This is a genomic window from Rhodanobacter geophilus (assembly GCF_040812275.1).
Taxonomy (GTDB): domain Bacteria; phylum Pseudomonadota; class Gammaproteobacteria; order Xanthomonadales; family Rhodanobacteraceae; genus Rhodanobacter_A; species Rhodanobacter_A geophilus.
In genome coordinates this window covers 1-55,464 of the sequence record NZ_JBFOHL010000017.1, presented here as the reverse complement: position 1 = coordinate 55,464, position 55,464 = coordinate 1, and the positions used below count along the sequence as shown (strand labels likewise).

General features: G+C 68.2%; 50 protein-coding genes and 1 tRNA gene (1 of these 51 only partly in view). 21 read left to right on the top strand and 30 right to left on the bottom strand.

All coding sequences use genetic code 11. The annotated features are described in order from the left end of the window. Together ABQJ56_RS15765 and ABQJ56_RS15760 are read left to right on the top strand one after the other, a co-directional pair. Positions 1–686: the 3' end of an ABC transporter ATP-binding protein gene (locus ABQJ56_RS15765; RefSeq protein WP_367845972.1), read on the top strand. It extends 1,228 nt beyond the left edge of the window; only the last 686 of its 1,914 coding nucleotides appear in the window; the start codon falls outside the window, past its left edge; its stop codon occupies positions 684–686. 124 nt (positions 687–810) lie between these two features. Beyond that, positions 811–972 carry a hypothetical protein gene (locus tag ABQJ56_RS15760; RefSeq protein ID WP_437343443.1) on the top strand — a complete coding sequence of 54 codons (162 nt, stop codon included), beginning with the start codon at positions 811–813 and terminating at the stop codon, positions 970–972. A 328-nt stretch (positions 973–1,300) separates the two neighbouring features. On the opposite strand, the gene zipA is transcribed toward ABQJ56_RS15760, so the two are convergent. From zipA to ABQJ56_RS15740, 4 genes are all read right to left on the bottom strand, one after another. Beyond that, positions 1,301–2,299: a cell division protein ZipA gene (zipA, locus tag ABQJ56_RS15755; RefSeq protein ID WP_367845971.1), complete on the bottom strand. Its 999-nt coding sequence runs from the start codon at positions 2,297–2,299 to the stop codon at positions 1,301–1,303. Positions 2,300–2,403: 104 nt separating this feature from the next. Beyond that, positions 2,404–5,913 (bottom strand): chromosome segregation protein SMC, encoded by a 3,510-nt coding sequence (gene smc, locus ABQJ56_RS15750; protein WP_367845970.1) that lies wholly within the window; start codon positions 5,911–5,913, stop codon positions 2,404–2,406. Between the two features lie 142 nt (positions 5,914–6,055). Further along, positions 6,056–6,307, bottom strand: a complete 252-nt coding sequence (locus ABQJ56_RS15745) for a BolA family protein (RefSeq protein ID WP_367845969.1) — start codon at positions 6,305–6,307, stop codon at positions 6,056–6,058. Beyond that, positions 6,304–6,603: a YciI family protein gene (locus ABQJ56_RS15740; RefSeq protein ID WP_367845968.1), complete on the bottom strand. Its 300-nt coding sequence runs from the start codon at positions 6,601–6,603 to the stop codon at positions 6,304–6,306. The genes ABQJ56_RS15745 and ABQJ56_RS15740 overlap by 4 nt, the downstream gene beginning before the upstream one ends. A 136-nt stretch (positions 6,604–6,739) precedes the next feature. Between ABQJ56_RS15740 and yidC the strand changes: the two genes are divergently transcribed. Next, a complete protein-coding gene (gene yidC / locus ABQJ56_RS15735) occupies positions 6,740–7,375 on the top strand; it encodes a membrane protein insertase YidC (RefSeq protein WP_367845967.1) in 636 nt (211 codons plus the stop codon). A gap of 58 nt (positions 7,376–7,433) precedes the next feature. Here the strand turns inward: yidC and lysS are convergent, their stop codons facing one another. From lysS to prfB, 3 genes are all read right to left on the bottom strand, one after another. Next, positions 7,434–8,954, bottom strand: a complete 1,521-nt coding sequence (gene lysS, locus ABQJ56_RS15730; protein WP_367845966.1) for a lysine--tRNA ligase — start codon at positions 8,952–8,954, stop codon at positions 7,434–7,436. A 237-nt stretch (positions 8,955–9,191) separates the two neighbouring features. After that, a complete protein-coding gene (locus ABQJ56_RS15725) occupies positions 9,192–9,506 on the bottom strand; it encodes a hypothetical protein (RefSeq protein WP_367845965.1) in 315 nt (104 codons plus the stop codon). Positions 9,507–9,620: 114 nt separating this feature from the next. After that, positions 9,621–10,746, bottom strand: a protein-coding gene (gene prfB / locus ABQJ56_RS15720; RefSeq protein WP_367845964.1) for a peptide chain release factor 2 whose coding sequence is annotated in 2 segments (ribosomal slippage) — positions 9,621–10,670 and positions 10,672–10,746 — 1,125 coding nt in all. Because the reading frame shifts where the segments join, the coding sequence is not laid out codon by codon here. A gap of 121 nt (positions 10,747–10,867) precedes the next feature. On the opposite strand from prfB, the gene ABQJ56_RS15715 reads away from it, so the two are divergent. Continuing rightward, positions 10,868–11,527, top strand: coding sequence for a class I SAM-dependent methyltransferase (locus ABQJ56_RS15715; protein WP_367845963.1), 660 nt, complete (start codon positions 10,868–10,870; stop codon positions 11,525–11,527). A 16-nt stretch (positions 11,528–11,543) separates the two neighbouring features. Here ABQJ56_RS15715 and asnB read toward each other — a convergent pair whose 3' ends face one another. The 5 genes from asnB to ABQJ56_RS15690 all read right to left on the bottom strand — a co-directional run bounded on the left by asnB (position 11,544) and on the right by ABQJ56_RS15690 (position 18,858). Continuing rightward, positions 11,544–13,226 (bottom strand): asparagine synthase B, encoded by a 1,683-nt coding sequence (gene asnB / locus ABQJ56_RS15710; protein WP_367845962.1) that lies wholly within the window; start codon positions 13,224–13,226, stop codon positions 11,544–11,546. A 433-nt stretch (positions 13,227–13,659) separates the two neighbouring features. Next, on the bottom strand, positions 13,660–14,034 hold the full coding sequence (locus ABQJ56_RS15705; protein ID WP_367845961.1) for a SpoIIAA family protein: 375 nt from the start codon (positions 14,032–14,034) through the stop codon (positions 13,660–13,662). 59 nt (positions 14,035–14,093) lie between these two features. Further along, positions 14,094–15,908, bottom strand: a complete 1,815-nt coding sequence (locus tag ABQJ56_RS15700) for a single-stranded-DNA-specific exonuclease RecJ (RefSeq protein ID WP_367845960.1) — start codon at positions 15,906–15,908, stop codon at positions 14,094–14,096. Further along, positions 15,905–16,819 carry a phosphoglycerate mutase gene (locus tag ABQJ56_RS15695; RefSeq protein ID WP_367845959.1) on the bottom strand — a complete coding sequence of 305 codons (915 nt, stop codon included), beginning with the start codon at positions 16,817–16,819 and terminating at the stop codon, positions 15,905–15,907. Before ABQJ56_RS15695 ends, ABQJ56_RS15700 begins: the two co-directional genes overlap by 4 nt. Continuing rightward, the gene (locus ABQJ56_RS15690; RefSeq protein ID WP_367845958.1) at positions 16,819–18,858 is read right to left on the bottom strand and encodes an ABC-F family ATP-binding cassette domain-containing protein; all 2,040 of its coding nucleotides are present in this window, start codon (positions 18,856–18,858) and stop codon (positions 16,819–16,821) included. Before ABQJ56_RS15690 ends, ABQJ56_RS15695 begins: the two co-directional genes overlap by 1 nt. Positions 18,859–18,993: 135 nt before the next feature. Between ABQJ56_RS15690 and ABQJ56_RS15685 the strand changes: the two genes are divergently transcribed. Together ABQJ56_RS15685 and ABQJ56_RS15680 are read left to right on the top strand one after the other, a co-directional pair. Then, positions 18,994–19,341: a hypothetical protein gene (locus ABQJ56_RS15685; protein WP_367845957.1), complete on the top strand. Its 348-nt coding sequence runs from the start codon at positions 18,994–18,996 to the stop codon at positions 19,339–19,341. 114 nt (positions 19,342–19,455) lie between these two features. Continuing rightward, positions 19,456–20,490: an agmatine deiminase family protein gene (locus ABQJ56_RS15680; RefSeq protein WP_367845956.1), complete on the top strand. Its 1,035-nt coding sequence runs from the start codon at positions 19,456–19,458 to the stop codon at positions 20,488–20,490. An 82-nt stretch (positions 20,491–20,572) separates the two neighbouring features. Here ABQJ56_RS15680 and ABQJ56_RS15675 read toward each other — a convergent pair whose 3' ends face one another. After that, the gene (locus tag ABQJ56_RS15675; RefSeq protein WP_367845955.1) at positions 20,573–22,381 is read right to left on the bottom strand and encodes a chloride channel protein; all 1,809 of its coding nucleotides are present in this window, start codon (positions 22,379–22,381) and stop codon (positions 20,573–20,575) included. Between the two features lie 175 nt (positions 22,382–22,556). Here ABQJ56_RS15675 and ABQJ56_RS15670 point away from each other — a divergent pair, with 175 nt between their 5' ends. The 4 genes from ABQJ56_RS15670 (at position 22,557) to ABQJ56_RS15655 (ending at position 25,696) form a co-directional block, all read left to right on the top strand. Beyond that, the gene (locus ABQJ56_RS15670) at positions 22,557–23,447 is read left to right on the top strand and encodes a carbon-nitrogen hydrolase (protein ID WP_367845954.1); all 891 of its coding nucleotides are present in this window, start codon (positions 22,557–22,559) and stop codon (positions 23,445–23,447) included. Between the two features lie 188 nt (positions 23,448–23,635). Then, positions 23,636–24,868: a TraB/GumN family protein gene (locus tag ABQJ56_RS15665; protein ID WP_367845953.1), complete on the top strand. Its 1,233-nt coding sequence runs from the start codon at positions 23,636–23,638 to the stop codon at positions 24,866–24,868. Positions 24,869–24,992: 124 nt separating this feature from the next. Beyond that, positions 24,993–25,322 (top strand): c-type cytochrome, encoded by a 330-nt coding sequence (locus tag ABQJ56_RS15660; RefSeq protein WP_367845952.1) that lies wholly within the window; start codon positions 24,993–24,995, stop codon positions 25,320–25,322. Positions 25,323–25,345: 23 nt separating this feature from the next. Further along, positions 25,346–25,696 carry a c-type cytochrome gene (locus ABQJ56_RS15655; RefSeq protein WP_367845951.1) on the top strand — a complete coding sequence of 117 codons (351 nt, stop codon included), beginning with the start codon at positions 25,346–25,348 and terminating at the stop codon, positions 25,694–25,696. Positions 25,697–25,880: 184 nt separating this feature from the next. Here the strand turns inward: ABQJ56_RS15655 and ABQJ56_RS15650 are convergent, their stop codons facing one another. After that, positions 25,881–26,489 carry an NfuA family Fe-S biogenesis protein gene (locus ABQJ56_RS15650; protein WP_367845950.1) on the bottom strand — a complete coding sequence of 203 codons (609 nt, stop codon included), beginning with the start codon at positions 26,487–26,489 and terminating at the stop codon, positions 25,881–25,883. Positions 26,490–26,637: 148 nt separating this feature from the next. On the opposite strand from ABQJ56_RS15650, the gene ABQJ56_RS15645 reads away from it, so the two are divergent. Together ABQJ56_RS15645 and ABQJ56_RS15640 are read left to right on the top strand one after the other, a co-directional pair. Beyond that, positions 26,638–26,979 carry a 4a-hydroxytetrahydrobiopterin dehydratase gene (locus tag ABQJ56_RS15645; RefSeq protein ID WP_367845949.1) on the top strand — a complete coding sequence of 114 codons (342 nt, stop codon included), beginning with the start codon at positions 26,638–26,640 and terminating at the stop codon, positions 26,977–26,979. Between the two features lie 26 nt (positions 26,980–27,005). After that, on the top strand, positions 27,006–28,496 hold the full coding sequence (locus ABQJ56_RS15640) for a CPBP family glutamic-type intramembrane protease (protein WP_367845948.1): 1,491 nt from the start codon (positions 27,006–27,008) through the stop codon (positions 28,494–28,496). 40 nt (positions 28,497–28,536) lie between these two features. Here ABQJ56_RS15640 and ABQJ56_RS15635 read toward each other — a convergent pair whose 3' ends face one another. Further along, a complete protein-coding gene (locus tag ABQJ56_RS15635) occupies positions 28,537–29,541 on the bottom strand; it encodes an RluA family pseudouridine synthase (protein ID WP_367845947.1) in 1,005 nt (334 codons plus the stop codon). 344 nt (positions 29,542–29,885) lie between these two features. Between ABQJ56_RS15635 and ABQJ56_RS15630 the strand changes: the two genes are divergently transcribed. After that, a complete protein-coding gene (locus ABQJ56_RS15630; RefSeq protein WP_367845946.1) occupies positions 29,886–32,945 on the top strand; it encodes an Rne/Rng family ribonuclease in 3,060 nt (1,019 codons plus the stop codon). A gap of 91 nt (positions 32,946–33,036) precedes the next feature. Here ABQJ56_RS15630 and ABQJ56_RS15625 read toward each other — a convergent pair whose 3' ends face one another. The 4 genes from ABQJ56_RS15625 to tpiA form a co-directional block, all read right to left on the bottom strand. Continuing rightward, positions 33,037–33,690 carry a response regulator gene (locus ABQJ56_RS15625; protein ID WP_367845945.1) on the bottom strand — a complete coding sequence of 218 codons (654 nt, stop codon included), beginning with the start codon at positions 33,688–33,690 and terminating at the stop codon, positions 33,037–33,039. A gap of 388 nt (positions 33,691–34,078) precedes the next feature. Next, positions 34,079–34,163: transfer RNA gene (locus tag ABQJ56_RS15620), tRNA-Leu, on the bottom strand. An 11-nt stretch (positions 34,164–34,174) separates the two neighbouring features. Then, complete coding sequence (gene secG, locus ABQJ56_RS15615) at positions 34,175–34,615, bottom strand: preprotein translocase subunit SecG (protein WP_367845944.1); 441 nt, start codon at positions 34,613–34,615, stop codon at positions 34,175–34,177. Positions 34,616–34,638: 23 nt separating this feature from the next. Beyond that, entirely contained in the window at positions 34,639–35,388 is a 750-nt protein-coding gene (gene tpiA / locus ABQJ56_RS15610; RefSeq protein ID WP_367845979.1) for a triose-phosphate isomerase, read from the bottom strand. A gap of 109 nt (positions 35,389–35,497) precedes the next feature. On the opposite strand from tpiA, the gene ABQJ56_RS15605 reads away from it, so the two are divergent. After that, a complete protein-coding gene (locus tag ABQJ56_RS15605; protein ID WP_367845943.1) occupies positions 35,498–36,304 on the top strand; it encodes an SDR family NAD(P)-dependent oxidoreductase in 807 nt (268 codons plus the stop codon). Between the two features lie 52 nt (positions 36,305–36,356). On the opposite strand, the gene ABQJ56_RS15600 is transcribed toward ABQJ56_RS15605, so the two are convergent. The 4 genes from ABQJ56_RS15600 to orn all read right to left on the bottom strand — a co-directional run bounded on the left by ABQJ56_RS15600 (position 36,357) and on the right by orn (position 40,307). Continuing rightward, on the bottom strand, positions 36,357–37,292 hold the full coding sequence (locus ABQJ56_RS15600) for an isopenicillin N synthase family dioxygenase (protein WP_367845942.1): 936 nt from the start codon (positions 37,290–37,292) through the stop codon (positions 36,357–36,359). 119 nt (positions 37,293–37,411) lie between these two features. Further along, a complete protein-coding gene (glmM, locus tag ABQJ56_RS15595; RefSeq protein WP_367845941.1) occupies positions 37,412–38,758 on the bottom strand; it encodes a phosphoglucosamine mutase in 1,347 nt (448 codons plus the stop codon). A gap of 71 nt (positions 38,759–38,829) precedes the next feature. Then, positions 38,830–39,744: a dihydropteroate synthase gene (gene folP / locus ABQJ56_RS15590; protein ID WP_437343442.1), complete on the bottom strand. Its 915-nt coding sequence runs from the start codon at positions 39,742–39,744 to the stop codon at positions 38,830–38,832. Beyond that, positions 39,741–40,307, bottom strand: a complete 567-nt coding sequence (gene orn, locus ABQJ56_RS15585) for an oligoribonuclease (protein ID WP_367845940.1) — start codon at positions 40,305–40,307, stop codon at positions 39,741–39,743. The genes folP and orn overlap by 4 nt, the downstream gene beginning before the upstream one ends. A gap of 333 nt (positions 40,308–40,640) precedes the next feature. Between orn and sbcB the strand changes: the two genes are divergently transcribed. Next, positions 40,641–42,077: an exodeoxyribonuclease I gene (sbcB, locus tag ABQJ56_RS15580; protein WP_367845939.1), complete on the top strand. Its 1,437-nt coding sequence runs from the start codon at positions 40,641–40,643 to the stop codon at positions 42,075–42,077. A gap of 11 nt (positions 42,078–42,088) precedes the next feature. Further along, entirely contained in the window at positions 42,089–42,775 is a 687-nt protein-coding gene (locus tag ABQJ56_RS15575; protein WP_367845938.1) for a DUF2461 domain-containing protein, read from the top strand. Here ABQJ56_RS15575 and ABQJ56_RS15570 read toward each other — a convergent pair. Continuing rightward, positions 42,772–44,085, bottom strand: a complete 1,314-nt coding sequence (locus ABQJ56_RS15570; RefSeq protein ID WP_367845937.1) for an MFS transporter — start codon at positions 44,083–44,085, stop codon at positions 42,772–42,774. The genes ABQJ56_RS15575 and ABQJ56_RS15570 overlap by 4 nt on opposite strands. Before the next feature lie 267 nt (positions 44,086–44,352). On the opposite strand from ABQJ56_RS15570, the gene aqpZ reads away from it, so the two are divergent. Then, positions 44,353–45,099 carry an aquaporin Z gene (aqpZ, locus tag ABQJ56_RS15565; protein ID WP_367845936.1) on the top strand — a complete coding sequence of 249 codons (747 nt, stop codon included), beginning with the start codon at positions 44,353–44,355 and terminating at the stop codon, positions 45,097–45,099. A 36-nt stretch (positions 45,100–45,135) separates the two neighbouring features. On the opposite strand, the gene gloA2 is transcribed toward aqpZ, so the two are convergent. Genes gloA2 through ligA form a run of 4 tightly spaced genes read right to left on the bottom strand, consistent with a single transcriptional unit; the run spans position 45,136 to position 49,308 of the window. Then, the gene (gloA2, locus tag ABQJ56_RS15560; protein WP_367845935.1) at positions 45,136–45,531 is read right to left on the bottom strand and encodes an SMU1112c/YaeR family gloxylase I-like metalloprotein; all 396 of its coding nucleotides are present in this window, start codon (positions 45,529–45,531) and stop codon (positions 45,136–45,138) included. A gap of 2 nt (positions 45,532–45,533) precedes the next feature. Continuing rightward, positions 45,534–46,508: an EF-P lysine aminoacylase EpmA gene (gene epmA / locus ABQJ56_RS15555; RefSeq protein WP_367845977.1), complete on the bottom strand. Its 975-nt coding sequence runs from the start codon at positions 46,506–46,508 to the stop codon at positions 45,534–45,536. Positions 46,509–46,516: 8 nt separating this feature from the next. Continuing rightward, entirely contained in the window at positions 46,517–46,918 is a 402-nt protein-coding gene (locus ABQJ56_RS15550) for an SWIM zinc finger family protein (protein WP_367845934.1), read from the bottom strand. A gap of 5 nt (positions 46,919–46,923) precedes the next feature. Next, positions 46,924–49,308 (bottom strand): NAD-dependent DNA ligase LigA, encoded by a 2,385-nt coding sequence (gene ligA, locus ABQJ56_RS15545; protein WP_367845933.1) that lies wholly within the window; start codon positions 49,306–49,308, stop codon positions 46,924–46,926. Between the two features lie 120 nt (positions 49,309–49,428). Between ligA and ABQJ56_RS15540 the strand changes: the two genes are divergently transcribed. Then, positions 49,429–50,058 (top strand): phosphatase PAP2 family protein, encoded by a 630-nt coding sequence (locus ABQJ56_RS15540; protein WP_367845932.1) that lies wholly within the window; start codon positions 49,429–49,431, stop codon positions 50,056–50,058. A 137-nt stretch (positions 50,059–50,195) separates the two neighbouring features. Here the strand turns inward: ABQJ56_RS15540 and rnk are convergent, their stop codons facing one another. Further along, the gene (rnk, locus tag ABQJ56_RS15535) at positions 50,196–50,606 is read right to left on the bottom strand and encodes a nucleoside diphosphate kinase regulator (protein WP_367845931.1); all 411 of its coding nucleotides are present in this window, start codon (positions 50,604–50,606) and stop codon (positions 50,196–50,198) included. A 188-nt stretch (positions 50,607–50,794) separates the two neighbouring features. On the opposite strand from rnk, the gene ABQJ56_RS15530 reads away from it, so the two are divergent. The 3 genes from ABQJ56_RS15530 to ABQJ56_RS15520 all read left to right on the top strand — a co-directional run bounded on the left by ABQJ56_RS15530 (position 50,795) and on the right by ABQJ56_RS15520 (position 54,131). Next, on the top strand, positions 50,795–52,264 hold the full coding sequence (locus ABQJ56_RS15530; RefSeq protein ID WP_437343444.1) for an MFS transporter: 1,470 nt from the start codon (positions 50,795–50,797) through the stop codon (positions 52,262–52,264). An 80-nt stretch (positions 52,265–52,344) separates the two neighbouring features. Continuing rightward, positions 52,345–53,553, top strand: coding sequence for a cation:proton antiporter (locus ABQJ56_RS15525; protein WP_367845929.1), 1,209 nt, complete (start codon positions 52,345–52,347; stop codon positions 53,551–53,553). 116 nt (positions 53,554–53,669) lie between these two features. Continuing rightward, on the top strand, positions 53,670–54,131 hold the full coding sequence (locus ABQJ56_RS15520; protein WP_367845928.1) for a glycine zipper 2TM domain-containing protein: 462 nt from the start codon (positions 53,670–53,672) through the stop codon (positions 54,129–54,131). A gap of 265 nt (positions 54,132–54,396) precedes the next feature. On the opposite strand, the gene ABQJ56_RS15515 is transcribed toward ABQJ56_RS15520, so the two are convergent. Then, positions 54,397–55,302, bottom strand: coding sequence for a hypothetical protein (locus ABQJ56_RS15515; RefSeq protein ID WP_367845927.1), 906 nt, complete (start codon positions 55,300–55,302; stop codon positions 54,397–54,399). Positions 55,303–55,464: the final 162 nt, after the last annotated feature.

Genomic DNA, 55,464 nt, shown 5'->3' with positions numbered 1-55,464 from the left:
TCGACCTGCATATCCGTCCCGGCGAATCATTGGCCCTGGTAGGCCAGAACGGTTCGGGCAAGACCACCCTGATCAAGCTGCTCACGCGCCTGTACTCGCCTGACAGTGGCCGCATCCTGCTCGACGGCACCGATCTGCGCGAGTGGGATGAATCCGTCCTGCTGCAGCGCATCGGGGTGATCTTCCAGGACTTCGCCCGCTATCAGATGCGCGTGGGTGAGAACGTCGGGGCCGGCGATGTCACTCATTTCAATGACGAAGCGCGCTGGCGCGAAGCCAGCGACAAGGGCATGGCCAGCGACTTCATCGACAGCCTGCCGGCCGGCTTCGAGACGCCACTGGGCAAATGGTTCAACGACGGGCGGGAGCTGTCCGGCGGCCAATGGCAGAAGATCGCCCTGGCCCGCGCTTTCATGCGCTCACGCGCCGACATCCTGGTGCTCGATGAACCCACCGCCGCGATGGACGCGCAAGCCGAAGCGACCATATTCGAACACTTCCGCGAACTCTCCGGCGGCCGTATCGCCATCCTCATATCGCACCGCTTCTCCACCGTGCGCATGGCCGACCAGATCATCGTGATCCATGACGGGCGCATCATCGAGCGAGGCAATCATGCGCAGTTGATGGCCGAGGATGGCCAATACGCACATTTGTTCTCGTTGCAGGCGCAGGGATATCGGTGAGGATGTTCTGCGCTCCACGCAATACATCGACTCGGAAAAGCACCAACATGCCGGCCCCTTGAGTGCCGATCATGGTCGATCAGCATTTCGTCCGTTGAGCCCACGCAAGCACGATGTACTCGACATGCTGCTTGGCCACCTGTTGGTCAACTACCAGAAGCCGGGGGACCTGGTCGGCGAGAGCGGCCTGCTCAGGCACCTGATTAAGCTGCTGGTTGAGAAGACCCTGGATGCGGAGATGGCCGAACACCTCGGTCAGGAGAGAGAGTCGCGAGCCGGTGGCTGACGCCAACGGCAGCACCCGCAACGACCGCAGCCACAGGGCCTGTCGGGCTAGCTATCCGCGTCGTTAACCAGGTCGCTTTTCCAGGAAAGTCCGTGTATCGGCGTCGCCTTCTGAGCGGGAAATACCAGCCCAGGCTTCCGGTGTGTGGCAACCAATTGAATCCTTGGCGGATTCATAGCCAGCTGCGAGGTGGCACGGTTAAGGGGATGACGACATCCATCGCGGAACATTGCGTGCGGCACCTGGCTGTCGTCAACGACTGGACTCGACTCGATCGGCAGCTTCGCCTGTTCTGACCGGCGGTCGTGGCCGCGCGGGCTTCGGGCGCTCAGCGCCCGAAGTGGATTTCCTCGCCTTCGTGGTCGCGGTCCCAGCCGCGCAGTTCGTCGCGGATGTGGGCGATGCGTTGCCTGCCGAGTGCATTGCGCTCCTCGTCCAGCACCTGGCCGTCCAGCAGCTCGGCCATGCGTTGCGCCGTGGGCAGCATGGTGTCCCACGCATCCAGCGCGGACAACGGTGCGGGCAGCGTCATGAAGAAACTGAGGCCTGGCGTGCGCAGCGCGTCGAGCCGGGACAGGTCGAAGCTGCCGGGCTTGAGCATGTTGGCGACGCTGAAGATGGGGCCGAGTTCGCGCTTGCCGTCGACGAGGCGGTGATAGATGCCCATGTCGCCGAATTCGAGGCCGGCCTTCTCGGCGGCCACGATCAGGTCGGAACCGTTGAAGTGGCTGCCTTCGCGCGCCATCACGAACAGGGTGACGATGCGTTCCACCGCGACCTGCGGCGGCCGGCGGCCGAGATCGGAACGCGGTGGCACGCGGGATGCCTGTGGCGCCGGCGCAGCTGCGGCCGGCGCGGGTGCCGCTGCCGCTGCCGCTGCCGGGTTCGGCACCGGGGGGACCGGCGTCGCTGCCGACGGGGACGCCGATGGCGCGCGCAGCGCGTCGACGATCGAGGCGGCCTGCCCCGCCAGCTTGTTGCGCGACAGCGGCGCGTTGCGTTCGCCGGCGAGCGTGGCACCGAGGCGTTCGAGTTCCTCGCGCAGGCCGACATCCAGCTCGCCCTGCTGCGGCGGCGGCTCATCGCTCAGCGCATGGTCGGTGGCGCTGAAGGACAGCCCGTCCTCGTCGCCGGGTTCGCCCAGCGTGGGCTCGCGGCGTTCGCCGCCCTGCGCGCCCTGCCCGGTTGGCGTCCGTCGCCTGCCCTGCTGCTCCTTCTTCGGCTGGCCGAACAGCCAGATCAGCGCGAGCACCACCACGCCGACGATCAGCAGCGGTATGCCGACCGCCGGATTCCAGGCAAGGGCAAGCACGGGTTGCAGCGTCATCATCGGTTCCTCGTGTAGCTCGGGCAGCGCCTGCGGGCAGCTTCCGAATCCGTGAGTCCGGCGGCGCCGGACCGTTCCTCGGTTCACGCGAAGGCGCAGGCGCCTCAGGCGGTCCCCGCCAGTTTAGCCGCTTCGGCCAGGTCCACCTGCACCAGGCGCGACACGCCGGGCTCGCGCATGGTCACGCCGCACAGCTGGCTGGCCGCTTCCATGGTGGCCTTGTTGTGGCTGATGAAGATGAACTGCACCCGTTCGCTCATCTCGCGCACCATGCTGGAGAAACGGCCCACGTTGGCCTCGTCCAGCGGCGCGTCCACCTCGTCGAGCAGGCAGAACGGCGCGGGGTTCAGGTTGAAGATGGCGAACACCAGCGCCACCGCGGTGAGCGCCTTCTCGCCGCCGGAGAGCAGCGAGATGTTGGACGGGCGCTTGCCGGGCGGGCGCGCCATGATCGCCACGCCGGTGTCGAGCAGGTCGTCGCCGGTGAGTTCGAGGTAGGCGTGGCCGCCGCCGAACAGGCGCGGGAACAGTTCCTGCACGCCCGCGTTGACCTTGTCGAAGGTTTCCTTGAAGCGCGCGCGCGTCTCGCGGTCGATCTTCTTGATCGCGCCTTCCAGCGTTTCCATCGCGCTGGTGAGGTCGGCGAGCTGGTTGTCGAGGTAGGTCTTGCGCTCGCTCTGCTCGGCGTGTTCCTGGATCGCGGCGAGGTTGACCGGCTCCAGCCGCGCGATCTTCTGGGCGAGCTCGGCCAGCTGCTGCTTCCATTGCGAGGCGTCCACGTCCTCGGCCAGTTCGGCGAGCAGGGTTTCCAGTTCGAGGCCGGAGGCGGCGATCGCCTCGGCCAGCTGCTCGGCGCGCAGTTGCAGCGCCTGCGCGGCGAGGCGCTTCTCGGACAGGCTTTCGCGCAGCGTGGCCAGGCCCTGTTCGGCAAGGTGGCGGCGCTGCTCCAGCTGGCGGAAGGCGATGTCGCATTCCTCCAGCGCGCGGCGCGCTTCCACCAGTTGCTTGTCCACCAGCAGGCGCTGGTCGAGGTAGGTCTGCCGTTCGGCTTCGAGTTCGGCGATGGGATCGGAGCCGGCGGCAAGCTGCTCGGCGATCTCGCCGCGGCGCGCCTCGATCTGGCGCAACTGGTTTTCCATGCGCGCCAGCGACTGCTCCAGCGAAGTGAGCGAGGAGCGCTTGGACTCCAGCGCCAGCGCCAGCGCATGCGCCTGGTCGGCCGCCTCGCGCGCGTTCATGCGCGCTTCCTCGCGCGCTTCCAGCAAGGCACGGCGCTCGTTCTCCAGCTCGCGGCGCTGGTCTTCGAGGTCGCCCATGTGGCCGACCGATTCGTCCAGCCGTGCGCGCGCTTCGCGCGTCTGCGTCTGCAACTCGTCGAGCTGCTCGACCAGGGCGGACAGTTCGCCGGCCACCTTCTCGCCGCGGGCGCGGGCGGTTTCCAGCTTGCCGCGATGGCTCTGCAACTGGCCGGCGAGTTCGCTCTGGCGGCGATGCGCGTTGTACAGCTCGCGCTGGGTGTCGTCGCGCGCTCGCTCGGCCTCGAACTTGCGCGTGCGCAGGTCGTCGAGTTGCGCCGTGCATTCCTCGATGCGGGCCTCCAGTGCGGCGACCTGCTCGGCCAGCGTGCGGATCTCGCGCTCGCGCGCCAGCACACCCACCTGGTTGCCCTGTGCACGACGCACGCGCGCCCAGCCCGGACCCAGCCATTCGCCGCCGCGGGTGATCACCGACTGGTACGGCGCCAGTGCGGACAGGCCGCTTACGCGCTGGTGGGCTTCGTCCAGCGAGTCTGCCACCAGTACGTGACCGAGGATGGCGATGGCCGCCGCCGGGCCGCGCACGTGCGCGGCCAGCGTGCCGGCCGTGTTGGCGCCACCTTCGGCGGCATCGAGCAGCGCGACGTCGGCGTTTTCCAGCGCGCTGAAATCCGCGGCCAGCGCGTGCGAACCCTCCACCAGCACACTGTCGATGAAGCCGGAGAGCACGGTCTCCACCGCGGTTTCCCAGCCGGCTTCCACCTGCAGCGTCTCGCCCAGGCGGGGCGACTTGTCCAGGCCCAGGCGGGCGAGCCACTGGCTGGCGGCATTCTCTTCCTGGCCCAGGGCGGCGTGCTGCAGGGCTTCCAGCGAGGAGTGCCGGCCGCGCGCGGCCTGCAATTGCGAACGTGCCTCGTTGAGCGTGGACTGCAGCTGGCGTTCCTCGTCCAGCACCTTCTCGTGGGTGGTCTTGTGCTGGTCGAGCAGGCTGCCCAGTGCTTCCACCTTCTCGCGCTGGGTGTCGTGCTCCTGGTGCATCTGCTCGGCGGCGGCATCCAGCGCGGCGAGGTCGGTGGCCTTCTGTTCGGCCTCCAGCGCCTCGCGGCGCCGGGCAAGGTCGATCGCCTGGCGGTCGAGGTAGTTGAGCTTGGTGCGCTCCACTTCGGCGGCGCGGTTGGATTCGCCGGCGGTGCGGGTGTGCGTGTCCCAGCGCTGTTGCCAGTCGGCAAGTTTCGTCTCGGCGCTGCGCTGGGCCTCGGCGGTGTCGTCCTGCATCTGCTGCAGGGCTTCGAGTTTCGGTTCGCCCTCGGCCAGCGCCATGCGCAGCGTTTCGACCTGCGCGCGGTCGCCGGCGATGTGCTCGGCCAGCTCGGCGTGCTCGCGCTCGGCCTCGCCCTGCGCGCGCTGCAGGCGCTCGGCGGTTTCCTTGTTGTGGCGCACCTGCTGCTCGACGCGGGCGATCTCGGCGCCGACCTTGTAGACCTCGGCCTGCACCGAGTTCAGGTGCTCGCCGGCCTCGATGTGGCGCTCGCGCATGGCCTCGATCTGCGCCTCGATCTCGCGCTGGCCGGCCAGCTGCCTCTCGATCTCGATCTCGGCGGCGGACAGCCCCGCCCCTTCGCCGTCGTGCTGGCCCTTCAGCGCGCGGTATTCCAGCGCGCGCAGTTCGGCCTGCTTGCGGGTTTCCTCTTCCTTGTAGGCTTTCCAGCGCTCGGCGGCGCGGGCCTGGCGGTTCAGGTGTTCGAGCTGCTTGTCCACCTCGTCGCGCACGTCCTTCACGCGGTCGAGATTCTCGCGGGTGGACTTGATGCGGCTCTCGGTTTCCTTGCGGCGCTCCTTGTACTTGGAGATGCCGGCGGCTTCCTCCAGGTGCGTGCGCAATTCCTCGGGATGCGCCTCGATGATCTGCGAGATCATGCCCTGCTCGATGATCGAATAGCTGCGCGGACCCAGGCCGGTGCCCAGGAACAGGTCGGTGATGTCGCGCCGGCGGCAGCGCGCGCCGTTGAGGAAATAGAAGGATTGCCCGTCGCGCGTCACCTGGCGCTTCACCGAGATCTCGGCGTACTGGCCGTACTCGCCCTGTACCGTGCCGTCGGCGTTGTCGAAGATCAGCTCGACGGTGGCCTGCCCCACCGGCTTGCGCGAGGTGGAGCCGGAGAAGATCACGTCGGTGAGCGAGTCGCCACGCAGGCGGCTGGCCGCGCTCTCGCCCATCACCCAGCGGATCGCGTCGATGATGTTGGACTTGCCGCAGCCGTTCGGACCCACCACGCCGGTCATGTTGGCCGGCAAGTGCAAGGTGGTCGGGTCGACGAAGGACTTGAAGCCGGCGAGTTTGATCGTGGTCAGGCGCATGCGGTCATCGCTGGGGAATCGGGAAAGGCCCGGACAAGCGGGCGATCAGGCACTGTGCCAAACGCGGGACGGTGCCGCAATGCATTTCTGCGTGATGTTTCACTGCAGAAAAGCATTTCACCTCATTGTTGTCAAAAGAATTTTACTTCGCGTCTATCGACAGTGCGTGGATCCCGCGGTTCATCAGGTCATCGAGTTCGGCATAGATCATCCGGTGGCGCTTGATCGGCAGCACGCCGGCGAACGCGGGACTGACGATGCGCACGTGGAAATGCCCCTTGCCCTCCCCCGCGTGGCCACGGTGCAGATGACCCTCGTCCACCACTTCCAGCTCGCTGGGCGAGAACGCGGCCGCGAGGCGCACGCGGATCTGCTCGGCCACCGTCTCGCTCATGGCAGGACCTTGCGGAATGGCTTGACGCTGACCTCGGCATAGACGCCGGCGGCCGCGTAGGGGTCGGCCTCGGCCCAGCGCTGTGCATGCTCCAGCGTGTGGAACTCGGCAACGATCAGGCTGCCGGTGAAACCGGCCGGCCCCGGATTTTCCGACTCGATCGCCGGGAACGGACCGGCCAGCAGCAGGCGCCCTTCTTCCTGCAGCTTGTTCAGCCGCTCCAGATGCTCGGGACGGGCGGCAAGACGCTGGTCCAGCGAACCGGGATGATCCTGGGCGATGATCGCGAACCACATGGGCAAGGCTCCGTTGCATTCGAAGCCGCAATTTTACCCGACTGTGCCGCCGATCATGCGCTTTGCCCACTTGAAGCGGCCGCGACCATGCCCACCTTGCTGTCGTCATCAACGATGCGGTTGGGGAGAGCACCTCATGTGGGCAATGTTCGTGGACGGGATTGCCGCGCTGCTGAACCAGCTGGCGGCATGGATGGACGGCAGCTATGGCCTCGCGGTGATCGCGTTGGCGCTGGCCGTGCGACTGGCGCTGCTGCCGATGACCCTGCATGCCGCCGAACAGGGCTGGCTGCGCCAGCGCAAGCTGGCAGCACTGAAGCCGCAACTGGAGCGCCTGCGCGAGCGCCATGCGAAGGATCCCGCGGCGCATGCCGTCGCCATGCAGTCCCTGTACCGCGAGCACGGCATCGCCAGCGGACTCGGCAGCGGCGTGCTCACCGCGCTGGTGCAGGCGCCGATGAGCGCGGGCATCTACGCGGCGATCCACCAAGGCGTGGCCAGCGTGGGTTCCTTCCTGTGGATACCGAAACTGGCGCGGCCCGACCTGTGGCTGGCCCTGCTGGTGGCGGTGCTCAGCATGGTCGCGATGCTGTTCAACCCGATGCTGCCCGAGCAGGCGCGCACCCTGCTGCACTGGCTGCCGGTGGCGATCTCGTTCTTCATGGTCTGGCACGTAGCCGCCGGGCTGGGACTGTACTGGCTGGGCTCGGGCAGCGTGACCGTGTTGCAGAACCTGTTGCTGCGGCAGCACGTCCGACGCCTGCCTGCCTGAAACGCGACGCTCGCAATTCCCTCTCCCCGAGCTTGCCCGGGGAGAGGGAATCCGAAGCTCAGGCCTCCGGCCGCATGTACGGGAACAGCAGCACGTCGCGGATCGAGGCGGAGCCGGTGAGCAGCATCACCAGGCGATCGATGCCGATGCCTAGGCCACCGGTGGGTGGCAGGCCCACTTCCAGCGCGCGGATGTAGTCGGCGTCGAAGTGCATGGCCTCGTCGTCGCCGGCGTCCTTTGCCTCCACCTGGGCCTTGAAGCGGGCGGCCTGGTCCTCCGGGTCGTTCAACTCGGAGAAGCCGTTCGCGAGTTCCTTGCCGTTGACGAACAGCTCGAAGCGGTCGGTGATGCCCTTGTCCGCATCGTTCTCGCGCGCCAGCGGCGACACCTCGACCGGGTGCTGGGTGATGAAGGTGGGCTGGATCAGGGTGTGCTCCACCGTCTTCTCGAAGATCTCCAGCAGCAGCTTGCCCCAGCCGTAGCCGTCCTTGACCTGCACGCCGAGGCGCTTCGCGTGCGCGGCCATCGCGGCACGGTCGCGCAGTTCCCCGCGCTTGATCTCCGGGTTGTGCTCCAGCACGGCGTCTTCCATCGTCCAGCGGCGGAAGGCCGGGCCGACGTCGATCCGCGCGCCGTCCCATTCCATTTGCGTGGTGCCCAGCACGTGCCTTGCGGTGTCGCGGATCACCGATTCGGTGAGGTCCATGATCTCGTTGTAGGTGGCGTAGGCCTGGTACAGCTCCAGCATGGTGAACTCGGGGTTGTGCCGGGTGGACACGCCCTCGTTGCGGAAGTTGCGGTTGATCTCGTACACGCGGTCGAAGCCGCCCACCACCAGGCGCTTCAGGTACAGCTCCGGCGCCACGCGCAGGTAGAGATCCATGTCCAGCGCGTTGTGGTGGGTGATGAAGGGCTTGGCCGTGGCGCCGCCGGGGATCACGTGCATCATCGGCGTCTCCACTTCCATGAAGCGGCGCGGCGCGGCCTCCAGCCACTGGCGGATGAAGCCGATGATGCGCGAGCGCTTCTGGAAGGTGTCGCGCGCTTCCTGGGTGACGATGAGGTCGACGTAGCGCTGGCGGTAGCGCTGCTCCACGTCGGCCATGCCGTGGTGCTTGTCCGGCAGCGGGCGCAGGCTCTTGGTGAGCAGGCGCAGTGCGTCCACCTTCACCGACAGCTCGCCGGTCTTGGTGCGCATCAGCACGCCTTCGGCGCCCACGATGTCGCCCATGTCCCAGCCCTTGAACGCCTCGTAGGCGTCGCCCACGGTGCCGGCGTGGATGAACAGCTGGATGCGGCCGCTCATGTCCTGGATCTGCGCGAAGCTGACCTTGCCCTGCACGCGCTTGAGCACGATGCGGCCGGCCACCTTCACGCGGCGCTGCGCGGCCTCGATCACTTCCGCGGTGTACTTGTCCTTGTCGGCGTATTCGTCCTGCAGGTCGCCGACGAAGCTGTCCGCCTTGAAGTCGTTCGGAAACGCGATGCCCTCCCCGCGCAATGCCGCAAGTTTCTCGCGGCGCTCGGCGATCAGCTTGTTCTCGTCGACGACGGGCTGGGTTTCGGTGGCTTCGCTCATGGGGTTTCCGTGGTGGCCGGCACGTTCATGCCTGCCGTTGCTGGGTTCTTTGGGGGATGACTCGAAACCTCCGTTCTCGCTGAGCGTAGCTTGCGACGGCAGGCGAAGTCGAAGCGCCAGACGGCGCGGCCCTTCGACTTCCGCGCTCCTCGGAGCGCGGCCATCCCTGGCCACTCCCCGCGTCGGCCCTGCGGGCCTGCGCTCAGGGTGAACGGGCTTGGGTATAGAACGAGGCGATCAATCGTCCTTGCCGAACACTTTCTTGGTCGCGTGCTTGGTGGCGTCCCAGCCTTCCTTCGCGCCGTGGCCGACGGCAACGCCGGCCTTCTTCGCGCCATGGCCGATGCCGGTGCCGGCCTCCTTGGCGCCGTGGCCAACCTTCTTCGCCACGTTGCGGGTGGCATGGCCCACGGCGCGGGCACCGCTGGCGACGCCGTGGCCGACGTCCTTCGCGCCCTGCTTGATGTCCTGGCCGGCGCTCTGCGCATTCGCGCCGAACGTCGCCAGTGCGGCACAGGCAAACACGATGCTGCAGATCTTCCTGGCATTCATGCTGGCTACCTCGTCAATGGTGGGATTCTCGGACGATTCTACGGGTCGCGGCTGAAGCCGCTCCTGCACGCCGAGGCCCCGTAGGAGCGGCTTCAGCCGCGATTCCGCGCCACATCAGGCATCGATGCGCTTGGCGCCCGCGTCCAGGCCGGACTTCAGGCTGGCCTCGATGAACTCGTCGAGGTCGCCGTCCAGCACCTTCTGCGTGTCGGAGCGCTCCACGCCGGTGCGCAGGTCCTTGATGCGACTCTGGTCGAGCACGTAGTTGCGGATCTGGCTGCCCCAGCCGATGTCGGACTTGGTCGCTTCCAGCGCGTCCTTCTCGGCGTTGCGCTTCTGCATCTCCAGCTCGTACAGCTTGGCGGCCAGCATCTTCATCGCGCGATCGCGGTTGGCGTGCTGGCTGCGCTCGGTCTGGCAGGCCACCACCACGCCGCTGGGCACGTGGGTGATGCGCACCGCGGACTCGGTCTTGTTGACGTGCTGGCCGCCGGCGCCGGACGAACGGTAGACGTCGGTCCTGAGGTCGGCCGGGTTGATCTCGATGTCGATGTCGTCGTCCACCTCGGGCGAGACGAACACGCTGGTGAAGCTGGTGTGGCGGCGGTTGTCGGAATCGAACGGCGACTTGCGCACCAGGCGGTGCACGCCGATCTCGGTCTTCAGCCAGCCGTAGGCGTAGTCGCCTTCCACGCGGAACGTGGCCGACTTGATGCCCGCCACTTCGCCGCCGGAGACTTCCAGCAGCTCGGTCTTCCAGCCGCGCGATTCGGCCCAGCGCAGGTACATGCGCAGCAGCATCTCGGCCCAGTCCTGCGCCTCGGTGCCGCCGGCACCGGCCTGGATGTCGACGAAGGCGTTGGTGGCGTCCATCTTGCCGGAGAACATGCGCTGGAATTCCAGCTTGCCGACCCGGGTCTCGAGCTTGGCGACGTCGCCGACGACCGAGGCGACGGTGTCCTCGTCGCCATCCGCGGCGGCCATCTCCACCAGTTCCTTCGCATCGGACAGGCCCGTGGTGAGCTCGTCGATGCCGGTGACCACGGTGTCCAGGCGGGCGCGTTCGCGGCCCAGCTCCTGCGCACGCGGCGGGTCGTCCCAGACGTTGGGATTTTCCAGCTCGCGGCTTACTTCTTCGAGGCGCTCGCGCTTGGTGGCGTAGTCAAAGATACCCCCTAAGCGACTCGACGCGGGCCGTGAGGTCCGCGATCTGCGCGAGGATCGGATTGGTCTCGATCATGGATGGTCGTGTCGTGCGAACGGATGGCCCGCCATGGTAGCAAAATTGCCGCACTGCGACAGACGCCGGGCGCACTGCCGGCGCTACCATGGATGCCGGTCCCGCTTGCCGGAGCGCCGCCATGTCCAACCGCAGCCTGAACCTCGACGACACGCTGTACGGCTACCTGCTTTCGCACTCGCTGCGCGAGCATCCGGAGCAGGTCGCCCTGCGCGAGGCGACGCGCAGCCATCCCCGGGCCGGCATGCAGATCTCGCCGGAACAGGGCCAGTTCATGGCCTTGCTGGTGAAGCTGCTCGGCGCACGCCACACCCTGGAGATCGGCGTGTTCACCGGCTACAGCGCCTTGTCGGTGGCGCTGGCCCTGCCCGCCGAGGGCCGCATCCTCGCCTGCGACATCAGCGAGGAATTCACCCGTATCGGCCGGCCGTACTGGGAGCGCGCCGGCGTGGCCCGCAAGATCGACCTGCGGCTGGCGCCGGCGCTGCAGACGCTGGACGCTGAACTGGCCGCCGGCGCGGCCGGCCGCTACGACTTCGCCTTCATCGACGCCGACAAGACCGGCTATGCCGCCTACTACGAACGCTGCCTGCGGCTGCTGCGCCAGGGCGGCCTGATCGCGATCGACAACGTGCTGTGGAGCGGCGTGGTGGCGCAGCCGGCGCGGGACGACGACACCCGCGCGCTGCAGGTATTCAACGAGCGCCTGCACGGCGACGAGCGCATCGACCTGTCCATGCTGCCGGTCGGCGACGGCCTCACGCTGGCCCGCAAGCGCTGAGCTGGCCAACGGGGACTCAGGTCACCGCCTGCTGGTGCACGCCCTTCACCGCCCGCCCCGACGGATCGGCCATCGCCGCGAACGCCGGATCCCACGCCAGTGCCGCCGGCGAGGAACAGGCGATCGACTTGCCGCCCGGCACGGTGGCCGCGCAGGCTTCGCCCGGATAGAACTGCTCGAAGATGCGCCGGTAGAAGTACGCCTCCTTGGTGGCCGGCGTGTTGAACGGGAAGCGTGCCGCCGCCGCGGCGAATTCGCGGTCGCTCACCTGCTGTCCGGCATGCGCCTTCAGGCCGTCGATCCAGCCATAGCCCACGCCATCGCTGAACTGCTCCTTCTGCCGCCAGAGGATTTCCTTCGGCAAGGCGCCGTCGAAGGCCGCGCGCAGCACGTGCTTCTCGATTTTTCCGTGGCCCGCCATCTTGTGCGCGGCATCCATGCCCATCGCCACGTCGATGAACTCGAGGTCGAGGAACGGCACGCGCGCCTCCACGCCCCAGGCCATCATCGCCTTGTTCGCGCGCAGGCAGTCGTAGCTGTGCAGGGCGTCGAGCTTGCGCACGGTTTCCTCGTGGAACGCTTCCGCCGAGGGCGCCTTGTGGAAGTACAGGTAGCCGCCGAAGAGCTCGTCCGAACCCTCGCCCGACAGTACCATCTTCACCCCCATCGCCTTGATGCGCCGGGCCAGCAGGTACATCGGTGTGGCGGCGCGGATGGTGGTGACGTCGTAGGTCTCCAGGTGCCGGATCACCTCGGGCACCGCGTCCAGGCCTTCCCAGAAGGTGTAGACGAAGCCGTGGTGCACGGTGCCCAGCGCGTCGGCGGCGATCTGCGCGGCGGCGAGGTCGGGCGAGCCGTCCAGCCCGATCGCGAAGGAGTGCAGGCGCGGCCACCACGCCTCGCTGCGGTCGTTGTCCTCGATGCGCTCGCGCGCGAACTTCGCGGCGCAGGCGGCCACCAGCGAGGAATCCAGTCCGCCGGAAAGCAGCACGCCGTAGGGCACGTCGGTCATCAACTGGCGATGCACGGCCTGCTCGAAAGCTTCGCGCAGCTCGGCCGCCGGCACTTCGTGGCCGCGCGTGGCGGCATGGTCGCGCCATTCCCTCTGGTAGTAGCGGCGCAGCTCGCCGCTGGCGCTGTCGTAGACGTGGCCGGGCGGGAACGCGGCCACGTCCGCGCACACGCCGACCAAGGCCTTCATCTCCGAGGCCACGCACAGGCGGCCTTGTTCGTCGTGCCCCCAGTACAGCGGGCACACGCCGACGGGGTCGCGCGCGATGAGATAGCGCCGCGCCGCGCCGTCCCACAACGCGAAAGCGAAGATGCCGTTGAGCAGCGCCAGGCCATGCTCGATGAATCCCGCCGCGCCGTGTTCGCGATACAGCGCGTTGATCACCTCGCAGTCCGACCCCGTGGTGAAGTCGTAGGCGCTGGCCTTGCGCAATGCCTGGTGGTTGTAGATCTCGCCGTTCACCGCCAGCGCCAGTTCGCCGTCGCGCGAACGCAGCGGCTGCGCACCGCTGGCCGGGTCGACGATGGCCAGGCGCTCGTGCACCAGGATCACCCCGGCATCCACGAACACCCCGCTCCAGTCGGGACCGCGATGGCGCTGGCGCTGCGACAGCTCCAGCGCCTGCCGGCGCAAGGCAGCCAGGTCGTCGCCCGGCTGCAGGTCGAACATTCCGAAAATCGAGCACATGGTGGTTGGCCTTTGCATGGTTGATGCGACGATTGGAAACAAAGCTCTTTTTGAAAGTCGGCCACGGATGGCCGGGGTTGCTCTGCGCGGAGGGATACGCGCTTGGTTGACTCAAGTCGGCCACGGATGGCCGGTTTTGCTTTGCGTGGATGGAGCCACGCACAAACCGGGCACACAAAAAAACCAAGGCCCGCACTGGGCGGGCCTTGGTCGCGTGTCTGGTGGTGTTGCTTTCAGCTACGCGCGGGCCCGCCAACGGTTGGCGTTATTGTTCGCGCGATTATTGTTGCTGGCGGCCGCCACGAGGCTCCGCGCGGCAGGCGCGGCGGCGTTCGCAAGCATGGCGGTCGTGAAGGTCATGGGCCGACTAGAACAGAAGGCGGCCCGCCGCGCAAGTGACGATTCGGCATGACGTGTTCGGCCGTCCATACGCTCAGCCGTCCGCGGGCTCGGCGATCCAGCGCGCCGCCTGCTCCAGTTCGGCCAGCGCGAACAGGCGGAAGTCGGCCGGCACCAGGAGGCGCGTCGCCTTGGCCGCCGCGCGCAGCCACGGCACGTCGGTCACCAGCGCCACCCGGTCCAAGCCGCTGATGTGGCGGATGCCGAGCATGCAGTCGTCCCACATCGCGCCGGCGTCGAAACCGGTGAAGTCCGGCGCCACCACGAACAGCATGCGCAGCTTGCGGTTGAGCGCGAACACCGCCTCCACGTCCGGCACCAGCACCTGCTCGTAATCCGCGGCGGTCACCTGGCCATGCGCGCGGAAGCCCAGCGTGCCGGGCGGCAATCCATCGATCTGTTCGAGCATGACGGTCTCCGTGGCGGCGGGAAACCAGTCTGCCGCGCATACCGTGAATGCCGCGCGAGTCAGGCCGGTTCGACGTGACGCAACAGCAGGCGCGGCGACTCGCGCCCCTGCCAGTCGTTGACGACGAACTCGTAGACCGCGCGCAGGCGCGCCGGCGGCGTCGCGGCGCCCACGTTGAACATCACCGCGTCGTGCAGGCTGCCGTCGCGCGGGTCGCGCAGGTCGAGCCGCCAATGGCCCTCGCCCATCGGTTTCCAGCCCGCACATTCGAACACGTTGTCGAACAGCGGCTCCGGAAAGGCCTGCCCCCAGGGACCGGCGCCGCGCAGTTGCAACGCCAGCTCCAGCGACAGGCTTCCGGCGGGGAGTTCGCCATCGGTGTAGAGCGCGGCCTGCAGGCGTTCCGGCGCGATCAGCTCGCGCGCGACGGCGTCGAAGGCGGCGGCGAAACGCGGCAAATCGGCGGCACGCAAGCTCAATCCCGCCGCCATCGCATGCCCGCCGAAGCGCTCGATCAGGCCGGGCTGGCGTGCGTCTATCATCACCAGTGCATCGCGCAGGTGGAAACCGGGAATCGAGCGGCCCGATCCACGCAGGTGTCCGGCGTCGGAATGACGGCCATGCACTTCCCCTGCGCGAGCATCGGCAAGCGGCGATGCATCGCCGCACTCGTCGAGCGTGGCCGGCGCAAAGGCGATCACCGGCCGATGCAGGCGTTCCTTCAATTTGGAGGCCACCAGGCCCACCACGCCGGCATGCCACGACGGCTCGTACAGCGCCACGCCCACGGCGTCGATGTCGCGCAGGCCGGCGGTCATCACTTCGGCCTCGGCCACCATCGAGGCCTGCAGGTCGCGGCGCTCGCGGTTGATCTGGTCGAGCTGGCCGGCGTAGCGGCGAGCCTGCGCCGCGTCGTCGGTGAGCAGGCATTCCACGCCGAGCTGCATGTCTTCCAGCCGGCCTGCCGCGTTGAGCCGCGGCCCCACGACGAAGCCGAGATCGCTGGCGCACAAGGTAGTGGCGCTGCGCCTGCCGCATTCGATCAGCGCGGCGATGCCGGCACTGGCACGGCCGCCGCGGATGCGCCGCAGGCCCGCCTTCACCAGCACGCGATTGTTGAAATCCAGCGGCACCAGGTCGGCCACGGTGCCCAGCGCCACCAGGTCCAGCAAGGTGGAGAGGTCGGGTTCGCCGCCCGCGAAGGCCCCCTGCCCCCGCAACTTCGCGCGCAATGCGAGCAGCAGGTAAAACATCACGCCGACGCCCGCGAGGTTCTTCATGCGCGCATCCTGTGCGCATGGATCAAAAAGCGGGCTTGCCTGCCCGCACTTTTCAAGGTTCACATTGGGATTCACGAGTGCATCGCAATCGGGCAACTGCTCGCCGGGCAGGTGATGATCGGTGACGATCACCCGCATGCCGAGTTCGCGTGCCCGCGCCACGCCGGCCACGCTGGCCACGCCGTTGTCCACGGTGACGACCAGTTGCGGGCGCGGCTGCAGCGAGTCGACCAGCGCCGGCGTCAGGCCATAGCCATGCACGAAGCGGTTCGGCACGGCATAGCCCACGCGCCTCGCGCCCAGCATGCGCAGGCCGCGCACGGCCACCGCGGTGCCGGTGGCGCCATCGCAGTCGTAGTCGCCGGCGATCAGGATGGCCCAGTCCGCGCGGATCGCCTCGGCCAGCAGGTCGGTGGCGGCCTCCAGGCCGCCCAGCGACTGCGGCGGCACCAGACGCTGCAGGCGATGCTCCACACCATCCGGTTGCAGCACGCCACGCGCCGCGTAGATGCGTTGCAGTACCGGGTGCACGGAGGCGCCCCAGCCGGATGGCTCGCCCTGCAACTCGCGTCGCCGCAGCTCCAGCGTGTTCACCGCGACGCTCCGCGCCAGAAGCGCCAGCGATGCAACGGCCGCCACGACCAGCGCTCGCCGCCGGCGAACGCGAGGTGCAAGGGCTGCCGCTGCGCCAGCGCCTGGATCGCCGGCCACCACGCATCGCCGAATTCGGCGGCAGGCAGGTCCTGCAGATCGACCAGCCAGCCGGCCTGCGCCGCCGCCACGGCTTCTTGTGTCCGGGCCTGCGACGGAATGGCCGCACGCGATGCCAGCGCAAGCAGCAACGCGTCGTTGCCGAGCACGCCGGCGAACCCGCTTTGCAGCGGCGCTGGCAACCGCCCGGCTCCCCACAGCCACACGCTGTTGACCGGCGGCAGGCCGCGCGACTGCCGCGCGGCATTCAGGGGATGCTGGTGCAGCAGCACCTGCACCTCGTTGAGCAGCATGCGCCACGGGCGGCCTTCCGCGCCTTGCGGCAGGTGCTGGTACAAGTCCTCGCCCAGCGCCTGTTCAGGCGTGGCGAAATCGGGCAGGTGCGCGTCGGGCGCGAGGCGCACCTGCCACTGGTTTGGCGCGCCGACTTCCAGGCGCAGGCCGAGCCCGGCGAACGCCGGTTGCAGCTCCCCTGCGAAGGCTTGCGCCTCGTCCATCGCCAGCGACATCGAACCGCAGGCAAGCAGGCGCACGCCGGTCATGTCCGGCTGCACCCAGGCGGGATCGGCATTGAGCCACGTCGCCTCGCCGGCGTCGCCGGCCAGGTGTTCGCGGATCAGCGCAGCCACCGGCAGCGTGGCCGCATCGGCATGAAAGGCCTTGGCCAGGCATGCGAGCCGGCTGCTCGCAACGTCGGCCAGCCGATCCGCCTGCGCCAGCAGGCGACGCAGCGGGTGCGCGCGATCGAGGCGATCCAGCGCCGGCAGCCACAACTGCGTCGCTGGCGCGCCCATCAGGCTTCCAGTTCCTCGTACAGGGCGATCCATTCCGCTTCCAGCGTTTCCTTCTCGCGGCGCAGCTCGGCCTGCTGCTGGCCGAGCTTCATCAGCGCGGCGGTGGGACCGTGGTAGGTCTCCGGGTCGGCCAGCTTCGTTTCGAGCAATGCCAGTTCGGCGTCGATGGCGGCCACGCGTGCCTCGACTTTCTTCACGCGCTGACGCGAGGCCTTTTCGCTCTCGCGCTGCTGGGCGGCATTGCGGCGGGATGTATTTGTGCGCGCGTCCTGCGTGCGGGTATCAGGAAGCGGGCCTCCTTGCCCGCACTCTTCAATTTTCTTCGCGCTTTTCTTTGCCGCATTGCCGCGCGAGCGCAGCCAGCGGGCGTAATCGTCGAGGTCGCCGTCGAACGGCTCCACCACGCCGTCGGCCACGCGCCAGAAACTGTCGCTGACCATGCCCAGCAGGTGGCGGTCGTGCGACACCAGCACCAGCGCGCCATCGAAATCGGCCAGCGCATCGGCCAGCGCCTCGCGCATGTCGAGGTCGAGGTGGTTGGTGGGCTCGTCGAGCAGCAGCAGGTTGGGCTTGTCCCAGGCGATCAGCGCCAGCGCGAGGCGCGCGCGTTCGCCGCCGGAGAAACCGTCCACCGACTCGAAGGCGCGGTCGCCGGCGAAGTTCCAGGTGCCGAGGAAATCGCGCAGTACCTGCGCGGCCACGCCGGGCGCCTTGTCCTGCAGGTGGTCGAACGGGCTGGCGCCTTCGCGCAGGCTTTCCACCGTGTGCTGGGCGAAGTAGCCGATCTTCAGGTCCTTGTGCGCCTTGCGTTCGCCGCCCAGCGGCGGCAGTTCGCCGACCAGGGTCTTGACCAGGGTGGATTTGCCCGCGCCGTTCGGGCCGAGCAGGCCGATGCGCTCGCCCGCTTCAATCGAATAACGCACGTCCGTCAGGACGACGTTCGCCCCCCCTCCCATCAGGGGAGAGGGTTGGGGAGAGGGGTCGAGACTCGCGGGGACAAACATCGAAGCACTTTCGCCAGCACCGCCCCTCACCCCGGCGCTCTCCCCAATGGGGAGAGGGGGAAAATCAGGGTAGCCGGCCACCACATCTTCCAGCTGCAGCATGGAATCGGGCACGCGCTCGGGTCTGGCGAACTGGAAATGGAACGCGCGCTCGGCGCGCACCGCCTCGGTGCCGGCCATCTTCTCCAGCCGCTTCATGCGCGACTGCGCCTGCTTGGCCTTGCTGGCCTTGGCCTTGAAGCGGTCGATGAAGCTCTGCAGGTGCGCGCGCTCGGCCTGCTCGCGCTCATGGGCGATCTGCTGCTGGCGCAACTGCTCCGCGCGCAGGCGCTCGAACGCGCTGTAGTTGCCGCTGTAGAGCCGCGCGCCGCCGTCGACCAGGTGCAGGGTGTGGTCGATCACGCCATCGAGGAACTCGCGGTCGTGCGAAATGATCAGCAAGGTGCCCTGGTAGCGGCGCAGCCATTCCTCCAGCCACAGCACGGCGTCGAGGTCGAGGTGGTTGGTGGGCTCGTCGAGCAGCAGCAGTTCGGACGGCGCCATCAGCGCGTGCGCCAGGTTCAGGCGCACGCGCCAGCCGCCGGAAAACTCCTTCACCGCGCGCTCGTGCGTCTCCGGCGCGAAGCCCAGGCCGTGCAGCAGGCGGCCGGCGCGGGCGCGGGCGTCGTAGCCGTGCAGTTCCTCGATGCGGTGATGCGCGCGGGCCATCGCCTCGCTGTCGCCGCGCGCCTGCGCCTCGGCTTCGTCGCGCAGGGCGGCGGCCAGTTCCACGTCGCCGCCCAGCACGTAATCGATCGCCGGATCGGGCAGTGCGGGCGTCTCCTGCGCCACCGAGGCCAGGCGCAGCTTCGCCGGCAGGTCGACGTCCCCCGCGTCGGCCTCCACCTCGCCCTGCAGCGCCGCGAACAGGCTGGACTTGCCGCAGCCGTTGCGGCCGATCACGCCCAGCCGCCAGCCGGACTGGATCACCAGGTCGATGTCGGACAGCAGCAGGCGGCTGCCGCGGCGCAGGGCAAAATGGCGGAACGCGATCATCGGGGCACTTCAATCGGGGCGATTCGGCCGGCCATGATAACGGTTATGGCGGTCACACCCGGCGCGGCGGACCGTGGATAGTCGCAAACAGTTCTGCTACAACGACGCGGCAACGCCTTGCGCGGAGAGGGGACCATGTTCAAGCATCGCCACAGCCTGCCCTTGCTGGCAGCCATCGCTTTCGGTGCCGGCGGCCTAGCCGTGCCGCAGCCGGCTCACGCCGACAACCTGCTGATCCATCGCGTGCAGCAGGAAAAGGGCATGCACCTGCCCGCGCGCGGCATGACCATGGCGCAGGTCGAGCAGCGCTACGGAGCGCCGCAGCGCAAGCTCTCGCCGCGCGGCGGCGACACCAAGAAGCACCCGGTGATCAACCGCTGGGAATATCCCCGCTTCATCGTGTACTTCGAGCACGACCACGTGATCCATTCCGTGCTGAACACGCCGGCCGGCAACAACACCCACCCCGCCGCGGTGAACTGAACCCGCCACCGACGACGCGCCCTGCGGCAACGCGGGGCGCGTTCTCGTGCGCCTTCGCATAAAATGCGCGGTCGCGCCATCCGCGCTTCGCCCTGACCCACACGAGATCCCGCCATGACCGAACCCCGCTGGCGCCTGCCCGCCGAATGGGAGCCGCAAGCCGCGGTGCTGATCGCCTGGCCGCATGCCGGCACCGACTGGGCCGAACGGCTGGCCGAGGTGGAAACCACCTACGTGGCGCTGGCCGCGGCGGTCATTCGCTTCCAGCGGCTGGTTGTGGTGGTGGCCGATGCCGACGTGCGCGCGCATGCCGAGGCACGGTTGCGCGAGACGGGCGTCAACCTGGAGCGCATCCGCTTTATCGAACTGCCCTACGACGACACCTGGCTGCGCGACTCCGGCCCGATCACGCTGAAGGCCGACGACGGCCGCTTCCAGCTCGCCGATTTCCGCTTCACCGGCTGGGGCGGCAAGTTCGGCGCCGAACAGGATGACGCACTGGTCGCCGGCCTGTTCGAGGCCGGCGCATTCGGCGAGGCCGGGCACCGGCGCATCGACTGGGCGCTGGAGGGCGGCGGCATCGAAAGCGACGGCGCCGGCACCGTGCTCACCACCTGGAAGTGCCTGCACCAGCGCCATCCGGAGCAGAGCCGCGAGGCGATGGACGCGATCCTGCGGGACAGCCTGCACGCCAGCCGCATCCTGTGGCTGGACCACGGCCATCTCGAAGGCGACGACACCGACGCCCACATCGATACCCTCGCCCGCTTCGCACCCGGCGAAAACATCGTGTACCAGGCCTGTGACGACGCGGACGACAAACACTACGGCGAGCTCGCGCGCATGGGCGAAGAACTGGCCGCGCTGCGCACCGTCGACGGCAAGCCATATCACCTGCAGCCGCTGCCGTGGGCGCAGCCCATCATCGACGAAGATCGCCGCCTCGCCGCCTCGTATGCGAACTACCTGATCGTCAACGGTGCGGTGCTGGTGCCGGCCTACGGCGATGCGGCCGACGACGAGGCCGCGCGCATCATCGAGCGCGCGCATCCGGGCCGCGTCGTGGTGCAGGTGCCTTGCCGCCCGCTGATCTGGCAGAACGGCAGCCTGCACTGCATCACCATGCAGCTGCCGGCCGGGCTGGTGTGACAGGAAAAGGGGCGAGTGAAGAGGCGTGGGAAGCGAGCGCGCGCAGGATGCGCCACGCTGTTCCCTTGCTTCCCTTCCCCTGCTACTGCTCGCTGCCCTTGCCGTTGCGGAAGAAGCGCTCGCGCACCTTTTCCTCGTCGTGGTAGTGCGTGTACGGCTTGAGCAGGTCGTAGCGGGTGACCATGCCGAGCAGGGTGCGGCGGTCGGGGCCGACCACCGGGATGCGGTCGAGCTTCTCCACCGCGGCGCGCACCGCCACGCTCTGGCAGCTCTCGTCGGGCAAGGCGACCACCGGTTCCCTGCCCACCACGTCCGCCAGCCGCGAGCTGCCCGCGGGATCTTCCCTGAGCCAGCGCTGCACGTCCTGCCGGTTGACCACGTTGAGCAGGCCACCGTCGGCATCCAGCACCGGGAACGCGCGGTACTGCTGATCGGGACCGAAGTAACGCTCGGCCAGTTCGCGCACGCTGAGTTCGCCGGGCACGGTGATCATCGCGGTGGTCATCACCTCGCGTACCGGGATGTGCTCGAGCCGATCCACCGTGTACTCGCGGAAGATGTCCAGGCCGCGCCGGGCGATCTTCTCGGTGAGGATCGAGCGCTTCATCAGGAACACGCTCACGCCGTAAGCCGTGGTGCAGGACACCAGCAGCACCGGCAACGCGCTGGCGTTGTGGGTGAGTTCCAGCGCGAACATGATCGAGGTGAACGGCAGGCGCATCACGCCGGCCAGCATCGCGCCCATGCTGAGCAGCGGCCATAGCAGCGGATCGTGGCCCGGGAACACCATCGCCTCCAGCCCGCCCAGGCCCGCACCCAGCGACAGCAGCGGCGCCAGCACGCCGCCGGAAGTGCCCGAGCCCAGGTAGATCACCCACATCGCGGACTTCACCAGCATGAACACCAGGATCGCCATGCCCACCAGCTGGCCGGTCAGCAGCTTGTCGATCACGTCATAGCCCACGCCCAGCGTGCTGGGGTCGATCACGCCGCCGGCGCTCACCACCATCGCGCCGATCAGCGGCCACCACATCCAGTGCACCGGCAGCCGATGGAACGCGTCCTCGGCGCGATACACCAGCGCGGTGAGCGCCGTCGCCAGCAGACCGGCGAGGAAGCCGCACGCCGCGGCCAGGCCGAAGGTCGGCAGGCTCACCTCGAATGCGGTCGCCAGCGGAAACAGCGCGCCGGGCCCGAGCAGCCACATGCGCAGCGCATCGGCCACGAAGCAGGCGATCGCCACCGGGATCGTGCTGCGCGGGCGCAGCTCGAACAGCAGCAATTCCACCGCCAGCAGGGTCGCCGCGATCGGCGTGCCGAAGGTGGCCGCCATGCCCGCGCAGGCCCCCGCCACCAGCAAGGTGCGGCGCTCCATCGAGGTGAGGTAGAACATCTGGCCGAACAGCGAGCCCACCGCGCCGCCGGTCATGATGATCGGCCCCTCGGCGCCGAACGGGCCGCCGGTGCCGATCGCGATCGCCGCCGACAGCGGCTTCAGGATCGCCACCTTCGCCATCATCTTGCTGCGGCGGAACAGGATCGCCTCCAACGCCTCGGGAATGCCGTGGCCGCGGATGCGGTCGCTGCCGTAGCGCGCCATCAACCCCACCAGCAGGCCGCCCACCAGCGGTGCCAGCACGATCGCCCAGACCGGCGCATGCAGGCCCGGCGCGACGAACCCGAAGGAGAATTCCTGGCGGAACGACAAGTTGGTGACCAGGCCGATCATCCGGTACAGCACCCAGGCGACGAACGCCGCCGCGATGCCCACGAACACCGCCATCAGCGAGAGCTTGAGGATGCTGACGCTGGGGCGGAAATCGCTCTGGCTCAGCGTGTCCTGCTTCCAGCGCTCGTACTTGCACAGCAGCCAGGTGGTGACGATGTTCATTCGCCACCTCCCTGCCTGGTACCGCATGAGTCGATCGTGCGTGCGCTGCCCCTGCCCATCCGCCACCTCCGCTTTGGAAGTACTGCATGATCCAGAGTAGTCCAAGCGGCGCGAAACGGTCATGGCTGCCGGCCTTCGCTACACTATGCGGCGCAAACCCCACGCCGAACCGCCCATGACCCGCAAGATCCTGAAAGCCGCCCTGTTGCAGGAAACCGACCGCGGCAGCCGCGACGCCAACCTCGACGCGATCGAGGCCGGCCTGCGCGAGGCCGCCAGGGCCGGCGCCGAGCTGGTGCTGCTGCAGGAGCTGCACAACGGCCCGTATTTCTGCCAGCACGAGTCGGTCGACCTGTTCGACCTGGCCGAGAGCATTCCCGGCCCGAGCACCGCACGCATCGGCAAGCTGGCTGAGGAGCTGAAGCTGGTGGTGGTGGCCTCGCTGTTCGAGAAGCGCGCGGCCGGGCTGTACCACAACACCGCCGTGGTGTTCGACCGCTCGGCGGCGATCGCGGGCAAGTACCGCAAGATGCACATCCCCGACGATCCGGCGTTCTACGAGAAGTTCTACTTCACGCCGGGCGACCTCGGCTTCGAGCCGGTCCAGACCTCGGTGGGCAAGCTGGGCGTGCTGGTGTGCTGGGACCAGTGGTATCCGGAAGCCGCGCGCCTGATGGCGCTGGCCGGTGCGGAGCTGCTGCTCTACCCCACCGCGATCGGCTGGGACCCGAACGACGCGCAGGACGAGAAGGATCGCCAACGCGAGGCCTGGGTCACCGTGCAGCGCGGCCACGCGGTGGCGAACGGCCTGCCACTGCTGGCCTGCAACCGCACCGGCCACGAGGCCGATCCCTCGGGCTCCGGAGCCGGCATCCGGTTCTGGGGCACCAGCTTCGTGGCCGGGCCGCAGGGCGAATTCCTCGCCCAGGCCGGCACCGATGCGCGCGAGCTGCTGCTCGCCGAGATCGACATGCAGCGCAGCGAGCACGTGCGCCGCATCTGGCCCTTCCTGCGCGACCGCCGCATCGACGCCTACGGCGACCTGCTCAAGCGCTTCAGGGACTAGGGCTTGCCTTTGCGATCATTCCTGGTCGCGAGGACCAGACGGGTGGCCATCCATGGCCGCACTCTTCAATGCCCCATGCTTGATCGCGGAAATCACGCGGACCGCCAGTCATGCCCGCACTTTCGACTTGCTTCGCGCGGAGCGCATCCCCATGCTTGGATTCTCCCCGTGACCGGTACGCCCTGCGCATGAGTGTCCCCGAACCCGCCCTGCCCTTGCCCGCGGTGCTGCAGGACCAGCCGATCGAGCGCGTGCAGCGCGATGGCGTGGAATACGTGGTGCTGGGCACCGCCCACGTCTCGCGCAGCAGCATGGAGGCGGTCGAGGCACTGCTGGAGCACGAGCATTTCGACGCGGTGGCGGTGGAGCTGTGCGAGAGCCGCGCGCAAGGCATGCGCGATCCCGACGCATTCAAGCGCATGGACCTGTTCCAGGTAATCCGCCAGGGCAAGGCCGGCATGGTCGCCGCCAGCCTGGTGCTTTCCACGTTCCAGAAGCGCCTCGCCGAACAATCCGGCATCCAGCCCGGCGCCGAGATGAAGGCGGCGATGGATGGCGCCGAGGCGCGCGCCCTGCCGTTGTGGCTGGTCGACCGCGAGGTCGGCACCACGCTCAAGCGCGCCTGGCACAGCGTGGGCTTCTGGCAGCGCTTCGGCCTGCTCGGCGGCCTGCTCGCCAGCGTGTTCGAGCGCGAGGAGATCGACGCCGGCGAGATCGAGAAGCTCAAGCAGGGCGACATGCTGGAGAGCGCATTCAGCGAATTCGCCAGCGAATCGAAGCCGCTCTACCAGAGCCTGATCGGCGAGCGCGACGCCTACATGGCCGCGCGCCTGCGCGAGGAAGCCGCACGCCATCCGTCGGCCACGCCGCGCCGCGTGCTGGTGGTGATCGGTGCCGGCCACTTGAAGGGCATGTGCCAGGCCCTGCGCGACGGACATGACGACCCGGCCGCCACGGCGGCCGGATTGGCGCAATCGCCGCCGAAGGCGCGCTGGCCGAAATGGCTGGCCGTGGGCCTGGTGCTGGCGGTGTTCGCCGCGATCGCCTGGGCCTTCCACAAGAATGCCGCGCTGGGCACGCAGGCGCTCACCGCATGGGTGCTGTTCACCGGCGGCTTCGCCGCGCTGGGCGCGGTCGCCGCGGGCGCGCATCCGCTCAGCATCCTTGCCGCCTTCATCGCCGCGCCGATCAAGCCGTTCCGCCCCGGCATTCCCGCCGGCGGCATCAGCGCGATGGCCGAGGCCTGGGTGCGCCGTCCGCGCGTGGCCGACTTCGATACCCTGCGCGACGACATCGTGCACTGGAGCGGCTGGTGGAAGAACCGGGTGGCGCGCACCCTGCTGAACTTCTTCCTGGTCAGCCTGGGCACCATCGTCGGCGAGTACAGCGCCGGCATCCACATCTTCCGCAGCCTGGTCTGATCGCGACAAAACGCCGCCTTGCGGCAAACCGTGCAGCATGTTGTCCGTGCCCGGAACTGCTGTCTATACTGCGTCGGTTGCTGCATTGATTCGCATCCGTCGCCGCACCTGGGGAACGATCTCGATGATTCGACTGCAATTGCTTGGTCTGGCAGCCGCTGCCGCCCTGCTGGCCACCGCCAGCGCGCACGCCGAAGGCGACAAGGCTGCCGGACGCACGCTGGTCTATACCTGCGCCGGGTGCCATGGCATACCGGGTTACGCCAATGCCTATCCGGACTATCCCGTGCCGAAGATCGCCGGGCAGAACGAGCAGTACATCATCAATGCGCTGAACGGGTACAAGAGCGGCGACCGCACGTATCCGACGATGGTGGCGCAGGCGCAAAGCCTGTCCGAGCAGAACATCAAGGACATCGCCGCCTACCTGTCCAGCCTCACGCCGATCAAGTGATCGCGAACCTCAAGGATCCACGCATGCAACGCGCACTCGCCCTGCTTTCATGTGGCGCCGTCCTGGCGTTCGCCTCCGCTCCACTGCTGGCCAGCGGCAATGCCGCGAACGGCAAGACCAAGGCCGCCGCCTGCTTCGCCTGCCACGGCGCCGACGGCAACGCGGTCGACCCGCAGTACCCGCGCCTCGCCGGCCAGTACAACGAATACCTGCAGCAGGTGCTGCACGAGTACAAGGACGGCGGACGCAACAACCCGATCATGAAGGGCATGGTCGCCACGCTGTCCGACCAGGACATCGAGGACATCTCCGCCTACTTCTCCAGCCTGCCGACCAAGCTGGACACGTTGAAGGGTCACATCCAGGGCGATTGATCCGCCCTGCCCCAAACAGGAAGCCCGCCTTGCGGCGGGCTTTTCCTTTTGGAGAGTGCGGCCATGGATGGCCGCTTTCGATCCTGTTCTGCGCTCACGGACGAGCGCACGAATCGAACAGTGCGGCCATGGACGGGCGCCCGTTCGATGTTCGCGATCAAGCACGGTCGCGAGCATCCACCGCTCAGCCCAGCGCCGACTTGCCCTCGTGCTTGTCGTAGTACGGCTGCTTGCCGCCGCTGTGGTCGGTGGCATCGCGCACCGCGGTCACTTCCGGCACGCGTTCGCGCAGGGTCTTCTCCACGCCCTGCTTCAGGGTGACGTCGACCATGCCACAGCCGTGGCAGCCGCCGCCGAACTGCAGCTTCACCACGCCCTCGGCATCCACTTCCAGCAGGGTGACGCGGCCACCATGCGAAGCCAGCCGCGGATTGATCTCGGCATCGAGCACGTAGCGCACGCGCTCGATCAGCCCGGCCTCCAGCCCCGGCACGTCGCCCTTGATCTTCGGTGCGCGGATGTTGAGCAGGCCACCGGTGGCGTTCGGCTCGAAGTCGATGCTGGCGCCGTCCAGCCACGACGCGCTGTCGCCCTCGACATGGAAGTCGAACCCGGCGCACTCGATCGTCCACTCGTTGCCGGCCAGCTCGGCCGGTTCGCAGAACTCCAGCTCGCAGTTGGCCGCCGGCGTGCCCGGCGCGGTCACGTGCAGCCGGATACCCAGTCCCTCGCTGCCCTGTTGCGCCAGCAGGCGGCGGAAATGCTGCTGCGCGCGTTCCGAAATCTCGATCATGCTTCACCTGTGCGGATGGTGCAGCGGCCGCATGCATGCGACCGCCGAATCAGCACCATTTTAGTACTGTTTTGCCATGGCTGCGGGCTTTGACATTTGCGCACGCAACTTCGACGCTGCGCAGCCTCGCCTTCCATATGGAGCCGCCATGAACATCCACGATTTCGCCAGCCAGCATTGCCAGCCACGCAAGGGCAAGGAACATGCGTTGAGCGCGGACAAGATCACCCAGTTGCTGCAGCTGCTGCCCGACTGGAAGCTCGCCGCGGATGGCCACGCGATCGTCAAGGATTTCCGCTTCCCCGATTTCCGCCACACGCTGGGCTTCATCAACGCGGTCGGCTTCCTGGCCAACCACGAGGATCACCATCCCGACATCGAAGCGGGCTATGGCCATTGCCAGCTGCTTTGGTCCACCCATGACGTGGGCGGACTCTCGCTCAACGACATCATCTGCGCGGCCAAGGTCGAGGCGCTGCTGGCGCGTTGAACGTGCGGCGATCGCTGCCGTCGACGATGCGCAAGTGGCTGGCCGGCGCGGGCCTTGCGCTGCTGGTGGCGCTGCTGCTGCCCGGCCTGCGTGAGCTGGCTGCGGGAATCACGTCGAGCCACCTGCACCGCGTTGCGGATCGGCAACTGGCCCGGATCGTGCGCGGCGAGCCGCTGTGGCAATGGCGCCTGCGCCAGCCGCATGACCTCGTGGCCGGACGCGCCTTCGGTGCCGCCGACGTGCAAAGCGTGGACGGCGGCCTGCGCATCCACAGTCGTGACGGCACGCCGTTTGAACTCGGTTTGCCGGTGAGCGGCATGCTCGATCCGGGGCATTGGCCGTTGCTGACGCTGCGTGGCGAAGCCGATGCGCCGTTCCGGCTCGGCGTGGCCTGGCAGCCGCGGCTGGGTCAAGCGGGGTGCCTTGGCTGGCAGGACGCGCCGGTCGCGGCCGGTCCGCTGCATGCCGTGGTCGATCTGCGCCAGTTGCGCTGGCAGGCTGCCGACGGCGGCGACTGCGCCGCGCCACGACGCATCGAGGTGCTGCGGCTGAAGCTGGCGTTGCCTGCCCGGGCATCGCTGCGCCTGGACGACGTGGCGTTGCGCGGCACAGCCCATTTGTCGATGCCACCCCAGCCTACGCTGCGGCTGTCGCCCGATCCGGCAACGACGACGCGACAACTCGCGGATCCCGCCTTGCCGGCGGCACCCTGGATCGCCCTGCCGGCCGATGCCTCGGCCGAAACGCAGCTGGCCCTGCGCCAGCTGGTCTGGCGGCAACGGCCGGGCGCCCTGATCCTGCCGCATGGTGATGTGCCGATGGCTGCCCGCGAGTCAGGCGACCACGGCTGGGTACCCTGGATCGGCACCATCGGTTATCTGCTGGTATTGGCCGGCCTGGCCTTGCGGCCGCCGCGCCTGTCCCGGCGCCGCTGGCTTGAACTCGGCGGCTGCCTCGCGGGACCCTTGTGGCTGGTCGTCGGCCTGCAATGGGGCCTGCGGGCCACCTGGCCCGGCTTGCTGACCTTCGGTGGCGCCCTGCTGTTCGCAGTGCAGGCCGAATGGCGGCAACGGCCGGCAACGTGGTGCTGGCTCGGTGACTGGCATGCCTGGCTGCTGCCGTTCGCCTTGCTGCCGCTGGCGCTGCTGCTGGTGGCGGGCCGCGGCTGGCACTTCACGGCACCCGCCCCCGGCCATCTGCTGACCTACCTGGTATGGGCGGCCCTGCAGCAATGGCTGATGCTGGCCGTGGTGCTGCGCCGCCTCGAAAGTGGCCGCTTGCATCCGGCCTTCGCCGTGCTGTTCACGGCCATCGTGTTTGCCTTGATGCACACCCCGAACGGTGCCCTGATGCAGCTCTGCCTGCTGGCCGAATTGTGGTGGGCCTGGTGCTTCCTGCGCTCGCGCGCGCTGCTGCCGGTGGCCGTGGCGCACGCCGCCTGCGCGCTGCTGGTGGAGGCCGGCCTGGTGGGTGGCCTGCTGCGTTCGCTGGAAGTCAGCGCCCGTTTCTTTCTTTGAAGAGTGCGGCCATGGATGGCCGCCCGTTTGATCTTCGCGATCAGGGATGATCGCCACGGGACTTCAGCGCCTGGATGTACGGCAGGTGCTTGCCTTTCACCGCCAGCACGTCGAGGAACACCTTCAGGTCGTCCGGCAGTGGCGCGGAAAAGCTGTAGAGGCGCCCATCCAGCTCGAAACTGAGATGCGAGGCATGCAGGAACAGCCGCTGCAGCCCCATCTCGCGGAAGCGCTTGTTCATCTCGCGGTCCCCGTACTTCGGGTCGCCCGCCAACGGGTGGCCGACGTGGGCGGCATGCACGCGGATCTGGTGGGTACGGCCGGTGCCCAGGGTGGCCTGCATCAGGCGGGCGCCAGGGTACTGCTCCATCTCGCGGAAGAAGGTGAGCGCGGGCTTGCCGTCCTCGCTGACCCGCACCATGCGCTCGCCACCCTGCAGGGCGGACTTGCGCAACGGCGCATTGACGTCGAACTTGGCCTTGGACGGGTGGCCGACCATCAGGCACAGGTACTGCTTGGTGACCTCGCCGGCGCGGATCGCCGCCTGCAGGCCGGTCAGGCCCGCCCGCGACTTGGCCAGCACCAGCACGCCGCTGGTGTCGCGGTCCAGCCGGTGCACCAGTTCCAGCGACTCGTGCGGGCGTGCCGCGCGCAGCAGTTCGATCGCGCCGTGGCTCACTCCGCTGCCGCCATGGCTGGCGATGCCGGAAGGCTTGTCGATCACCAGGAAATGCTTGTCCTCGAAGATCACCGCCTCGGCCACCGAGGCCACCATCGCCTCTGGCGCGGCGCGCACTTCGGCGGGTTCAGCCTGCCGGATCGGCGGAATTCGCAGCATATCGCCGTCGGTTAGCCGCGTGTCCGGCTTGGCGCGCTTGCCGTTCACCCGCACCTGGCCGGTGCGCAACAAGCGGTAGATCATGCTTTTCGGCACGCCCTTGAGCAGGGTCACCAACGCATTGTCGATGCGCTGGCCGTCCCGCTCCGGGCCGATCGCGACTTGACGCACACCTTGAGGTACGTCACGGGAAGTTGCCGTCTGCATTGAAAAAAACCTGTCGAAATAGGATACTCGGCGAGCGCCAATCCCTGCCCACCGACACCGGTTCGGGCCGGGGCCCCGCCCGTCACGCCGGCGAGGATTGCGCCGACTGCCCAAGGTTGATTCCCAAGCAGCGGTCGCGACTCCCTTTCATCGTAACGGTTCGGGCCGCCGTTTGCCCGAAGTCCATCCGGCTTGGGCGCGGCTGGTGCAGCAACCCGAACATCCGGGCGCCCGGAAAGGCGCCGTCACATGAGCCGCTCCACCGCAGCGGCGCGATCCCCGGCAGGCCGCCATTCCGGCGCCACCGCGGCACGCGACGCGCGGGCGAGCCGAGGAAAACTACAATGAAGCGCATGTTGATCAACGCAACTCAGCGTGAAGAGTTGCGCGTGGCCATCGTCGATGGCCAGAACCTCTACGATCTCGACATCGAAATCCCCTCCCGCGAGCAGAAAAAGGCCAACATCTACAAGGGCCGCATCACCCGCGTCGAGCAATCCCTGGAAGCCTGCTTCGTCGATTACGGCGCCGAACGCCACGGCTTCCTGCCGCTGAAGGAAATCGCCGACCAGTACTTCACCCCCGGCCTGAACCCGCACAAGGCGGGCATCCGCGAGCTCCTGAAGGAAGGCCAGGAGGTCGTCGTTCAGGTCGAGAAGGAGGAGCGCGGCAACAAGGGCGCCGCCCTCACCACCTTCATCTCGCTGGCCGGCCGCTACATGGTGCTAATGCCGAACAACCCGAAGGCCGGCGGCGTCTCGCGCCGGATCGAGGGCGAGGACCGGCAGGCCTTGAAGGAGGCCCTGGAACACGTCACCGTGCCCGACGACGTCGGCCTGATCGTGCGCACCGCCGGCCTCGGCCGCGACGCCGACGAATTGCAATGGGACCTGGACTACCTGCTGACCCTGTGGCGCTCGATCTCCGAGGCCGCCAGCAAGCGCAAGGCGCCGTTCCTGATCTACCAGGAATCGAAGCTGTTCATCCGCGCCCTGCGCGACTACCTGCGCAGCGACATCGGCGAAATCCTGATCGACGAGGAATCGCTGTACGAGGACGCCCGCGAGTTCATGCAGCAGGTGATGCCCACCTCGCTGCGCAAGCTCAAGCTGTACAAGGACGATACCCCGCTGTTCAACCGCTACCAGATCGAGACGCAGATCGAAAGCGCGTTCGACCGCCAGGTGCGCCTGCCTTCCGGTGGCTCGATCGTGATCGATCAGACCGAGGCGCTCACCGCGATCGACATCAACTCGGCCAAGGCCACCAAGGGTTCGGACATCGAGGAAACGGCGTTCAACACCAACCTCGAAGCCGCGGTGGAAATCGCCCGCCAGTGCCGCATCCGCGACGCCGGTGGCCTGATCGTGATCGACTTCATCGACATGGACAGCCCGCGCCACCAGCGCGAGGTGGAGGAAAAGCTCAAGGACGCGCTGAAGCTCGACCGCGCCCGCGTGCAGGTCGGCCGCATCTCGCGCTTCGGCCTGCTGGAGCTTTCCCGCCAGCGCCTGCGCCCCAGCCTCGGCGAAGCCACCCAGATCGTCTGCCCGCGCTGCGAAGGCCACGGCCACATCCGCGGTGTGGAATCGCTGGGCCTGTCCACCCTGCGCCTGATCGAAGAACACGCGATGAAGGACAACACCGGCCAGGTGCTGGTGCAGGCTCCGCCCACGGTGGCCAACTTCCTGCTCAACGAGAAGCGCGCCAGCGTGGTCGAGATCGAGCTGCGCCACAAGGCGCACGTGGTGATCGTGGCCGACGACAAGCTGGAAACGCCGCACATCGAGATCCAACGGATCAAGGAAGCGGACATGGGCGAGCACAGCAAGCCCAGCTACGAGCGCCTCACCGCGGTCGAAACCGCGCCGCTACCGAAGATGGGCCAGACGTTGGGCAGCAATGAGCAGCCTGCGGTCAGCGGCATCGTGCCGGCCACGCCGGCGCCGGTGCGCGAAGAAACGCCCGAGCCCGCTCCGCAGCCTGCACCACGCCGTCAGGCGGCACCGGCCACGGCCGTCGCCGTTGCTCCGGGAGGCGGCATCATCTCGCGCCTGTTCGGCTGGTTCCGCAACAGCGCCGCGGCAGCGCCTGCCCCGGCCGCTGCGCCGGTGGGCGGCAGCGACAACGGCAATGCGCGCGGCAGTCGCCAGCAGCAGCCGCGCCGCGACGAGCGCAACCGCAATACGCCGGGCAGCGGCGGCAACCGCCAGCGCCGTGATGCCGGCGCGTCGTCGGGCAAGTCAGGCCAGCAACAGAACGCGCAGCAGCAGAACCGCGGCAACCGCCAGCAAGGCAGTGAAGGCGGTTCACGCCAGTCGGCCCAGGCCATTGCGAGTGCGCAGATGCCGAAACAGGAACGCCAGGCGCAGCGGACCGGCAACGCCGCAGACGGCAACAAGACTGCCCAGTCCGAGCGTGCCGAGCGCAAGCCCGCGGCGCCGGCTGCCGCTGCCGCAGTGCCGAAACCGGAAGCGCAGGCTCCGCGTCCGCCCGCTCCCGCCGAACTCGCCGAACCCGTCGACGAGGCCAAGCTGGCCACGCTGCCGGCGGGCGCCGCCCAGGAGGCTGCCGACGCAACTGCCGGTGATGCCGAAAATCCCTCGCGCCGCCGCCGCGGTCGCCGTGGTGGCCGCCGCCGCCGTCGCCACGAAGACGCCGCCGGCACGACGCAGGATGCCGAGCAGATCCGCGAACTGGACGACGAGGATCGCGACGAGGCCGAAGCCACCAGTGAGGAGGATGCACGGCCTGTTGCTGCAATGCCTGCTGCCGTCACCACCGTGGCAACGCCGCCAGCCGCCGACAAGCCTGCTGCCGAGTCTGGTGCGCAGGCATCAGCTCCGTCCACTCCTGCCACGCCCCGTGCAGCGCCCGCGCCGCGCAACCCGCCGGTACAGGCCGAGCGTGCCGAACCCGCGCGCGTGGTACTGACCGAAGCGCCGCTGGCCGCTGCAGTCGCCACCGCCTTCAGCTTGCCGCCGCTGCCGCCGATCCCGGAGAAAAAACCAGCGGCAACGGAGCAGGCGCCGACGGACGCGGCACGTCCAGCCGAGGCGACCGCCACCTCCGTTGACGCCGCCAGTCAGGCGCATGCGCCGCGGGCCGTCGTCGAAAAGCAGGACGCTGCGGAAACTGCCGTGCCGGCTGCGCCCCAGCCACCTGCCCCGGCCCCGACCACATCCTCAGGTGCGGAGTCTCGTGCCGAGCCCAGGCAAGCAGCTGTCAACGGGCATGCCGCGCCGCCCGCCACCTCACAGCCGCAACAGGGTGACCTGCTGGGCCACGCCGACAAGGCAAGCGCAGCCGCACCGACGGTTGCCGAGCCCGAGGTGAAACCCGCCGGTTCGACTGAAGAATCCGCGGAGGAACAGGAACAGCCACGGCAGGATGCGGCTCCCTGAGACGCCGCGTCATCTGACCGCGAAAAAGCCGGACCTTGGTCCGGCTTTTTCGTGGGTGCGAGTTCGTGGGTGCGATTCCGATCGGATGGGCTCAGGCACCTACCTGGTGATGCGGTGCGTCGATCAGGCCATGCGCCGTCATCAAATGGGCCAGGCCCAGCACGTGTTCCACGTGCAGCTTCTCCATCAGTCGCTGCTTGTAGGTCGACACCGTCTTGGGACTCAGGTTGAGTTGCTCGCCGATCACCGTCAACGGCTTGCCGCGCACCAGCATCATGGCCACTTCAAGCTCGCGGCTGGACAAGACATCGAATGGCGAGCTGCTGCCGTCCAGCGTGGCCAGTGCCAACTGCTGTGCCACCGCCGGCGCCAGATAACGTCGGCCGGAGGCCACCTGGCGCACCGCCGTCACCAGCTCATCGGCGCTGCAGCCCTTGGTCAGGTAACCGGAAGCACCGGCATCCAGTAGGCGCTTGGGGAAGCGGCCGTCGTCGACCACGGTGACCACGACGATGCGCGTGGCCAACTCGGCCCGGCTCACCCGTTCGGTAAGTTCGATACCGCTCATGCCCGGCATGTGCACGTCCACCAGGGCGATCTCGGGCTTGATGCTGCGGATCAGCCGCAGGCCTTCCTCCGCACTTGCTGCCTCGCCGCAGATGCTCATGTCGGGCTGCTGCTGCAGGATCATCCGGAAACCCGTGCGCACGAGTTCGTGGTCGTCGATCAGCACGATCTGGATCATGTCCTGCCCTCCCTGAAGAATGCTCCTGGATGCCAATATGCCTGGTCGGTGCAGACGCCCCCGGGCATCGTCCACGGATGGAAGCTAGGTGGCTTTGCCGATGGATGCAAGCGGAACACTGGCATCGGTCGTACTCAGGCTGCCATGGAGTTGCCGAATGTGATATCCGTCACAACGAATCATGATTTCGGGGTCGAGTTCGTGCCATTGGCCCCGCGCGTGCCGCGGCCGATCTCGCCCACCCATGTCTGCCAAGTGGCCGAACCACCCGTCGCGCGCAAGCCAGCCAGCCGGATGTTTCGTGAGTTTTACTGACAAGTCATGACAAGAAAAAACCCGCCAATCGGCGGGTTTTTCTCGAATTTCCGCCTGAGCGGGAATTCGCGATTGGTGCCCAAGAGGGGACTCGAACCCCTACGCCTTGCGGCGCTACCACCTCAAGGTAGTGCGTCTACCAGTTCCGCCACCTGGGCAGGTGTGTTGCTCAGTGTTGCTTCTGCGGCGCCGGCGCGACCGGCACTTCGCCGTGCTGCTGCTTGTCCGCGGCGGGAACAGCCGTGTTCGCAGCGGCCGGCGCAGCCGCGGGCACTTCCGGATTCGCCGGCGTGGCTGCCGGGGCCTGCTTGGCGGGCACCGGCTGGTTGCTCATCCCGGCCATCACGCCGAGGTCGGCACCGTTGCTTTGCTGCGCGCCATGGTTGTGCAGGTACACGCCCATGCCGAGGCTCAGTGCGAAGAACAGCGCGGCGAGCACACCGGTGGCACGGGTCAGGAAGTTGGCCGAGCCGCGTGCACCGAACACCGTCGCCGAGGCGCCGCCGCCGAAACCGGAGCCGGCGCTCGCGCCTTCACCGTTCTGCAGCAGGATCAGCACGGTCATCGCCGCGGCGATCAGGATGTAAAACACGCTGAAAATGACAAACATGATTGCAATCGAACCCGTGGCGACTAACGCGCCGCTGCGCAGATCCCAAGGAAGTCGGAAGCGGTCAGCGAAGCCCCACCGATCAGGCCGCCATCCACGTCCGACTGCGCGAACAATTCGGCGGCATTGGCCGCCTTGACGCTGCCGCCGTAAAGCAGCCGAGTCAGACGGGCAATCATAACATCTTCTTTCTGGAGTTGGCTACGGATGAACGCATGCACCTGCTGCGCCTGTTCCGGCGTGGCGGTACGGCCGGTGCCGATCGCCCACACCGGCTCGTAGGAGATCACCGCGGTGTCGAATGCCGCGATGCCGGCGGCGGCGAGCACGGCCTGCAGCTGGCGGGCAATCACGTTTTCGGTTTCGCCGGCTTCGCGCTGCGCCAGCGTTTCGCCCACGCAGAGGATGGGCGTGAGGCCGCCGGCACGCGCGGCAATGAACTTGCGCGCCACCAGCACGTCGCTTTCGCCGTGGTACTGGCGCCGCTCGGAATGGCCCACCAGCACCCACTGCGCGCCGCAGTCCACCAGCATCGCGGCGGAGACTTCGCCGGTATACGCGCCCTGCCCTTCATGTTCGCTGAGGTCCTGGGCGCCCACGCCGATGCCGGCATCGGCGCAGGCTGCGGCCACGGTATCCAAGTAGGGGAATGGCGGACAGATCGCCATATCGATGCCGTTCGGCCTGGCGGCGGCGATCTCGCCGCACAGGGCGGCGGCCATCGAGCGGCTGCCATGCATCTTCCAGTTTGCGGCGACGAGCTTCTTGCGCATGTCCGGCGATAGTCCGTTCGTAAAAAACCGCGATTTTACAGGACGATAATGTAACTGGTATTGCTGCGGCGCAGCGCCCAAGATGCCGCATCGCCCACTGGAGAAACGCATGCCGCCTGCCCGCCCGCTCAGCCTCGTCACCGGCGCCTCGTCCGGCATCGGCGCCGCCTTCGCCCGTGCGCTGGCGGCACGCGGCCATGCCCTGGTGCTCACCGCACGCCGCCGGGAACGGCTGGAGGCGCTGGCTGCGGAGCTGCAGCAGCGGCACGGCAGCGCGGTGACCGTGCTCGCGGCTGACCTCGCCGATCCTGCCGCGCCGCTCGCGCTGTGCGAGGAACTGGCGCAGCGCGGACTCGCGGTGGACTGGCTGATCAACAACGCCGGCTACGGCGTGCCCGGCAGTTTCACGGCGAACGACTGGCGCACGCACGCCGACTCCCTGCAGGTGCTGCTGGCCGCGCCCGTCGAACTGGCCTGGCGCCTGCTGCCCGGCATGCGCGAGCGCGGTTACGGCCGCATCGTCAACGTGGCCTCGCTGGCCGGCCATGTGCCCGGCACCGCGGGACACACGCTGTACGCGCCCGCCAAGGCGTTCCTGATCAAGTTCTCGCAGGGCCTGGCACTGGAAAGCCGGGGGCGCGGCGTGCACGTCTGCGCGTTGTGCCCGGGCTTCACGTATTCCGAATTCCACGATGTCACCGGCACGCGTCCACTGATGAACAAGCTGCCCGGCTTCATGTGGCAGAGCGCCGACGAGGTGGTGGCCGAGGGCATGGCCGCCGTGGAGCGCGGCGACGCGGTGCATGTCACCGGTCGCGTGAACCGCGCCATCAAGAGCGTGTTCAAGCTGATGCCGGATCGGCTGGCGTTCCGCCTGTCGGCGCGGCAGGGGCGACGTTATCGCCAGGCCGATTGACGAAGGCCCCTCGTCCCGGCCCGCGCCGCCAGGCCGTGCCAGGGTGGGCCCGTCAGATCAGCCTGATCTCGCGCAGGCGCTGCTGCAGGTACTCGTGCGAGGTGATCGATGTGTCGTAGCGCCTCGGATTGTCCGGCGTCACGCACTGCGGCAGCGGATCGAGCACCACGTCGGGGTTCGGGTGCAGGAAGTACGGCACCGAGTAGCGCGGCTTGCGCGCGTTCGCGTTCCGCGGATTCACCACGCGGTGGGTGGTCGACGGGTACACGTGGTTGCTCAGGCGCTGCAGCATGTCGCCGATGTTCACCACGATGGCGTCGCCCTCGGTGGTGATCGGCAGCCACTCGCCCTCGCGCGTCAGCACTTCCAGCCCTTCCGCGCTCGCCCCCACCAGCAGGGTGATGAAATTGATGTCCTCGTGCGCGCCGGCGCGCACGTTCGGGATGTTCTCCTCGGTGATCGGCGGGTAGTGGATCGGCCGCAGGATGGAGTTGCCCTGGTCGGTCTTGTCCTCGAAGTAGTGCTCGGGCAAGTCGATGTGCAACGCCAGCGCGCGCAGCACGCGGGTGCCGAGCTGGTCCAGCGCCTCGTACAGGCCGTAGCCGTAGCGGCGGAATTCCGGTACTTCGCCCGGCCACAGGTTGGGCGCCATCACGTCGGCGAACTTCGAGTCGCGCGCGATCTCGCGGCCGATGTGCCAGAACTCCTTGAGGTCGGCGAACTTGCTGTCCTTGGCGGTCTCCACCTTGAACGGCGTATAGCCGCGCGCGCCGCCGCTGCCCGGCACGTGGTACTTCATCTTGGTCTCGGTGGGCAGCGCGAAGAAGCTGCGGAAGGCCTCGTAGGAGCCGTCGATCAGCTCGCGCGGGACGCCATGGCCGCCGATGCAGCAGAAGCCGAATTCGCGGTAGGCCGCGCCGAGCTCGGCGACGAAGGCGTCGCGGTCGCTGTCGTAGCGGCGGATGTCCAGGGTGGGAACGTTTTTCAAGGGCTCGGATCCTTCAGGTGCGCGGTCAATAGGTGTACCGCCACCGCAGGGACGGTTCACGTCGGGCCATTCCTTGGCGACCGTTTCCTCTCACCTGTGGCCGGCACGCGCCGACTGGTTCACGAGCGTTCTGCGGACGATTTTACGACGTCGGCCAGGCTTTGCGCCAACTGCCGCACCTCGGCCGCGTCGGCGCCCTCCACGGTGACCCGCACCAGCGGTTCGGTGCCGGAGGCGCGCAGCACCACGCGGCCGCGGCCGCGCAGGGCCTGTTCCGTGTCGGCCAGCGCCTGTCGCACGGCGTCGCCGTCCAGCGCCTCGCGCGCGCCGTCGGCACGCACGTTGATCATCACCTGCGGCATCTTGCGCAAGCCTTGCCGCGCCGTGGCGAAATCCTCGCCGGCCAGTGCCTCCAGCACGGTCAGCGCGGAGACGATGCCATCGCCGGTGGTGGCGCGATCCAGGCACAGGATGTGGCCGGAAGTCTCGCCGCCCAGCACGCCGCCGCGTTCCTTGAGCTGCTGCAGCACGTAGCGGTCGCCCACCTTGGCGCGCACCAGGTCGACGCCGAGCTGCTCCAGTGCCAGCTGCAGGCCGTAGTTGCTCATCAGCGTGCCGACCACCGGCCCGCGCAGCAGGCCGCACGCCTGCCAGGCGCGCGCGATCACGTAGAGCAGGTCGTCGCCGTCGGCGAGCACGCCGTGGCGGTCGACCAGCTGCACGCGGTCGCCGTCGCCGTCGAAGGCGATGCCCAGGTCCGCGCCCTGCTCCAGCACCGCGCGCTGCAGCGCCTGCGGATGGGTGGAGCCCACGTCGCGGTTGATGTTGAAGCCGTCGGGCTTGTCGCCGATCGCGGTCACCTCGGCACCCAGCTCGGCGAAGACCTTGGGCGCGACCTGGTAGGTGGCGCCATTGGCGCAGTCCAGCACGATCTTCAGTCCGTTGAGGTTGAAGTCCTCGGCCACCGTGCTTTTGCAGAATTCCGCGTAGCGGGTCACCGCATCGTCGATGCGGCGCGCCTTGCCCAGTTGTTCGGAAGGCACCGTGGCGAAGGGTGCGTCGATCTCCGCCTCGATGGCGGCTTCCATGGCGTCGCTGAGCTTCTCGCCCTGGGCGGAGAAGAACTTGATGCCGTTGTCGTGGTGCGGGTTGTGCGAGGCGCTGATGACGATGCCGGCCTCGGCACGCAGCGAGCGGGTGAGGAAGGCCACCGCCGGCGTCGGCATCGGCCCCAGCATCCGCACGTCCACGCCGGCGGAAACCAGGCCGGCTTCCAGCGCGGCCTCGAACATGTAGCCGGAAACGCGGGTGTCCTTGCCGATCAGCACGCCGCGCCGCGCCCCGCCCTGCTGCCGAAGCACCGCGCCCAGCGCACGGCCGAGGCGCAGCATGAACTCGGCATTGATCGGCCACACGCCAACCGCGCCGCGGATGCCGTCCGTGCCGAAATACTTGCATTGGCTCATAGATGCTTTCCCGAAAAGATTCCCTGTCCCGGTGGCAGAGCTTCATGAGCCGCCATCCCGTCGCTACTCTTTCAATCGTCGTCCGGCCAGCGGGGTGCCGCCGGCTTCGGATCGCGACGCGGCGCCTCGTCGCCCGCGTGCACGCCCCGCCACACCGCCAGCGCATCCACGGTCGCGGCCACGTCGTGCACGCGCACCATGCGCGCGCCGCGCTGAACCGCGATCAACGCGGCGGCGACGGAGCCCGCAGCACGCTCGGAGGGGGTCTTGCGACCGGTCAGCGTGCCGATCATCGACTTGCGCGACAGCCCGGCGTACACGCCGCCACCCAGGTCCGCGAAGCGTTCCAGCGCGCGCAGCAGGGCCAGGTTGTGCTCGAGGTTCTTGCCGAAGCCGAAGCCCGGATCGACCATCACCCTGCGCCTGTCGATGCCGGCCAGCTCGCAGGCGAACAGGCGGTCGGCGAGGAAGCGATGCACCTCGCCCACCACGTCGTCGTAATGCGGATCGTCCTGCATGCCGCGCGGCTCGCCCTGCATGTGCATCAGGCACAGCGGCACGCCGAGTTCCGCCGCGACGTCCAGCGCGCCCTCGCGGCGCAGCGCGTACACGTCGTTGATCATGCCGGCGCCCGCGGCCACCGCGGCGCGCATCACCTCCGGCTTGGAGGTGTCGACGGCGATCGGCAGCGCGGTGCGCGCGACCAGTTGCTCGATCACCGGGATCACCCGGCGCAGCTCTTCCTCCGGCGCCACGTCGTCCGCGCCCGGGCGGGTGGATTCACCGCCCACGTCGAGCATGTCGGCGCCCTGCTCCGCGAGCGCGAGCCCGTGCGCCACGGCCGCCTCCGTGGTGGCGTGCTCGCCGCCGTCGGAAAACGAGTCGGGCGTGACGTTGATGATGCCGGCCACGCGCGGGCGATCCAGCACCAGCCGGCGGCCGGCGCAGTCGAGCACGGGCGCGAACATGGCATCGAGCGCGTTCATGCCGGCTCCTGCCCACCCAGCGCACCCATGTGGCGGCGGTAGTAGCGCAACTCCTCGATGGAATCGCGGATATCCGACAGCGCGGTATGCGCGGACTCCTTGCCGAAGCCCTTGCCGATCGCCGGCGCCCAGCGCCGCGCCAGTTCCTTCAGCGTGGACACGTCGAGGTTGCGGTAATGGAAGAAGCGCTCCAGCCGCGGCATCTGCCGATGCAGGAAACGGCGGTCCTGGCAGATCGAGTTGCCGCACATCGGCGACTTGCCTGCCGGCACCCAGTCGCGCAGGAAGTTCAGCGTGGCCTGCTCGGCGGCGGCATGATCCGCGCCGGCATTGAGCACCTGCTGCCACAGGCCCGACTTGCCGTGCTGGTTGCGGTTCCAGGCGTCCATCGCCTCCAGCCGGTCCAGCTCGTGGCGGATCGCGAACACCGGGCCCTCGGCCAGGACGTTGAGATCCTTGTCGGTGACGATGGTGGCGATTTCCAGGATCGAATCGGCATCGGTGTCGAGGCCGGTCATCTCCAGGTCGATCCAGATCAGGTTGTCGTCGTTGGCTTGGCTCATGGGCCCTCCTGGCCGCGCAGTCTATCAAGGGATGCTCTGATTGGCCCCAGCGCAGGCGTCACCGGTCTGTCTGCCCGCAGGCCACAGGTGCGTCGTTGAAGGCAGACTGGCCGTCTGTCGAGACGGCGCACCGAAGGGATGCGGGCAGACAGGCCGGCCCCACTTTTGAATTCAAATGGCGGGTGATGCCCAGAAGGCCCGCATATCGCCGCGCGCGTCTTGTCCAGGCGGCCAGCCTTGGCGGCGCCACGCACGACAATCTGCGAACCTTCTGGACATCATGACGCCTGCGCTGGGGCCAATCAGAGCATCCACATGCGATCATCGGGCCCCATGCAGACCTTCCTCTGGCACGACTACGAAACCTTCGGCGCCGACACCCGGCGCGACCGCCCGGTGCAGTTCGCCGGTATCCGCACCAACATGGAACTGGAAATCGTCGGCGAGCCGGTGATGTTCTTCGGCCAGCCGCCGCGCGACAGCCTGCCCCGGCCCGAGGCCTGCCTGATCACCGGCATCACGCCGCAACAGGCGGAACGCGAAGGCGTCGGCGAGGCCGAGTTCGCTGCCCGCGTGCACGAACAGCTCGCACAGCCCGGGACCTGCGGCGTGGGCTACAACTCGCTGCGCTTCGACGACGAGGTGACGCGGCAGCTGCTCTACCGCAACTTCTACGAGCCCTACGGCCGCGAGTGGGAGAACGGCAATTCGCGCTGGGACCTGATCGACCTCGCCCGCATGTGCGAGGCGCTGCGCCCCGAAGGCATCGTCTGGCCAACCCGCGAGGACGGCACGCCCAGCTTCAGGCTGGAGCAGCTCGCCGCCGCCAACCGCCTGCAGCAGGAACGCGCGCACGATGCGCTGTCCGACGTGCATGCGCTGATCGACCTCGCCAAGCTGATCCGCGTGCGCCAGCCGCGGCTGTGGGACTGGCACTACGCGCTGCGCCGCAAGCAGCGCGTGTTCGAGCTGCTCGACGTGGCCGGCATGACGCCGCTGGTGCACGTGTCCTCGCGCTACCCGTCCAGCCGCCACTGCCTCGCCCTGATCGCGCCGCTGGCGCTGCATCCCAGCCGTCCCGGCGAGGTGATCGTCTGCGACCTCGCCAGCGACCCGGCCGAGTGGCTGCAGCTCGACGAGGACGAAATCGCCGACCGCGTGTTCACCGCCCGCGCCGACCTGCCCGAAGACGTCGAACGCGTTCCGTTGCGCACCGTGCGCGCCAACCGCGCGCCCGCGCTGGCGCCGCTCTCCGTGCTGAAGGGCGTCGACCTGCAACGCCTGCAGCTCGATCCCGAGCGCTGCCTCGCCCACCGCGACCGCCTCGCCGCCGCCGATGGCCTGGCGGCCAGGCTCGCCCGCGTATTCGCCCGCGCCGCCGAGCTGCCGCCGCCGGACGATCCCGAGCTGGCGCTCTACAGCGGCTTCCTGCCCGATGCCGACAAGCGCCTGCTGCGCGAAGTGCGCGCCACGCCGCCGGAACAGCTGGCCACGCGCGCCTTCCCGTTCCGCGATCCGCGCTATGCCGAGCTGCTGTTCCGCTACCGCGCCCGCAACTGGCCGGAAACCCTGGACGCCGCCGAACACGAACGCTGGGAAGCCTTCCGCCGCCGCCGGCTCACCCGCGAGACGCCGCTCACCACCCTCACCTTCGACGACTACTTCGCCACGCTGGCCGCCCTGCGCGCCGATCCTGCACGGCAGGACAAGCTGCCCCTGCTGGACCAGCTGCAGGCCTGGGGCGAACAGCTGGCCGCCGAGCTGGCCTGACCGAGTCCACCATGCCCCACGCCTATTTCACCCCCGCCACCTTCAAGTTCCTGCGCGCGCTCGACCGCAACAACAGCCGCGAATGGTTCCAGGCCCACAAGAACGACTATGAGCGCCACGTGCGGGAGCCGTTCCTGCAGCTCATCACCGACCTGCAGGCGCCGCTGGCGAAGATCAGCCCGCACTACCGCGCCGACCCGCGCAAGAACGGCGGCTCGCTGTTCCGCATCTTCCGCGACACCCGCTTCTCCAACAACAAGCTGCCGTACAAGCCCTGGCAAGGCGCGCGCTTCTTCCACGAGCGCCGCCACGAGATCCCGGCGCCCTCGTTCTACATGCACATCCAGCCCGGCGACTGCTTCGCCGGCGGCGGCATGTGGCACCCCGAGCCCGACGCGCTGAAGAAGATCCGCGCCTTCCTCGCCGACAACCCGGCCACGTGGAAGAAGGCCACGCAGAGCCCGACCTTCCGCGAGCACCTGCAATTCTGGGGCGAGTCGCTGAAGCGGCCGCCGCACGGCTACGACCCCAACCACGAGCTGATCGAGGACCTGAAGCGCAAGGACTACGCCTGCGGCGAAGGCTTCGACGAGGCGCTGGCCTGCTCCACCGAACTGCTGCCGTGGACGGTGGCCTGCTTCAAGCGCGTGGCGCCGATGGTGGACTACCTGTGCGCCACGCAGGAGCTGGAGTTCTAGGCTGCCCTTCGGCGCAGCAGCAGCCACGCGCTCACGCCCGTGCTCACCAGCGTCGTGATCGTCACGTACCACGCCGGCGCCATGCGCCCCGCATGCACGGCCAGCCAGCCGATCATCGCGGCGGTGCCGGCACCGAACACGGCGTAGGCCACGTTGTACGAGAACGACAGGCCGGAGAAGCGCACCGGCGGCGGGAAGGCCTGCACCATCACCACCGGCACCACGCCGGTCACGCCCACCAGCAGGCCGACCAACGCGTACAACGGCAGGAAATGCGCGCCACCCATGGCAAGGTCGGCGAACAGCGCCCAGTTGCCGGCGATCAGCAGCAGCGAACCGGCCAGCAGGGTGCGCAGCGCACCGAAACGGTCGACCAGCCAGCCGTAGAATATGCAGCCAACGGTGAGCGCGCAGGCCGCCAGTGCATTGCCGAAGAAGGCCAGCTTGGGTGGAATGCCGAAACCCTTCGGTGCCAGCGTGGGCAGCATCAGGATCAACACAACGATGGCGGCGGTCAGCATCCACGTCACCAGCATCGATACCGCGACGCCAGCCCGGTGTCCGGCCAGCACCACGCGAAGTGGCAGTTCGCGGCTGAGCTGCTTGCGCTCGCGCATCTCCGCGAACACCGGCGTCTCGCTGAGCCAGCGGCGCAGCCACACCGCGGCGAAACCGAATACGCCACCAAGCAGGAACGGCACGCGCCAGCCCCAGTCCAGCAATTGTGCTGGGGCCAGCCGCGCATTGAGCCAGGCCGCCAGCAGCGAGCCGATCAGGACGCCCGCGGTCAACCCCGCGGTGAGGCTGCCGCAGGCGAAGCCCACGCGCCCGGCCGGCACGTGCTCGGCGACGAACACCCAGGCGCCCGGCACCTCGCCGCCCACCGCGATGCCCTGCACGATGCGCAGCAGCAGGAGCAGCAGCGGCGCCAGCATGCCGGCCTGCGCGTACGTGGGCAGCAGGCCGATCGCCAGTGTGGGCAGCGCCATCAGGAACACGCTGAGCGTGAACATGCGCTTGCGCCCCGAACGGTCGCCGAAATGCGCCATCACGATGCCGCCCAGCGGCCGCGCGAGATAGCCCGCCGCGAAGATGCCGTAGACCTTGATCTGGGCCAGCCAGGGCGTCGTCCCCTGCGGGAAGAAGAGCTCGCTCAGCGGCATCGCTAGGAACACGAACACCACGAAGTCGTAGAACTCCAGCGCGCCGCCCAGCGCGGACAGCAGCAGGGTGCGCGCGTCGCGGCGGTCCAGGCGGCGCGCTGCCGCGCCTGTCATCTCCGGTGTCGGCATTGTCGTGGCGTCGCTCATGGGGGAACCGCGGCCCGAGGTGGAAAGGGTCCGGCAACATAACCCAGCACGCGACACTTCGCGACTCCGCCCGCATCCCGTATGCTCGCTGTGCCCGGCGGGATGCCGGGCCACACGGGCGAGTCGGCCAGCCTCGCGCGACCTGCCCGGCGCCGTTTTCAGGGGAGAGGAAACGTCGTTCGACCCTGGCCGCTGCGGCCAGTCATCCGGCATGCGTCGCACGCCGCGACGCTCGTGTCCCATCACGCAATCGGGAAGGAGTCTTCGATGAACCTGGGCAAACGCATGGCCGCCGAGTTCTTCGGCACGTTCTGGCTGGTACTGGGGGGCTGCGGCAGCGCGGTGCTGGCTGCACACGTCGCCGGCGCGGACGGCTATCCATTCGGCATCGGGTATGCCGGCGTGGCGCTGGCCTTCGGCCTCACCCTGCTGACGATGTGCTACGCCATCGGCCACATCTCCGGCTGCCACATCAACCCGGCGGTGACCTGCGGCCTCGCCGCCGGCGGCCGCTTTCCGGTGAAGGAAGTGATTCCCTACATCATCGCCCAGGTGGTCGGCGGCCTCGTGGCCGGCGCGGTGCTGTACGTGATCGCCTCGGGCAAGGCGGGCTTCGACCCCGTCGGCGGCGGCTTCGCCTCGAACGGCTTCGGCGCGCATTCGCCGGGCGGCTATTCGATGGGCGCCGCGGCGGTGTGCGAGATCGTGATGACCGGCTTCTTCATCTTCATCATCATGGGCGCCACCCACAAGAGCGCGCCGGTGGGCTTCGCCGGGATCGCGATCGGCCTCGCGCTGACCCTGATCCACCTGATCAGCATTCCGGTCACCAACACCTCGGTGAACCCGGCGCGCTCGACCGGCGTGGCCCTGTTCCAGGGCGGCTGGGCGGTGGGGCAGCTGTGGTTCTTCTGGGTGATGCCCATCGTCGGCGGCATCATCGGCGGCCTGATCTACCGCTACCTGTGGAGCGACCGCCCCGCCCTGCCCGACATCAAGGGCGACCGGGCCTGAGCATCGACGACACGCGGCCTCCCGGCCGCGTGTCGCTCAAGCCTCGTAAAGCTCGATCGGCAGCCCGTCCGGATCGGCGAAGAAGGCGAAGCGGCGACCGGTGTGCTCGTCCACCCGCACCGGTTCGCAGGCGACGCCGCGCGCAGCCAGCTTGGCTGCTGCGTCTTCCACCCTCGTCACCGCGAATGCCAGGTGGCGCAACCCCTGCGCCTCCGGCCAGGAGGGGCGCGGCGGCGCGCCGGGAAAGGAGAACAGCTCCAGCTGCACGCCTGGGCTGACTTCCAGGTCGCATTTCCACGAATCCCGCGCCTCGCGGTAGACCTCGCGCACGATGCGCAGGCCCAGCGTCTCGCTGTAGAACGCCTTCGAGCGCGGATAGTCCGAGCAGATCAGGGCGACGTGGTGGATGCCACGCAGCAGCGGAGCCGCCATGGTCAGGCCTCCGCGAACGGAAACGCCAGCACGTCGGCGATCGCGTCGGTGCCGGCCAGGCACATCAGCAGTCGTTCGATGCCCAGCGCCACCCCGGCGCAATCGGGCAGGTCATCGAGCGTGGCGAGCAGGTGCCCGTCCAGCGGCAACTCGCGCTGGCCGCGCTCGCGGCGGCGTGCGTTGTCGCGCTCGAAGCGGGCGCGCTGTTCCGCCGCATCGTTGAGTTCGTGGTAGCCGTTGGCCAGTTCGTACGGGCCGAGGTACAGCTCGAAGCGTTCGGCCCGCGGCGGATCGCCGGGACGCACCCTGGCCAGCGCGCACTGGCTGGCCGGGTAGTCGTGGATCACCGTGATGCGGTCGCGCGGAAACACCGGCTGCAGCCTGTGGGTGAGCAGCAGGTCCAGCCAGTCGTCGCGGGTGAGCCCCTCGGGAGCTATGCCGTGGCCGGCCAGCGGCGCCTGCAGCTCGGCCAGCGAAGCATGCGCGGAATCGATGCCCAGTTCGTCGATGAACAGCTGGCGGTAACCCTCGATCAGCACTTCGGCACGACGACTCTGCATCGCCAGCGCCGCCTCCACCAGCTCGATGACCTCGTGCATCAGGCGGCGATGGTCCCAGCCCACCCGGTACCACTCCAGCATGCTGAACTCGGGGTTGTGCCGCCCGCCCGCCTCGCCGTTGCGGAACACCCGCCCCAGCTCGTAGCAGTCGCCCACGCCCGCGGCGAGCAGGCGCTTCAGCGGATGCTCCGGCGAGGTGCGCAGCCAGCGTTCGCGCGCGCCGGCGTCGACATGGCCGCTGAACTGCGTGCTGAAGCTCTCGATGTTCGGCTCGGTGTTGCCGGCCGCCGAAAGGATCGGCGTTTCCACTTCCAGCACGTGGCGTTCGGCGAAGAAGGCACGGATCAGGGCGTAGAGGCGGGCGCGCAAGCGCAACGCGTCGTGTTTTGCAGCCCCTGTGTCCGAATGAAAAAGTATGGATGCAGTCACTTCAACATGGCCTGTGCAAGTAACTTTCTGGCTTTGGCCAATTCGATCTTCGAAGTTTCGAAACTTTGTTCGGCCACGTCCATGGCGCGCCTGTCCTTTGCCTGGGTCAGCACCTTCTTCGCGGCGATCACGTGATCTTCGGCTGCGATCAAGTCGCGAAGGGCCGACTCGACATCAGTGCCTTCAAGCCAATCAACAGCCACCCTCAAGCCGTCCGGATCAGGCCCGACCAAGCCCTCTGGGTTGCCGGAGAGAATGCGGAACCTGTGCTTGCAATATTGACCGTTTGATCCAGCGGCACAGGTGCAATAGGCGTTCAGATTGGTTCCACCCTTTTCCAGCGTTACTCGATACGGAATCGCTGCGCTACCTTGGACCGTAAACTCCATCCGTTCCATGCGTTTCATCCCTCATGCCGCGACAGCAAATCCAGGAGTTGCGTCTGATCCCACACAGGTACGCCGAGCTCATTGGCCTTGGCAAGTTTGGAGCCTGCTTCTTCGCCCACCACCACGAAAGTGGTTTTCTTCGACACGCTGCCAGCTACTTTTGCGCCCAACGCCTCCAGTCTGGCTTTGGCTTCATCGCGACTCAGCGCGGGCAGTGTGCCAGTGAGCACAACGGTCTGGCCCTCCAGCGGCAATCCATCGGCAACAGTTCGCGGCGTGGCCGCCAGCAGTTTCTGCATCGCCGCCACGCCTTCGCGCAGCGAAGCCAGTTGCACGGGTTCGGCAAGAAAGGCTTCAAGGTTGGTGGCAGCTTTCTTTGAAAGGCCGGCAACGACCCAGTGAGTGGCACCGGCATCGCGCAGCTTGTCCAGTGTCGGGTAATGTGTCGCCAGCATTTTCGCCGCCACCTCGCCTACATCCTTGATGGCGGCAAGCTCCAGCAATTTTGAGAACGTCAATTTCTCATGCAGCTTGGACGACGGCTCGCCCTCGTCGCCGAAATGCACGCCCGCGGCGAGCAGCGCGTCGACCACCTGCTGGTTGCCCGGCTGCGCGAAGAAGCCGGCGATGGACGCCGCCACCTCGCCGCCGATGTCGGGCAGCACGCGCAGCACCGGCGCCGGCATGCTGCGCACGAACTCCAGCCGGCCCAGCCACGCGGCCAGCGTCTTCGCCGTGCTCTCGCCGATGTGCATGATGCCCAGCCCGAACAGGAAGCGCGCCAGCGTGGTGCTCTTGCTGGCCGCGATGCCGTCGAGCAGGTTCTCCGCCCACTTGGTGGCCACCTTGCCCTGCTTCACCGTCTCCGGCGTGGTGCCGTCGCGCTCGTCGGCGCGGCGCTTCATCTCCAGGAAATCGTCCAGCGTGAGCCGGTAGAGGTCGGCCGGCGTGTGCACGTAGCCGAAGTCCACCAGCGCGTCGACGTAGCGCTCGCCGAGGCCGTCGATGTCCATCGCGCGGCGCGAGGCGAAGTGGATCAGCGCCTCCTTGCGCTGCGCCGCGCAGACCAGGCCGCCGGAACAGCGGTACGCGGCCTCGCCCTCCTCGCGCAGCAGCGCCGAGCCGCACACCGGGCAATGCGCGGGCATCGTCCACGGCTGCGTGCGCGGCGGGCGCTGCTCGGGCATCACGCGCACCACCTCGGGGATCACGTCGCCCGCGCGGCGCACGATCACGGTGTCGCCCACGCGTACGTCCAGCCGCGCCACCTGGTCGGCGTTGTGCAGCGTGGCGTTGGTCACGGTGACCCCGGCCACCTGCACCGGCGCCAGCCTTGCCACCGGCGTGGCGGCGCCGGTGCGGCCGATCTGGATCTCGATCGCCTCGACCGTGGTGGTCTGCTCCTGCGCGGGAAACTTGTGCGCGATCGCCCAGCGCGGCGCGCGCGCCACGAAGCCCATCGCGCGTTGCCCCGCGTAGTCGTCCAGCTTGTAGACCACGCCGTCGATGTCGTAAGGCAGGCTGTCGCGCTTCGCGCCGATGCGCTTGAAGTAGTCGACCAGCCCCGCGAAGCCGCGTGCCGTGCCCACCTCGGGCGACACCGGGAAACCCCACTCGCGCAATTGCCGCAGCGTGGCCGAATGCGTGGGCGGCAGTTCGCCGCCCTCCACCACGCCCACCGCGTAGGCGAAGAAACTCAGCTTGCGCCTCGCGGTGACCGCCGGATCGAGCTGGCGCAGCGAGCCGGCCGCGCCGTTGCGCGGGTTGGCGAGCGTCTTCTCGCCGTGGGCGCGGGCGTAGTCGTTGAACGCCTCGAAATCCTTGCGCAGCATGATGACTTCGCCGCGCACTTCCAGCACGCCGGGCCAGCCCGCTCCGCGCAGCTTCAACGGAATGGCGCGCACGGTGCGCAGGTTGGCGGTGACGTCCTCGCCGGTCTCGCCGTCGCCACGGGTGGCGCCCTGCACGAACACGCCGCGCTCGTAGCGCAGGCTGATCGCCAGGCCGTCCAGCTTGGGCTCGACCGAGAACACCGGCTCGCCGCGATCCAGCGTCTGCTCGATGCGCCGCTCGAACTCGGCCACCTCGTGGAAGCGCGTACGTTCGTCCTCGCCCGCCTGCTCGAAGGCATTGGACAGCGACAGCATCGGCATCGCGTGCCTCACCTCGGCGAAGCCACCGCTGGCGCGCGCGCCCACCTTGCGGGTGGGCGAATCGGGCGTGGCCAGCTCGGGATGCGCCGCTTCCAGCGCCTCCAGTTCGCGCATCAGGCGATCGTACTCGGCGTCGGTGATCTCCGGCTCGTCGAGCACGTGGTAGCGGTAGTTGGCCTGTTCGATGCGCTCGCGCAAATCGGCGGCACGGGTCTTGGCGTCGGCGGGAACGGGAGATGCGCTCATGGGGCGAAGTTTAGCGATACGCGGCTCCGCCGGGCGCGCGCAATAAGCGAATCAAAAGCTGGCGGGCGCAGGCTGTCCGTTCGAGGCGGTCTCTCGCCTGGCCGCCGGGAGGGTATTTCGATGCGCAGACTGCGTGGTACGGCCTGCCTGCTGGCCTTCTTCATGCTGTCCACCACGGCTTTCGCCAGCGGCGGCCCGCTCGGCATCGACCACCGCCTGCATTACGACAACAGCGGCATCTGGAAGCGCGGCAACCAGAACATCCTGATGTACGGCAGCATCGTGACGGTGGCCGGCGGCGCGCTGGCCTTCGGCGACCAGGACGAGCTGGGCGACACGTTCTGGCGCTCGGTGGACGCGATGGCGATCTCCGGCATCGGTGCGCAGGCTTTGAAGTACACGTTCCAGCGCGAGCGCCCTTCGCAGACGTCCGATCCGAACCGCTTCTTCGAGGGTACCCACGCGCAGAGCTTCCCCAGCGGCGAGGTCACCGCCATCACCGCCGCGGTGACGCCGTTCATCGTGAACTACGGCCACGACCACCCCGCGGTCTATGCGCTGGCGCTGTTGCCGGCCTACGACGCGGTGGCGCGCATGAAGACGCGCGGCCACTGGCAGACCGACGTGCTGGCCGGCGCCGCGCTGGGCGCGGGCGTGGGCATCTGGGCCGCGCGCCGCAAGTCGTCGCTGATCATCGGCTGGCTGCCGGGCGGCTTCCAGGTCGGCTTCGTGCACCACTTCAAGCCGTAGGGGCGGATGGCCCGTCATTCCGGCGCAGGCCGGAATCCAGTGAAATATGCGTGCGAAGCACACGAAACTGGTTTTGCGTGCTGCGCACGAGCCAGCCGGCTGGATGCCGGCCTGCGCCGGAATGACGCCGGGCACCCTCAGCGGTGCAGATCCCCCGCCGCTTCCGGCTGGTAGTCGATCGACAGCACGGTGAGGCGGCACTTGCGTGCGTCCGGGGTCGGCCAGTCGATGTGCTTGCCCTTCGCCAGCCCCAGCAGCGCGCTGCCGACCGGCGCGAGGATCGACACCGTGCCGTGCTTGCCGGCCGCGTTCGGGTAGACCAGGGTCATCTGCAGCGGCGCGCCGCCTTCCTCGTCGGTGAAGCTCACGGTGGAGTTCATCGTCACCACATTGCGCGGCATCTCCGTCGGCTCCAGCACCGTGGCGCGATCCAGTTCCTCGCGCAACGCGGCATGGGCCGCGGCCTGCGCCGGCGGCAGCCGGTCGAGCAAGATCTCGATGCGTTCCAGGTCGAGGCGGGAAATGGTGATGGCGGGTTTGCGGCTCATGGTCCTTGGTCCTGTCGCAGGCAATGCGGGTCGCGCAAAAGCACGCGCCGGGGCGATGGGCACCCCGGCGCGCAATGGTCCTGGTTGTGTCACCACTCCGATCTTGGGGTGGCGATCGATGAAACAAGCCTGACTTTGCGCAGGACCGCGACGGAAAGCAAGCTGTCGCAGCAGCTATCATGGGCGCAATGCCACCGCACTCCGCCGCCCCCCTTTCCCCCGCCGATGCCGTCACTGCGGCGCCCGCGGCCGAAGCGGAGCCCGCCCTCTCCTCGCGCCAGCGCTATCGCGGCCTGCTGTGGCTGGTGGCCGCGGCGTTCTTCATGCAGGCGCTGGACTCCACCGTGGTCAACACGGCGGTGCCGGCGATGGCCGAGGCGCTCAAGGAAACCCCGCTGGGCATGCGCAGCGCGCTGACCAGTTACGTGCTGACTCTCGCGATCCTGATCCCGGCCAGCCCGTGGCTGTGCGACCGTTTCGGCACGCGCCGGGTATTCGGCGGCGCGATCGTGCTGTTCGGCCTGGGCTCGCTGCTGTGCGGCCTGTCGCAGACCCTGCCCCAGCTGGTGGCGGCGCGCGTGCTGCAGGGCGTGGGCGGCGCCGCGCTGATGCCGGTGGGCCGCTACGTGCTGGTACGCAGCATCGACAAGCGCGAGTTCGTGGGCGCGATGAGCACGGTGGCCACCTTCGGCCTGCTCGGTTCGGTGCTGGGCCCGCTGCTCGGTGGCGCGCTGGTGGAATACACCTCGTGGCGGCTGATCTTCCTGGTCAACGTGCCGGTGGCGATCGCCGGCGTGTGGATGAACCGGCACGACATGCCCGAGTACCGGCTGGACCGTGCCAACCGCTTCGACCTCACGGGTTTCCTGCTGTTCGCCGCCGCCTCGGCGCTGCTGCTCGCCGCCTCCGAGCTGGCAGGCGCCGATCCGGTGCCGTGGCTGGAAATGGCCGCCTGCGGCGGCATGGCGCTGCTGCTCGGCGTGGTCTACGTGTGGCACAGCCGGCGCACGGAGCATCCGGTGGCGGATCTCTCGCTGCTGCGCGTGCGCAGCGTGTGGGTGGCGCTGGCCGGCGGCCTGTCCACCCGGCTGGGCATCGCCGGCATGTTCCTGCTGCTGGTGCTGTTCCTGCAGGTGGGCTGCGGCTGGTCGCCGCTGGCGGCGGGCCTGATGATGGTGCCGCAGGCGCTGGGCTCGATCGCCGCGAAGTGGGTGATCAACCGCGTGCTGGTGCACTTCGGCTATCGCCGCCTGTTGCTGGGCAACACCATGATCGTGGCGCTGCTGCTGGCCGCGTTCGCGCTGTTCGGGCCGGGCACGCCGGCCTGGCTGATCGCCCTGCTCACGTTCTGCTACGGCTGCTTCACCGGCCTGCAGTACACCACCATGAACACGCTGATCTACAACGACCTGGACATCCGCCACGCCTCGATGGCCTCGTCGATGGCCTCCACCGTGCAGTACCTGGCGATGAGCTTCGGCATCGCGCTCTCCACCCTGCTGATGCAGGCACTGCTGCGCGGGCATGCGCCCGGGGACTTCGTGGTCGCGTTCCGCTGGACCGTCGTGCTGCTGGCCCTGATCACCGCCGCCGCCAGCCGCGTGTTCGGCCACCTGCGTCCCGATCGCCCGATCGAAGCGCTGGGCGCCACGCGCTGAGCGACATCCGGCGCGGCGCGGTGTCGGTCGTCGGCACCGAACGGTTAGCATGCGATCTCCGCCCCGCCCGGACGCGCCGCATGCACCACGCCAGCGACATCCTGCTCACCCTGTTCATCGTGTTCGTCGCCGCCCAGGTCGGCGGCGAGATCGCGCAGCGGCTGAAGCTGCCCGGCGTGGTGGGCGAGATCGCCGCCGGCTGCGTGGTCGGTCCCTCGCTGCTGGGCTGGATCGCGCCCGCGCAGGTCGCCACCGGCACGCCGCTGGACGTGCTCGCCGAGGTCGGCGTGGTGCTGCTGCTGTTCTCGGTGGGCCTGGAAACCCGGCTGGAGGACCTGAAGAAGGTCGGCAAGACGGCCTTCCTGGTCGGCGTGATCGGCGTGATCGTGCCGTTCGGCATGGGCGCGCTGTGGGCGCACGGCAGCGGCTTCGGCTGGGACAAGTCGATGTTCGTGGCCGCCGCCTTCGTGGCCACCTCGGCCGGCATCACCGCGCGCGTGCTGCAGGAACTGGGTGCGCTGCAGCGCACGGAGAGCAAGGTGATCCTGGGCGCCGCGGTGATCGACGACATCCTCGCCATGCTGCTGCTGGGCGTGGTGGTGTCGCTGCAGGGCGGCGAAGGCTTCCAGCCCGGCCACCTGCTGGTGGTGCTGGGCGAGGCGGTGGGCTTCATCGCGGTGATCGGCTGGGGCGGCGCGCGGGTGATGCGCTGGAACTCCAGCTGGCTGGACAAGCCGCGCCATGCACAGTCGCCGCTGCTGATCGCGCTGGCGCTGTGCCTGGGCCTGGCCTACGTCTCCACCCTGTTCGGCCTCGCCGCGATCATCGGCGCCTTCCTCGCCGGCATGATCGCCTCGGAAACCCGCCAGCAGCACACGCTGGAACAGCAGACCCAGCCGCTGCTGGCCCTGCTCACCCCGTTCTTCTTCGTGGTCACCGGCAGCAAGATCGACCTGCACGAGCTGGCCAGCGCCGACGCGCTGTGGATGCTGCTGGTGGTCACCGTGATCGCCATCGTTTCCAAGCTGGTCGGCGGCGGACTCGGCGCGCTGTCGCTGGGCCGGCGCGGCGCCACCATCGTGGGCTTCGGCATGGTGCCGCGCGGCGAGGTGGGCGTGGTGATCGCCAGCCTGGGCCTCGCCGCCGGCGTGTTCAGCAACCGCGTCTACGCGATCATCGTGGCGATGTCCCTGCTCACCGCGATGGTGACGCCGCCGGTGCTGGCCTGGCTGCTGCGGCACACGCCGGCGGGCACGCATGCCGGCGAGGCGGACGCGCCGTCGGAGTGACGCCCGGCACGTCGGCCGCCTCCGGCGACCCCGTTCACGCCGCATGCGGGTAGCCACGGCATAAACTTGCGCCCGGTCGCACTGATTCCGCGCCGTTCACCCCCAGGAGATTCCCCATGAACGCCAAGTCCCTGCTCGCCCTCTCCCTCACCGCCATGCTCGGTTTCGCCGCCAGCGGCACCGCCGCCGCGCAGAGCAACGGCGTGCTCGTGCGCAACGACGGCATCTACCTGCGCTGCGACCAGTGCGGCACCGTGCAGAGCGTGGAACAGAACATCACCCAGGGCGGCGGCCACGGCACCGCCGGCGCGATCATCGGCGCCATCGCCGGCGGCGTGCTCGGCAACCAGGTCGGCAAGGGCAACGGCCGCAAGCTCGCCACCGTGGGCGGCGCCGTGGGCGGCGGCTTCGCCGGCCACGCGATCGGCAACAACACCGGCAGCAACACCAGCTGGCTCGTGCGCATCCGGATGGGCAACGGCAGCTACCAGAACATCCAGGTCAAGGACGCCAGCGGCATCCGCCAGGGCGACCTGGTGCAGGTGGACGCGAACGGGAACATCGCGCGGATCCAGTGAGGGTTGCTGGATGGCGGGAAGACGAAACGCCCCGGTCGGGGCGTTTTGCTTGGGGGCTACGAAACAAGTCCGGCTGCTCGCCGCTCCTGGGAATGTGGCGGAGAGAGTGGTGAGTGAGTAACTTCCAGCCCCACCAACGCCCGCGGCGCCTGGTCAGGTCGGAAAGGTTGACCTCCGAAGTTGACCAAGTGGGCGAAGGCTATCGCCAATGCAAAGGACCGGCAATCCTCGCTTGTGTCAGCGAACGCCCTCCCTGCCTTCCCTTTCACATGGCAGCCCGTTCGGCCGATTGAAGGTCACTGAGGTAGCGGAGCGCCTCTCCCCCTTCTGCAATCACCTGCATGCCGAACTTCTCATGCAACCTTAGGTGCCCGCTCGTCATCAGAACCCTCAATGGCTTCTCCGTGAACATGGCATGGTGATGACCGCAAGCCGCACTGGCGTGATGAATGTCCATCAGCCAATGCCCATCGAGTTTTCGGGTCTTGTCCCACCGAACGGCCGCATGGCAAGCGGCGTGAACGTAGAGAGAGGGCACACGCTTGGCCATCAACTCTGGGCGCAGCCGGAAGACGTTGAAGAGCATTGTTTGCATGGAAGACTGACATTTCTCGACGTCATCTAACGAGAACTCACTTAGGTGGCTGGCAAGAAAATCCCTGGCAGCCTTCTCGTCAAAAAACTTGATTGCGCCTGAAACCTCAGCAGCAAATGCCTGCTGAAAGCTTTGAATAGTGGGGGCATACTCCACCATCTTTTCGTTGATCCTTGATGCGCTGGCCTGCATCACATTCGCCAAATCGCCATCCCCATCTGGGCCAACGAGGTCCCGGAATGAAACCGCCCACATGTGATCTATGGCGGATTTCTGAAAGGCACGATTGGCAAGCTCATCAAATGCCGGAGAGGACGGAGTCCTCGCCCCGAAAACCATTCCTGGCCGCACCCAGGCGAGATCCGAAACAAGGGATCCCTCTCCTGAGGGGGATCGCATGAAATCCGCCAACTCCATGGTGACCCGCTCATACTCCGTCCGAAGACAAATGCCTTGGCTGAGCTCGTCCAGCAAAGAAGCTGTAGCCAGACGCGTCTGTCGATCGGTGGCCTGCATGGTTTCGACGTATACCGCATCGCTGACAGGACAAATCACCCTGTCCGCACGCACCAACATTCGGAGCAACTCCAATATGGACGAATGCTCTTGCCGCCTTGAACCGCCCCGGGTTCGGTGGAGGCTCCCACTCTTGAGAGAATGGAGCCATGAACAAGTCCACGAAGTTTTCCCCTGAGGTCCGCGAGCGAGCGGTGCGTATGGTGCAGGAGCACCGCGGCG

Excerpts from the sequence above, each read along its gene's own strand:
- ABQJ56_RS15650 (WP_367845950.1), bottom strand. The coding sequence starts at position 26,489 with ATGATCGAGATTTCGGAACGCGCGCAGCAGCATTTCCGCCGCCTGCTG.
- zipA (WP_367845971.1), bottom strand. The coding sequence starts at position 2,299 with ATGACGCTGCAACCCGTGCTTGCCCTTGCCTGGAATCCGGCGGTCGGC.
- ABQJ56_RS15645 (WP_367845949.1), top strand. The coding sequence starts at position 26,638 with ATGAACATCCACGATTTCGCCAGCCAGCATTGCCAGCCACGCAAGGGC.
- ABQJ56_RS15515 (WP_367845927.1), bottom strand. The coding sequence starts at position 55,302 with ATGTTGGTGCGTGCGGACAGGGTGATTTGTCCTGTCAGCGATGCGGTA.
- ABQJ56_RS15660 (WP_367845952.1), top strand. The coding sequence starts at position 24,993 with ATGATTCGACTGCAATTGCTTGGTCTGGCAGCCGCTGCCGCCCTGCTG.
- secG (WP_367845944.1), bottom strand. The coding sequence starts at position 34,615 with ATGTTTGTCATTTTCAGCGTGTTTTACATCCTGATCGCCGCGGCGATG.
- aqpZ (WP_367845936.1), top strand. The coding sequence starts at position 44,353 with ATGAACCTGGGCAAACGCATGGCCGCCGAGTTCTTCGGCACGTTCTGG.
- ABQJ56_RS15635 (WP_367845947.1), bottom strand. The coding sequence starts at position 29,541 with ATGCAGACGGCAACTTCCCGTGACGTACCTCAAGGTGTGCGTCAAGTC.
- ABQJ56_RS15625 (WP_367845945.1), bottom strand. The coding sequence starts at position 33,690 with ATGATCCAGATCGTGCTGATCGACGACCACGAACTCGTGCGCACGGGT.
- ABQJ56_RS15725 (WP_367845965.1), bottom strand. The coding sequence starts at position 9,506 with ATGAATGCCAGGAAGATCTGCAGCATCGTGTTTGCCTGTGCCGCACTG.
- ABQJ56_RS15665 (WP_367845953.1), top strand. The coding sequence starts at position 23,636 with ATGAGTGTCCCCGAACCCGCCCTGCCCTTGCCCGCGGTGCTGCAGGAC.
- ABQJ56_RS15690 (WP_367845958.1), bottom strand. The coding sequence starts at position 18,858 with ATGATCGCGTTCCGCCATTTTGCCCTGCGCCGCGGCAGCCGCCTGCTG.
- smc (WP_367845970.1), bottom strand. The coding sequence starts at position 5,913 with ATGCGCCTGACCACGATCAAACTCGCCGGCTTCAAGTCCTTCGTCGAC.
- tpiA (WP_367845979.1), bottom strand. The coding sequence starts at position 35,388 with ATGCGCAAGAAGCTCGTCGCCGCAAACTGGAAGATGCATGGCAGCCGC.
- ABQJ56_RS15655 (WP_367845951.1), top strand. The coding sequence starts at position 25,346 with ATGCAACGCGCACTCGCCCTGCTTTCATGTGGCGCCGTCCTGGCGTTC.
- ABQJ56_RS15705 (WP_367845961.1), bottom strand. The coding sequence starts at position 14,034 with ATGCTCGAACAGATCGATGGATTGCCGCCCGGCACGCTGGGCTTCCGC.
- ABQJ56_RS15540 (WP_367845932.1), top strand. The coding sequence starts at position 49,429 with ATGCGCAGACTGCGTGGTACGGCCTGCCTGCTGGCCTTCTTCATGCTG.
- asnB (WP_367845962.1), bottom strand. The coding sequence starts at position 13,226 with ATGTGCTCGATTTTCGGAATGTTCGACCTGCAGCCGGGCGACGACCTG.
- glmM (WP_367845941.1), bottom strand. The coding sequence starts at position 38,758 with ATGAGCCAATGCAAGTATTTCGGCACGGACGGCATCCGCGGCGCGGTT.
- ABQJ56_RS15745 (WP_367845969.1), bottom strand. The coding sequence starts at position 6,307 with ATGAGCGAGACGGTGGCCGAGCAGATCCGCGTGCGCCTCGCGGCCGCG.
- ABQJ56_RS15530 (WP_437343444.1), top strand. The coding sequence starts at position 50,795 with ATGCCACCGCACTCCGCCGCCCCCCTTTCCCCCGCCGATGCCGTCACT.
- ABQJ56_RS15605 (WP_367845943.1), top strand. The coding sequence starts at position 35,498 with ATGCCGCCTGCCCGCCCGCTCAGCCTCGTCACCGGCGCCTCGTCCGGC.
- folP (WP_437343442.1), bottom strand. The coding sequence starts at position 39,744 with ATGAACGCGCTCGATGCCATGTTCGCGCCCGTGCTCGACTGCGCCGGC.
- orn (WP_367845940.1), bottom strand. The coding sequence starts at position 40,307 with ATGAGCCAAGCCAACGACGACAACCTGATCTGGATCGACCTGGAGATG.
- ABQJ56_RS15550 (WP_367845934.1), bottom strand. The coding sequence starts at position 46,918 with ATGGAACGGATGGAGTTTACGGTCCAAGGTAGCGCAGCGATTCCGTAT.
- ABQJ56_RS15520 (WP_367845928.1), top strand. The coding sequence starts at position 53,670 with ATGAACGCCAAGTCCCTGCTCGCCCTCTCCCTCACCGCCATGCTCGGT.
- ABQJ56_RS15675 (WP_367845955.1), bottom strand. The coding sequence starts at position 22,381 with ATGAACATCGTCACCACCTGGCTGCTGTGCAAGTACGAGCGCTGGAAG.
- ABQJ56_RS15715 (WP_367845963.1), top strand. The coding sequence starts at position 10,868 with ATGTCCAACCGCAGCCTGAACCTCGACGACACGCTGTACGGCTACCTG.
- rnk (WP_367845931.1), bottom strand. The coding sequence starts at position 50,606 with ATGAGCCGCAAACCCGCCATCACCATTTCCCGCCTCGACCTGGAACGC.
- ABQJ56_RS15525 (WP_367845929.1), top strand. The coding sequence starts at position 52,345 with ATGCACCACGCCAGCGACATCCTGCTCACCCTGTTCATCGTGTTCGTC.
- ABQJ56_RS15575 (WP_367845938.1), top strand. The coding sequence starts at position 42,089 with ATGCCCCACGCCTATTTCACCCCCGCCACCTTCAAGTTCCTGCGCGCG.
- ABQJ56_RS15685 (WP_367845957.1), top strand. The coding sequence starts at position 18,994 with ATGTTCAAGCATCGCCACAGCCTGCCCTTGCTGGCAGCCATCGCTTTC.
- yidC (WP_367845967.1), top strand. The coding sequence starts at position 6,740 with ATGTGGGCAATGTTCGTGGACGGGATTGCCGCGCTGCTGAACCAGCTG.
- ABQJ56_RS15630 (WP_367845946.1), top strand. The coding sequence starts at position 29,886 with ATGAAGCGCATGTTGATCAACGCAACTCAGCGTGAAGAGTTGCGCGTG.
- ligA (WP_367845933.1), bottom strand. The coding sequence starts at position 49,308 with ATGAGCGCATCTCCCGTTCCCGCCGACGCCAAGACCCGTGCCGCCGAT.
- ABQJ56_RS15680 (WP_367845956.1), top strand. The coding sequence starts at position 19,456 with ATGACCGAACCCCGCTGGCGCCTGCCCGCCGAATGGGAGCCGCAAGCC.
- ABQJ56_RS15670 (WP_367845954.1), top strand. The coding sequence starts at position 22,557 with ATGACCCGCAAGATCCTGAAAGCCGCCCTGTTGCAGGAAACCGACCGC.
- ABQJ56_RS15740 (WP_367845968.1), bottom strand. The coding sequence starts at position 6,603 with ATGTGGTTCGCGATCATCGCCCAGGATCATCCCGGTTCGCTGGACCAG.
- sbcB (WP_367845939.1), top strand. The coding sequence starts at position 40,641 with ATGCAGACCTTCCTCTGGCACGACTACGAAACCTTCGGCGCCGACACC.
- ABQJ56_RS15695 (WP_367845959.1), bottom strand. The coding sequence starts at position 16,819 with ATGGGCGCGCCAGCGACGCAGTTGTGGCTGCCGGCGCTGGATCGCCTC.
- ABQJ56_RS15570 (WP_367845937.1), bottom strand. The coding sequence starts at position 44,085 with ATGAGCGACGCCACGACAATGCCGACACCGGAGATGACAGGCGCGGCA.
- gloA2 (WP_367845935.1), bottom strand. The coding sequence starts at position 45,531 with ATGGCGGCTCCGCTGCTGCGTGGCATCCACCACGTCGCCCTGATCTGC.
- lysS (WP_367845966.1), bottom strand. The coding sequence starts at position 8,954 with ATGAGCGAAGCCACCGAAACCCAGCCCGTCGTCGACGAGAACAAGCTG.
- ABQJ56_RS15760 (WP_437343443.1), top strand. The coding sequence starts at position 811 with ATGCTGCTTGGCCACCTGTTGGTCAACTACCAGAAGCCGGGGGACCTG.
- ABQJ56_RS15640 (WP_367845948.1), top strand. The coding sequence starts at position 27,006 with ATGCGCAAGTGGCTGGCCGGCGCGGGCCTTGCGCTGCTGGTGGCGCTG.